Genomic DNA, 54,076 nt, shown 5'->3' on the forward strand with positions numbered 1-54,076 from the left:
ATGTTGAGCACCGTGGTCTTGCCGCAGCCGGAATGGCCGATCACGCAACAGAACTCGCCGCGCGCCATCGACAGCCACAGATTCTCGAAGATCGTCGTGGTCCCGCCCGCGCCGGGATAGCGCTTCGCGATGCCCTCGATCGAGATGAACTTGTCGGTCATCGCTCCTACTCCGGAAAGGTGACCATGCGCGTGAAGCGCGCGAGGATCTGGTCGAGCAGCATGCCGACGATCCCGATCAGGAGGATCGCGATGATGACGTTGGTGATCGAGAGGTTGTTCCACTCGTTCCAAACGAAATAGCCGATGCCGGTGCCGCCCACGAGCATTTCGGCCGCGACGATCACGAGCCAGGCGATGCCGATCGAGATACGCATGCCGGTGAGGATCGTCGGCGCCGCCGCCGGCAGGATCACGGTGAAGGCCCGCCTGACCGTGCCGACCTCAAGCGTGCGCGCGACGTTTATCCATTCCTTGCGGACGCTTGCCACGCCGAACACGGTGTTGAGCAGCATCGGCCAGATCGAGCAGATGAAGATGACGAAGATCGCCGAGATCGAGGAATCCTTGATGGTGTAGAGCGCCAGCGGCATCCAGGCCAGCGGCGAGATCGGTTTGAGCACCTGGATGAAGGGATCGAGTGCCTTGCTGAGCAGCGGCGACATGCCGATGAGGAAACCGAGCGGGATCGCCACGAGCACCGCCAGCAGATAGCCGGTGCCGACGCGCGCAATGGAATAAGCGAGCTGGATGCCCAGCCCCTTGTCGTTCGGCCCGTTGTCGTAGAACGGACGCTTCAGGTGTTCCCAGAGCTTTGCGCCGACGTCGAGCGGCCCCGGCATCGCGGATTTGCCCTGCGTCGCGGTCAGGCCCATCAGCTTGGCATATTCCGGACTCATCGTCGCAACCGGCGCCGTCGAGCGCGTGGCGAGATGCCAGATGCCGAGGAATGCGGCCAGCAAGGCGATGGAGACGAGGCCGGCGCGGAGGCGGAGGGAGGAGGTCATTGCGCATATCCCAGGTATCGTGTCCCGGGCGCGGCGCAGCGCGAAGCGATGCGACGCAGAACCGGGACCCATACGGCCCCACTGGGTCCCGGCTCTGCGAAGCAGCACTGTGTGCTGCATCGCGTCCGGGACACGAGATCGGCGCCCATCATCACGACTGCTTCCTGATCTTGAAGCTCGCCACATAATCCTCCGGCTTGGCCGGATCGAACGTCTTCCCCATCACCGCAAACGACTTGTAGCTGCTCGCGGGCGGCGACAGGCCCATCTCGGTCATCAGCTTCTTGGTGTCGGTCGCCAGATACACCTGTTCGGCCACCGCCTTGTAGTCGACATCGCCCTTGATCTGGCCCCAGCGCTTCATCTGCGTCAGCATCCACACCGCAAAGGACTGCCAGGGGAACGGATCGAAATCGACCCGCTTGGCGTCGGTCTTCACACCGCCGAGCCCGTCGGCATAGGTGCCGGTCAAGACCTGCTCCAGCACCGTCACCGGCGCGTTGATGTAGTTCGCCGGCGCGATGGCCTCCGCAATCTGCTTGCGGTTCTCGGCCTTCGACGCGTAGGCGGTGGCATCGACGATGGCGCGCGTCAGCGCCGCAAAGCTGTTCGGCGCCGTCGTGATGAACTCGCGGCTGGCGGCGAAGCTGCAGCAGGGATGGCCGTCCCAGATCTCCTTGGACAACAGGTGCATGAAGCCGACGCCGTCATAGATCGCGCGCTGGCAGATGTTGTCGGGCGCGAGGAAGCCGTCGATGTTGTCGGCGCGCAAATTCGCGACCATCTCCGGCGGCGGCACCGAGCGCAGCTGCACGTCGGTATCGGGATCGATCCCGTGCTCGGCGAGATAATACCGCAGCAGGTAGTTGTGCATGGAATAGTCGAAGGGAATCGCGAATTTCAGGCCCTTCCAGTCCTTCGGGTCGCGCTTGTCCTTGTGCTTGGCCGCCAGCACGATGCCCTGCCCGTTGATGTTCTCGATCGCGGGCACCGCGAACGGAATGGCATTGGCGCCAAGCCCCAGCGAGATCGCGATGGGCATCGGCGCCAGCATGTGCGCGGCGTCGTATTCCTTGTTGATGGTCTTGTCGCGGATCACGGCCCAGCCGGCGGTCTTGACCACTTCAACATTGAGCCCGTGCTTGGCATAGAAGCCCAGCGGCGCCGCCATGATGATCGGCGTGGCGCAGGTGATCGGGATGAAGCCGACCTTGAGGTCCTTCTTCTCGGGCGCGCCGGTCTGCGCAAAGACCTCGGTCGCCGTCTTGAGCGGGAAGAATTGCGACAGCGCCGCCAGCGCGGTGGACGCACCGACCGATTTCAGGAACGCGCGCCGCGCCAGATCCTGCGGAAACATCGCGCGCATCACGGCGGAGGCGACAACGCCCTCGTACCGCTTCTCCTCGCTCTCGGCGGGCTCACAGCGCAGCGCCAACGTTGCCTGCTCGTGCTCTGCCGCGGATTGGTGCTGGCCACAGGCACAGCCGGCTCGAAGGTTGCGATCGGGATCGAACGGATTGTCGAACGTGGACATCGGACCTCCTGCGCGTCATTGCGAGGAGGAATTACGCAAGGAGCATGCCACGGCTATCCAGCCGGCCAGTGCCTTGATGACGCAGCACTTTCCGTCACCCTTGGTTGCTACGAAAACTCGTGATAAACGAAAAATCGTAATCCAACGACGAGATTTCGTAATGGCAACGACGCCAATGCCGGGCACCGACGACATGGCCGAGACCATCGACCCGCGTGTCGCGGCCTTCGAATCCTCGGTCGAGGCGATGCTGCTGGTCGATCCCTATGGCGACCAGATCATCGACGCCAATCCGGCCGCCTGCACCCTGCTCGGCTACGATCGCGCGCTGTTGCGTCAGAGCACGGCCAGCACGCTTCACGCCGGCCAGATTCCAGCGCTGACCGTGTTCACCCAGGCCGTGCTGCACAAGGGCGCCTACTGGACCACGACGCTCACCCCCCGCCACGCCACCGGACAAGATCTCAGGCTGGAATATGCCGGCTGCGTCCTGCCCCATGACGGCCGCACGCTGGTGCTGCTCACCCTCACCGACCTCGAAGCGCGCCGCCGGCGCAATGTCGATGCCGCCGCCGAGGACCACATGCGCGGCGGCATATCGACCTGGCAGCGGGTCGAGCGCGTTTTCCAGGACATCGAGCGCGAGAACCAATTGATCCTGCGCGCCGCCGGCGAAGGCATCTATGGCGTCAATGCCGAAGGCAAGACCACCTTCGTCAATCCCGCGGCGGAGCGGATGCTGGGCTGGACCGCCGACGAGCTGGTGGGCAAGGAGATCCACCCGATCATGCACCACACCCATCATGATGGCCGGCACTATCACAACCATGACTGCCCGATCTATGCGGCGTTCCGCGACGGCGCCGTGCACCAGGTCGACGGCGAGGTGTTCTGGCGCAAGGACGGCTCGCCGGCCTGGGTCGAATACACCTCGACCCCGATCCGCGACCGCGGCGTGGTGGTCGGTGCCGTCGTGGTGTTTCGCGACGTCAGCCAGCGCCGCGAGGCCGACGAGAAGCTGCACGCCGCGCTCGCCGAGGTGGACCGCCTGCGCGAGCGGCTCGAGCTCGAAAACGCCTATCTCCAGGAAGAGATCCGCATCGAGACCAATCCCCGCGGCATCATCGGTCAAAGCGAGGCGGTCCAGCAGACGCTGCGCCAGGTCAAGCTGGTGGCGCCGACCACCGCGGCGGTGATGATCACCGGCGAATCCGGCACCGGCAAGGAGCTGATCGCGCGCGCCATCCACGAAGCCTCCACGCGCAGCGACCGGCCGCTGATCAGGGTCAACTGCGCCGCGATCCCGCGCGAATTGTTCGAGAGCGAGTTCTTCGGCCATGTCCGCGGCGCCTTCACCGGCGCGACGCGCGACCGCATCGGCCGCTTCGAGCTCGCCGACGGCGGCACGCTGTTCCTCGACGAGGTCGGCGAGATCCCGCTCGAGCTCCAGGGCAAGCTGCTGCGGGTGTTGCAGGAGGGCCATTTCGAGCGTGTCGGCCAGGAGCGCACGCGCGCGGTCGACGTCCGCGTCATCGCCGCGACCAATCGCGATCTCAAGCAGGAGGTCCAGCGCGGCCGCTTTCGCGAGGACCTCTATTTCCGTCTCAACGTGTTCCCGATCGAGAGCGTCCCCTTGCGCGAACGGCGCGAGGATATTCCCCTGCTCGCCCAGCATTTCCTGACGCGCGAGAGCAAGGCGCTGAAGTCGAATTTGCGCCTGTCGGAGGGCGATGCGCGGCGGCTGACCCGTTACGACTGGCCCGGCAACGTCCGCGAGTTGCAGAACGTGATCGAGCGCGCGGCGATCCTGTCGCAGAACGGCCGCCTGCGCATCGATCTGCCCGACGCCTCCGGCGCGCAAGCTCCGAACGGCGCCGCACGTCCGAAGGCCGACGCGCGGCCTTCGGTCATGACCTCATCGGAGATGCGCGATCACGAGCGCGCCAACATTCTCGCCGCGCTCGAGGCCTGCGCAGGAAAAGTCTTCGGCCCCGGCGGCGCGGCGGAAATGCTGGATATCAAACCGACCACGCTGGCCTCGCGGATCAAGGCGCTCGGGATTGCGCCTCGTCCGCGGGCCATGTGATCGCACGGCGCTCACGCCGCCTTGGTCGTCATCTCCACTGCAATCGGCAAGCCCTGCTCGATCGGCAGCGACGGATCGCGCGACCATTCGTTCCAGGAGCCGAAATACATCCGCACATCCTTCACGCCGGCGTTCTTGAGCGCGAGGAAGGTGTTCGAGGCGCGCGCGCCCTTGAAGCAGTAGAGATAGACCGGCGTCGTCGTCGAGATGCCGACGGTGGCGCATTCGGCCAAAATCTCGTCCTTGGACTTGAAGCGCGGGCCTTCGGCGGTCGGCTTCATCATGCGGTACCATTCCAGCCACACCGCGCCGGGAATGCGGCCCTTGCGCGGGCAGAAATCCTTGCCGTACGGAGACGAGCTGTCGCCGATCCACTCATCGACGTCGCGCACGTCGAGAATCGCGATGCCGGGCTTGCCGACGGCGGCAAGCATAGCCTTCGCATCGATCAGGATCTCGCCCGCCTCTGGCACGATCGCGAACGAAGCCTTGGCCGGCGCCGGCACGTCCTTCGTCACCGGGAAGCCCGCGGCCGACCAGGCATCGAAGCCGCCATGCAGCACCTTGACCTTGGGATAGCCGAGCATGGTGAGCAGGTAATAGCCGCGGCAGGACTGGCCGAAGCCCGAGTTCATCGACTGCTCGTAGATCACCGCCGTCTCCTTGCCGGAGAGACCAGCGCCGCCGAACGCGTCGACGAATTTCGTCTTCAGCTCCGCCATGCCCTCGGGCGTCGAGGTCGCGAGGAACGTGAAGATCTCGTGCACGTTCACGGCGTTGGGCAGATGGCCGGCGGCGTAGGCATCGGGATTGCGGGTGTCGATGACGACACACGGTTCGCTCTTCAAGAGATCGGCAAGTTCGACGGCAGTGATCAGAACGTCAGTCATGGCAGCCTCTCCGTTGAGGTTGGGGGTCTCTAGGGTCGTCTTGGGGTGGACTCTGGAAAATCAGCTATCGGCGAGCATCTTGCGCAGTTGCTTGGTGGCGGGCGTGACGATCGCGACGAAATAGGCCTCGCGCAGGCGCCGCTGCGCGCGGTGGCTCTTCAGGTAGCCGCGCGCGCCACAATGCAGCATCGCCGCATGCGCCGCCGCGACGCTGGCCTCGCCGGCGCGCAGGCGCAGCGCGATCACCTTGCGCCAATAGGTCTCCTCCTCGTTGTAGGGATCGCGCGCCAGCGCCATGGTCTCGGCCTCGAGCTCGGCGGCGAGATCGCGGAAATGCACCGGCTGCTGCGGCAGGTAGCGGTTGACGTGGCCGAGCGAACCGCCGACCTCGTCCATGATGTTGATGCAGTCGCCGATCACGCCGAGCGCCATGCCGGCCTGGAGCAGGATGAAGCCGGCGCGGATCTTCTTGACGAAGGGACCGGCCGGATCGGCCAGGATCAGCTCATCCGGCACGAAGGCGTCGCGGAACTGCACGCCGTAAGTGCCGGTGCCGTCCATGGCGAGGAACGGCTTGCACGGCGTCAGCGTGATCGCGGGGTCGGAGCAGTCGGCGAGAAACATGACGGTGCCGGGCTCGCCACTTGCGATGCCCTGATCGTCCTCGCGCTCAAAAATGGTGCCAAAATAATGGTCGGGTCCGAGATTGGAGACCCAGGGCAGCGCGCCGCGCACGATGTAGCCGCCCTCGACCTTGCGCCCCTTCAGTTTCAGCTTCTCGATGCCGAAGAAGCTCTTCATCGGGTTGGAGAGCCCGGTGCCACCGAGCACGCGGCCGGTGGAGAAGGCATCGCCGAAGCGTTTTGCCAGCTTCAGATTGGTCGAGTTCGCCGCGTACCAGACCAGCGTGTTCTGGCACCAAGCCATGAAGGCCGTGGCGCCGCAGACTTCACCGATCGCCGCCATCGCCTGGATGGCGCAGCGCAAATCGGCCGGGCCTTCGTGAGGCACGTGACTGCCCCAGGCGCCGGCCTCGCCGAACTTGCGCAGCACCTCGGCCGGATAGACCGAGCCGTCGTCGACGCCGGCGGCAAGCGGCGCGAGATCCTCGCGCGCGATCCGCGCCACCTCGCCTGCAATGGACGGTGCGGGCTGATCCAGAATTTCGGTCCGCGATAAAGCCAGTGAACCCATGATCGTCTCCCGCACCTTGTGTCCTGTTGCCGTCAGCTCAGATGCCGACCTCGAGATTGACGGGGCGGGTGAAGGTGTTCGCGACCGGCGACCATTTCTTCACATGAGCGACCAGCGCGTTGATCTCGTCCGGCGAGATGCCCTCGCATTCCATGTCGACCTTGACGCGCACGTCGGTGAAGCCGACCGGCTTGTCCGACATGTCGCCGGTGCCCCAGACCGCGGTGATGTTGAGGTCGCCCTCGAGCTCGAGCTCGAGCTTGTTGACGATCCAGCCGCGATGCACGGCATTGGCATGCAGGCCGACGGCGAGGCAGGAGCCGAGCGCGGCGAGCGAGGCCTCCGACGGGTTGGGCGCAGTGTCGTCGCCCAGAAGCCCCGGCGGCTCGTCGACGATGTAGGGCGGCAGATTGCGAATGAAGTTGGCGTGGCGGAATTTGCCTTCCGCGACGGTCTTGCATTTCAAGGTCTTGATCACCTTCGGATTGGCCTTGCCGCTCGCGATCAGTTGCTCGAGGCCATTCTTGTCGATGGGCGCGAGGCAACCCGTCAGCACTGTCTTCTGAACGACGGCAGTCATCATCTTCTCCCTGGCAGAAGTGGAAATCGGCAGGATACCGAACGGTCTGTTTCCTTGCATGGAGCGTGCCAGACGAAGCCAAAAACAAAACGCGAAGCATTGGAGCCGGTTAGCGATCGCTGCCTGCGGATTGATCAGCCGCCTCGTGCTCAAAGGCGATGCAGATGGGCCTTGCCGTGCGAATCTTTTCAGCGCGGAACAGATGCGGCTTGCTGATGCGGCGCGGCTGCGGGTAAGTTTGCGTCCATGGCAAAGACGTCATCGAAGAAGACCTCGCCCCACGCCGCTGCCGGCGAGGACGAATCCGCGCGCGGGCGCCTCTTGAGCGCCGCGACGCATCTGTTCTGCAAGAACGGGATCAACGCCACCGGCATCGACTCGATCATCGAGGAAGCCGGCACCGCCAAGACCACGCTCTACAAATTGTTCGGCTCCAAGACCAACCTCGTCAACGCCGTGCTGGAGAGCGAAGGCAAGCAGTGGCGCGAATGGTTCATCGGCGCCATGGAACAAGGCGGCGGCGACGCCCAGGCGAAGCTGACGCGCATCTTCCCGGCGCTGAAGAGCTGGTTCGCCGAGGAGCGCTTCTACGGCTGCCCCTTCATCAACGCCGTCGGCGAGCACGACAAGGACGCCAAGCAATTCCGCAACATCGCGCTGAAGCACAAGAAGATCGTGCTCGGCCACATCGAGAAGCTCGCCGGCGAGCTCGGCTCGGCAGAGCCCGCCGTGCTCGCCCACCAGCTCGGCCTCCTGATCGACGGCGCCATCGTCGCAGCGATGATCTCCCGCGACCCGGGCGTGGCCGATACGGCGGCGCTCACGGCCGGCCCCCTGCTCGGCCAGTCCAAGGCAAAGAAGAAGCGCGCGGCGGATCAGTTGGAGACGGTGTGATCTCGCCGTGATCTCGTAGGGTGGGCAAAGGCGCAAAGCGCCGTGCCCACCACTTCTTGGCTCGAACGACATGGTGGGCACGCTTCGCTTTGCCCACCCTACAAGGCATCATCAACTGGCGATGAACGTGGTGGGTTACACTAGCGCTAACCCACCCTACACCGCCCTCCTGCACCGATCCGCATCTTCCTGCACGGCCGCCGCCCCGCGCCCGGCAGTTTACCTTGCGTCAAGCACGGCCGGCGATCGACCGCCGCCTTAAAAGGCTGTTAGGAGCGCTCATCGTTGTTGGCGCCCGGAAGACGGGGACGCTCTGCAATGCAATCGGACACGGGACGACTCTACAGCGCGCCGCGCTGGCGCCTGACACGCTGGCTCGCCGAGCCGGGGCCAGGCGTGCCCGACGACATCCGCGCTGCCCTGATCGCCCAGCTCTATGGATCGCTGCCGGTCTTTGCCGCCGGCGCTGTCAATACCATTGCCGTCGCCGCCGTGATCGCCGGCCGCAAGCAGACTGCGCCGTTCGTGATCTGGCTGGTCATGGAGATCGCGATCTGCCTCGTCCGTCTCGTCGTTCTCGTCAGCGCGCATCGTGCGGCGCGCTTGCAGCGCCCGACGCCGACCGACCTTCATCTCCTGCTCGCGGTCGCCTGGAGCGCCAGCGTCGGATTTGGCGCCATTGCGAGCCTCGCCAGCGGCGACTGGGTCGTCGCCATGCTGGCATCGCTGTCGGCGGCAGCAATGGTCGGCGGCATCTGCTTCCGCAATTTCGGCGCGCCGCGGCTGGCCGGGACCATGATCCTGTTGAGCCTCGGCCCCATCGTCCCCGGTGCCGCGCTCGCTGGCGAGCCGCTGTTCTACATCGTGTACCTCCAGGTGCCGATGTATCTGGCCGCGATGACGGCCGCAGCCTTCCGCCTCAACCGGATGCTGGTCACCACCATGCGCGCCGAACGCGAGAACAACCATCGCGCTTATCACGACGCACTGACGGGATTGCTCAATCGCGCCGGCTTCGTCGAGGCGCTCGGCACCAGGCTCGCCGCGCGCGCCGAACGGCCGTTCGCGGTCATGTTCTTCGATCTCGACAATTTCAAGCCGATCAACGACACGTTCGGACACGCTGCGGGCGATTCCGTGCTGAAAACGGTGGCCGCGCGCGTGCGCCGGGTGCTGCCCGATGGCGCGGTGATCGCCCGGATGGGCGGCGACGAATTCGTCGTGCTCCTCGACGGCGTCACCACCGAGATGGCGCAGCAGACCGGACACCGCCTCATCGGCGAGGTCGCGGTGTCCTATGAGCTGGGCGGCGAGATGCACGCCAGTGTCGGTGCCAGCGTCGGCATTGCGATGTCGCCGGATCACGGCGCGGACGTCGCCGAATTGCTGGGGGTCGCCGATGCCGCGCTCTACGAGGCGAAGTCGGGCGGCAAATCGCGGTGCTGCCTCGCGTCCGTCGAGACCAACCTCGCGGCCTTGCGCCGGCTCCAGCAGAGCAGCCCGAAAGCCCCGCTCGCAAGCGCGGCCTGACGCGGAACGAAGCACGCTTCACAGCATAGCCCGCATGAGCGCAGCGACATGCGGGACCTTTCCCCGGATATCGCTTCGCTCATCCGGGCTACGACGTCATGGCGACCGGCCCGTCTTATCGCTTCGGCAGCGTCTCCGTGAACCGCTTGATCGCCTCGATCACCGGTCGCTGATCGCCGGCAAAGAACCAATGATCATCGCCGTCGAGCTCGACGAATTGCGCGCCGCGAATCTGCTTCGCCATGTCGCGGCCGGCCGCGATGCGCACGGCCCGGTCGCCGCGCCGGTGCAACACCAGCGTCGGCACCGCGATATGCGCCAGAAGGTGCCGCACGTCGGCGTCGCGAAACGCATCGAGCACGCCCGAGATGCCGCCGGGACTGGAGGCCGCGCGCAAGAGCCCGGCCCACCAGGCCCGTGCCTGGGGATCACCGGCAAGGCTCGGCGCGAAGGTCTCGATCCCGACCGGGCCGCCCCATTGCGCGATGAGCTGGCGGCTCCAGGCGTCATACTGGCCGGCGCGCAGCGCATGCGGATAATCCTCTGACCAGCAGCCTTTTGCCAATGCGCCAAACAGGATGAGCCCGGCCACGCGGCTGATGTCATCGACCGCATATTTGATGCAGGCGGGCCCACACTCGGACGCGCCGAACAACACCACGCGACGCGCATCCACCGCTCGCAGCACGGTGCCGATATCCTCCGCGGTGTTGTCGATGCCAGGCGCCGATCCGACCCGGTCGGACAGCCCGATGCCGCGGCGATCGAACACGATGAGCCGCCCCAGCTTCATCAACGAGGCCAGAAACGTCCGGCTCGCCGGATGCTCCCAGGCGCGCTCCACATGCGACACGAAGCCGGGCATGACCAGGATATCGAGCGGGCCGCTCCCATAGGTCTGATAGGCCAGATGCACGCCGGCGCCCTTCACGTAGCGCGTCACCGGCACGGCCTGCGCCGCCGCCGCGGGATTCATGAGCGCCTCGGTCTCGGCTTCCGGCGCGACGCCAAGCTCATCCCGCAGCCGCTGCGTCAGCGCCGCGTGGTGACGTTCCGCCCCGCTCCGGTCGCCGGCGAGCAGCAAGCTGCGGATCAGATGCCGGCCATACACCTCGCTGAGCGGATCGAGCTCGACCAGACGTCCCGCATGCACTGTCGCGGCAAAATGATCGCCGTCGGCATTCTTGTCCTGCACCAGACGCTCCAGCGCGTGCATGAGCCGTCCCCTCAGCGCCTCCCGGCGAAAGAACGCCCAGTCGTCGAATTCGGGAGAGTCGTCCGGGGCGAAACCCGCGAGAAAGTCACCGCGATAGACCGCGCAGGCTTCGTCGAAGGCGCCGCGGTCGCAGGCGCTCTCGAACAGCTGCGTATCAACCTTCAGCTCGAGCTTCGGCGACCAGCGCACGCTGCTGCGGTCGGCCTCGAACACCGGCTGGTCAAGCGCAAGCTCGATGCGATGAAGCAGCCGCCGCAATCGCGCAAGACCGGTTTCGCGGGCAGCCTCGGGCCACAGCAGCGTGGCCATGACCTCGCGCGCGACGGCGCCCCTGGCCTCCGCGAGATAGACCAGCAGCGCAAGTCCCTTGCGCAGGTTCAGCTTGATCGGGCGGTCGTCAGCGCGGACCTCCGGGAAGCCGAGCGCCTGAAGCGAGAGGACCGTCATGAAAATCCTTCCCCGCCTGTCGGCCTCCCCGGAGGACGCACAGGGGACGGTCCGGCGATAACGATCGGGCCGGATCGAGCCTGCTCCGGAGCGAAGGGTTTGGTTCCTGCATGCGGCGCCATTTGCGCCGGCACAATAAGGGAAAACAGCCATGTCCGCACGTCCGCTGCCGCGCATATCCGCCTGTCACATGTCCGCCTGCCGAAAAACGGGAGCGCCGCGATGAAGGCGATCCTGTGCAGCTCGTTCACCGGACCGGGAGATCTGCGCCTGGGCGAGATCGATGAGCCCAAGCCTGCCGGCGACGAGATTCTCGTCGACGTCCATGCGGCCTCCGTGAGTTTCATGGACCAGTTGCTGGTCTCGGGCCTCTACCAGATGCGGCCACCGACGCCCTTCGTGCCCGGCACGGAAGCCTCCGGGATCGTCGTCGCGGTCGGGGACAAGGTCACGACCTTCGCCCCCGGCGATCGCGTGGCGTGCAGCAGCTGGATTGGCGGCTACGCCGAACGGATGACTGCAAAGGAATCGAAGAGCGTGCGGTTGCCGGATGGCGTCGCGTTCGCGACGGCGGCGACGGTCCTGCACAATTACGGCACGGCCTATTATGCGCTGGTCGAGCGTGCACGAGCCGAGCGCGGCGAGACATTGTTCGTGACGGGCGCGGCCGGCGGCGTCGGACTTGCCGCCGTCGATATTGGCCGCCATCTGGGCCTGCGTGTCGTCGCCGGTATCGGCTCCGATGACAAGGCCGCGCTGGTCCGGAGCTACGGCGCGAGCGAGGTCGTCAACTATCGCAGCGAAGATCTGCGCGACCGGATCAAGTCGATCACGTCAGGAGACGGCATCGATATCGGCTTCGACAATGTCGGTGGCGCGATCTTCGAGCAGATGGCCCGGCTGATGTCATGGGGCGGACGGCTGATGCCGATCGGCTTCACCAGCGGCGAGATTCCGCAGGTCCCGATGAACCTGCCGCTGCTGAAGAACTATTCCATCATCGGCGTCTTTGCCGGCGCCTGGGCAGAGAAATTCCCCGACGAGGCTGCACGCATGAACGACACGCTGATGCGATTGCTGGCCGACGGACAAATCCGCCCGCATATCGACCGTATCCTCCCTTTGGAGGAGGCCGGCGAGGCCATGCGCGCCGTGGCCAACCGGACGGTTCAGGGACGTATTGTCCTCAAGATCAGATAGAATGCGCCAACGCTGAAGAGAGAGAAGACCGATGACACAGATCATCATCGACAAGCGCTTTTGCGGCCCTCCGAACTCCGGGAATGGCGGCTATGTCTGCGGCCGGCTCGCCCGCCACATTCCCGGCGGCGCCGAGGTGACGCTGCGCGCACCGCCGCCGCTCGACACGCCGCTCGATACGATCCCAACGGACGACGGCACATGGGAGCTTCGCGATGGCACCAAAGTCGTCGCGACCGGGCGCGCGGCAAGTGTCGAGCTCGCGCGCCTGGAGACGGCCAGCTTCGAGGAGGCCTGCGCCGCCGAATTGCTGACGCCGGTGAAGCCGCACGAGCATCCCCTGCCGACCTGTTTCGTCTGCGGTCCCGCAAGGGCCAAAGGAGACGGCCTGCGGATTTTCGCCGGACCGCTCGGGCGCAATTCGCAGAACGCCGTTCTCGCAGCGAGCTGGACACCGGATGCGACTCTGGCCGCCGAGGACGGCCTCGTCGCGCCGGAATTTCTCTGGTCCGCGCTCGATTGCCCCACCGGCTATGCCTGCAACTACAATCAAGAGAGCGACAGCTTCGATCAGGCACCGCTCCTGCTCGGACGGATGTCGGCACGGATCGAGGCCCGTCCCCGCCCCGGCGACCGCTGCGTCGTCACGGCCTGGCCAACCGGCCGCGACGGCCGCAAGCGCACGGCCGAGGCCGCGGCGCATGACGAAGCCGGAAGGTTGCTCGCCGTGGCGCGGGCGACATGGATCGCGGTGGACCGCGAGGTGCAGCTCGGCCGCGGGTGATCCGCAAAGCGAACAGATCCGTGGACTCGTCAAGCGCCCGCCTAAAGCGCGATGCGATCAGGATGAATCGTCATCGCGCTTTAGGTTGTTGTTTGAGCATCCGCGCAAACGCGTTGCGCGTTTGTCGCGACGGAAAACCGCTACACACTTTTCCGGATCATGCTCTACGGCCACGCAGGATCGTGCTTTAGCTGCTCGTCACCTGCCGGACGGGAGGCGGCTTCCAGGTCCCGTTGATGATCGAGGGCGACTTCTCGTTCGGCCAGTACATCCGCAACATCAGGACGAACTTGCCCGCCGGCGCGGGAAGCCAGTTGCTCTCCTTGTCGGGGCCGGGACTGTCCTTCTGGATGTAGAGATCGACCGAGCCGTCTGCATTGGCTTTGAGGTTCTGGCGGGCGCTGATGGACTGGCGGTTGATCGGATTGGCGACGAAGAAATAGTTCTCGTCATACATCGTGATCGACCAGAAGCCGCCGACCGGAGGAAGCTGCCCCTTCGGAAAACGCATGACGTACTTGTTGCTGCCGACGTACTCTTTCCCGTCGGCGTCCTTCTGGGATGTCGGATAGCACGCATCCTGGATCCGGTTGGCGCCGAGGCCGATGGCCGTGACAAGCGCACGGTTGAAATAATTGGTGCCGTAGACGCCGGCTTCGGCGTCGAAGGCCCAGCCGTTGATGTTCTTGATCGCCTTGTTGACCTTGAACTGGAGCATGATGCGGTCGAATGCCACCTGGGGGACCCGCTTGGCGAAGGCAGCATCGAATTTGCTCGCATCAAAGTCCTTGCCAGGGACAAGACCGATCTTCGCGAACCCAGCGACCTCGGCGGCATCCGCGGCAGCCGGCGGATTGCGTTTCATCAACTGCGCGAGAAGGGTGAAATAGGCCACAGCGTCCAGGCGGTTGACCTGCTCGCGAACGGCCGTCTTCATGTCGATCGACGCATCGACCTTTCCTGCTGGAGGCGTGTACGACTTGCCATATGCGCTGAGAGGGACGATCTTGAACTCGTCCTGCGCGGCGTGCACGGCCGCGTAGTCCTCCGGCGTGCCGGTGCAGTAGATGCGGCCCAGGATCCAGACCATGCTCGTCGGTGATTTGTATTCCTTGACGCCGGCGGGAAGCGTCCCCTTCCAGCCCGGTCCAGTGATCGCATAGGTCTGCGCCTTGGTGCCGGTGGTGCGCTTGCCAGGCACCTGGAAGACATTGGTCCAGCCGTCCAGCATCGGAAACAGGAAGTAGCGGTCCTTCATATCAGGCATGCTCAGGACCCAGGGCTCGTCTCCCACGTCGATCCAGGACGAGGTGTAGAGCGTGTCGGCATTGGGCGCCGTGACATCCCTGAAGCTCGCATCAGGGTACTTGCGGAGCTTGACGAACTGGCCCATCGGCCCGCGCGTGCCTTCCACCGCCGCAACGTTGGTCATGACCCGGCGGGTCATCTCCATCGTCACGAGCGGATATCCGTAGATATAGGCGTCCTGGGCGAGCCAGAAATCTTCGCCGCCCTCCAAAGCCCTGACGACAGGACCATCAAACTCGGCGCGTGCGGTGCGGGAAATCGCAAGCGCCGACACGGCGGCGCTGAAGGCGGCAAGTGCTTGGCGACGGCTGATTGACATATCGAACCTCCCTATTGCCGAAAAAGCGTACCGGGCGGGGTTCCACGTTCTTTGACATGCATCAATGGGCCGGTTGGCCTTGCAACCGGGCCGAGCGCCGCTCGTTCAGCGCAACTTAACACGTCTGCATCAACTGGCGGTAGAAGCTCGTAGGGTGGGCAAAAGCGCGCAGCGCCGTGCACACCACCTCTGTATCTTCGTCGATCGACATGGTGGACACGCTTCCGCGTTCGCTCTTCGAGCTACGGCGGAGAAGCCGCTTTGCCCACCCTACGAGAGCTACCATGCGGCACCCGTTCGATCACCGGCTCGCTCGCAGCGCGCCAAGCTCGACGTCGGCAGCCGGCTTCTCGAGAAAGGTCTTCGGGCAACCGGCTGCAGCCTGCTCGAACAGCTTCAACGCCTCTTCCCTGGAGCCGTTCTGCAGCGCGCGCTCTGCAATATAGAAATTCGCCTCGCAGACCTGCTCCTTCTTCTTCACCGGGTCGGCGTCCTCGGCAGCGCTGAACACCTGCTCCGGCGTCAACGTGCCAAGGAACAGATTGACGATCGGCGCGGGCCATTTCGTCGCGTCCAGCTGCTTTGCAGCCTCGTTCAATCGGCTCGGCTGGTCACTGCGCTTTGCAACAATCTCGCGCCAGATGACCGGATAGGCGTTCTTTGGATCGAGCTGGATCGCCTGATCAAGGTCGGTCAACGATTTGGCAAACGAAGCCATCTGCCAATAGACCCTCGCACGATGAAAGTACGCGCGCGCATCCTTGGGATCGAGCTGCACGAGTTGATCGTAGTCCGCAAGCGAGCGGCCGAAGTCCCCCTTGGCCTTGTACGCGTTGGCGCGGAGCCCGAAGGCATCCTTGTCCTTGGGACTAAGGCGGATCGCCTCACCATAGTCTGCGATGGCGCGGTCGAGCTCCCCTTTCCACTGGTAGGCCGCTCCCCGAGCGCGGAGCGCAGGGCCATCCGCGGAAGCGAGTACAATTGCTTCACCCGCGACGGACGCTGAAATGGGGTCGGCGTCCTGACCTCGAAGCTGAGTCTGCCGATCGTCGGGGTTTCCTTGACCCCGATGTGCCAGCTGGATCACCTGGTTATAATCGGCGATGGCGCGATCATAATCGCCTTTTCGGGCGTAGGCGACGCCCCGACAGCCGTAGGCAGATCGGCTTTGTGGGTTCAGCTCGATGATCCGGTCATAGTCGGCGATGGCGCGGTCGAGTTCGCCCAGCTGAGAAAAGGATTCGGCTCGAAAATAGTAGAGGTACTCGTTCCCCGGCTTGATCTGCATTGTTTGATCGAGCTCGGCCAATGCACGATCTCTGTTGCCCTGGGCGACGTAAACCCGGCTGCGGCACAACTGGCCAATGCCGGCTTGCGGGCCGATCTCGACCGCCCGATTACAGTCAGCAATGGCGCGACCCGGTTCCCCCTTGCGGATATAAGCGAGGCCTCGGTCCACACGCACGATGACATTTTCCGGATGGACCAGAAGGGCTTGATCATAGTCGGCAATGGCGCGGTCCATATCACCTTTGGCCCAGTAGATTCGGGCGCGCCCCAGACGGGCATATACAGCCTTGGGATCAAGCTCGATGACCTTGTCGTAGTCGGCAAGCGCAGCGTCGGTCTGTCGCCTCTCGAGATGCGTAAAAGCTCTCTGAAGGCGGGCGTTGAGATTGCCCGGATCACGCTCGATGATGACGTTGTAGTCCGCGATCGCAAGGTCGGCCTCGCCCTTCTGGCGGTAAAACATCGCGCGGCGAAAGTACGCCATGATCACGCTCTGCTGCATGGCCTGCGCCGCCTGAATGATAGCGGTGCAGCCTGCGATCCTGTCATCAGCGCTGAAATTTCCAACCGCGTTGCACTTGGAGGCCAAAGGCATTTCCGCACGTGCGGTCGATATTTCTAGCAGGGCCGTCAGCGTCAAAGCACCGACACCTGCTGCCGCACAAATGAATGCGCGGCCGATCATTCCAAACATGCAGTCCCCATTTCAATTCCCGGGGACGTCATAGCAACCGGCGAAGCGCCTGCACAGCCCCTGGTTGCAGCACTGCGGGCCACAAAACGCGATTTGGTAGGGTGGGCAAAGGCGCGTAGCGCCGTGCCCACGACTTCTGTCTCAGCTCCATCAAACGCAATGGTGGGCACGCTTCCGCCTTCGCTCGTCGTGCTACGGCGGACAAGCCGCTTTGCCCACCCTACGAGAGCTGCGCCAGACGAAACCTACGCGCCCTGCTCGAGCATCCCCTGCAGCCGCACCAGCTCCGCCTCGAGATCGCGCTCCACGTCCGCGGCGCGAATGTCGATCACCCGATAATCCCGTGCCTCCAGCCAAGCACGCCGCGACGCGCGGTCGGCAGCGATGGTCTCGCCCTCACCCGGGTTCACCAGCTCGATCGCGATCCGGTGCGGGAACGAGACGAAGTCCGGGATATGACGGCCGACCGGGGTCTGGCGCTTGAACCCACCTGCGAAGCGGCGGTCGCGCGTCAGCGCCTGCCAGAGCAGCCGTTCGGCATCGGTCGGATTGCGGCGGAGCAGGCGGGCGAGGCCACGCACGGTCGAGCCGCTGTCGGGCGCACCGCCGCCCTGCCCGTGCTCGGCCAGCAGCGCGCGCAGGCGCGTCGCCTGCTCGCCGTCGAGCACGCCGCCCTTGGCCGGGCCCTTGCGTCCCTCGGCGATCGCCATGATCACCCCGTGCAGGGTGTGCATGTCCTGCTTGGTCGGCTCCATGCGGCTGAAGATGTTGCGCAGGTTGACCAGCATGGTGTCGCGCTTCTCGGCCGGGCGCAGGAACTCGACCCGGTCGAGCTCTCGGATGAGATTGTCGAAGAAGGCCTGCATCTGGTGCTGCGAGGCGCGTTCGGAACGCTCCGGCATCGCGTGCGGCAGCTCGCCGGATGTCGCCCGTTTGAACCATTCATAGCCGATCAGCAGCACGGCCTGGGCGAGGTTGAGGGAGGCGAAGCCCGGATTGACCGGGAAGGTGATGATGCGGTTGGAGAGCCCGACCTCCTCGTTGGTCAGGCCCCAGCGCTCGCGACCGAACAGGATACCGGCCTTGCCGCCGGTCGCGACGTGCCCGGCGATCTCGGCCGCTGCGGCCTCCGGCCCGACCACCGGCTTTGCCTGATCGTGGGGGCGCGCGGTGGTGGCGAACAGCAGGTCGAGGTCGGCGACAGCCTCTTCGACCGTGCCGAACAATTCGACCTTTTCCAGGATGTGGTCGGCGCCGGCGGCGGCCCGCTGGGCCGCGATGTTGGGCCAGCCGTCGCGGGGGTTGACGATGCGCAGGGCGCCAAGGGCAAAATTGCCCATGGCGCGCGCGGCCATGCCGATGTTTTCGCCAAGCTGCGGCTCGACCAGGATGACGATGGGACCGTCGAGGGAAAGGCCCGCCTTGCTCTTGTCAGTCCCCGACATCTCGTTTCGCTTTCACACCGGTTCTCAAGGCCTTGCCAGGGCGATCTTCAGGAAGTGATTCAAGGCGGCCGCCGGCCGGCCCTGCCCGTCCGCCTGTCGTTTGCCTGTCCTGACAAAATTCTCAAGGGAAATAACGGGTTGGAATCGACTTTTGAATCTCCTCTGAAGCCTGAGGCCCGCCCTCGCCGCAAGCCGCCGCTCCCGCCCCCCATCCGGGCAAGCTGGATGAGCTAAAAGTGCATAATCCCTTGGCTTTCGCCCGCCGCGCGGCGGTGCTAAGAGGCGGCGGATATTCCCGTGGCGCGCCAAAAGCGCCGTTCCCAAGAGGCTTCCCCGATCATGGCAAAAATCAAGGTATCCAATCCCGTCGTCGAGCTCGATGGCGACGAGATGACCCGGATCATCTGGCAGTACATCAAGGACAAGCTGATCACCCCGTTCCTGGATGTCGAGCTGATGTATTTCGACCTGGGCATGGAATACCGCGACCACACCAACGATCAGGTCACCATCGACGCCGCCGAGGCCATCAAGAAGGTCGGCGTCGGCGTCAAGTGCGCAACCATCACCCCGGACGAAGCCCGGGTGAAGGAGTTCAACCTCAAGCAGATGTGGAAGTCGCCGAACGGCACCATCCGCAACATCCTCGGCGGCGTGATCTTCCGTGAGCCGATCATCTGCAAGAACGTGCCCCGCCTGGTTCCCGGCTGGACCAAGCCGATCATCATCGGCCGCCACGCCTATGGCGACCAGTATCGCGCCACCGACTTCAAGTTCCCCGGCAAGGGCACCCTGTCGATGAAGTTCGTCGGCGAGGACGGCACCGTCATCGAGAAGGAAGTGTTCAAGGCTCCCGACGCCGGCGTCGCGATGGGAATGTACAACCTCGACGATTCCATCATCGACTTCGCCCGCGCCTCGCTCAATTACGGCCTGCTGCGCAACTACCCGGTCTATCTCTCGACCAAGAACACGATTCTGAAGGTCTATGACGGCCGCTTCAAGGACATCTTCCAGGACATCTACGACCGCGAGTTCAAGAAGGAATTCGAGGCCAAGGGCCTGACCTATGAGCACCGCCTGATCGACGACATGGTCGCCTCGGCGCTGAAATGGTCCGGCGGCTACGTCTGGGCCTGTAAGAACTACGACGGCGACGTGCAGTCCGACACGGTCGCGCAGGGCTACGGCTCGCTCGGCCTGATGACCTCGGTCCTGCTCACCCCCGACGGCAAGACCGTGGAAGCGGAAGCTGCCCACGGCACGGTGACCCGCCACTACCGCGAACACCAGAAGGGCAAGGAGACCTCGACCAACTCGATCGCGTCGATCTTCGCCTGGACCCGTGGCCTCGCCCACCGCGCCAAGCTCGACAACAATGCCGAGCTCGCCAAGTTCGCGAACACGCTGGAGAAGGTCTGCGTCGACACCGTCGAGGCCGGCTACATGACCAAGGACCTCGCGCTGCTGGTCGGCGCCGACCAGCGCTGGCTCTCGACCACCGGCTTCCTCGACAAGGTCGCCGAGAACCTGACGAAAGAGCTGGCCTGAGCCGTCCGCAATTTCGCCCGACTGGGCCACACATCATCACGGGCCGCGCAACAGCGCGGCCCGTTGTTTTTGAGAGACCCTTTTCGCGGAGATGCGACCATGTCGACCAAGCTTGCTGCCCCCTGCCTGCTGCTCGCGGCCATGATCGGTCCGGCAGCCGCCGCCGACGCGCTTCCCGAAGCCATCGCCGCACCGGGCGAGAGCGTCGTGCTCAGCGTCCATGCCGAGGGCGCGCAGGTCTATGAGTGCAAGGCCGGCACCGACGGCAAGCTCGCCTGGGCCTTCCGCGAACCGATCGCGACGCTCTTTGCCGAGGGCAAGACGATCGGCCGGCACTATGCTGGCCCGAACTGGGAGCACGCCGACAGCAGCGCCGTCGCCGCCAAGGCCGCTGGCAACGCGCCCGGCGCGACGCCTGCCGATATCCCCTGGCTGAAGCTGGAAGTGACCGCGCACCGCGGCAGCGGCGTGCTGACGCCGGTCACCACGGTCCAGCGCATCAACACCCATGGCGGCAAGCTGGACGGTGCGTGCGACAAGGCCGGCGAATTCAAAAGCGCGCCCTACTCGGCCGAGTATGTTTTCCTGAAGAAGGGCTGAGCGCGCAGCACGCCTGATCAGTTCGCCTCGCCGTCGTCTTCCTTCTCCGCCTGGGCGAGCTCGGCGAGCGCGAGATCGCCGGTATCGGCCAGCCTTGCCTTGGCGGTGGTATGGACGTGAGCGGCAAGCGTCGGCATGCGCTCGATCAGGGCGTGAAAGTCCTGGGCATCGAGCACCAGCAGGCGCGTCTTGCGCGTCGCCGTCACCGTGCCGCTGCGTTTTGTTTTATGCAGCAGCGCGATCTCGCCGAAGAAGGTGCCGTCGGCGAGCCGCACATGCTGGTTCGGCAGCGCGATCTCGACCTCGCCGGCGGTGATGAAATACATCGACGAGGCCACGTCCCCGCGCCGCACCAGGATCTCGCCCTGCTCGATGGTGCGCGCGCGCAGGAGGCGCATGATGTCGGCGATCTCCGCTGCCGACAGATGCGAGAACAGTGGCACCCGCGCCAGCATGCCCCAGGTCACCACGAAATCGCGCCGCCTCACCTCTTCGGCAAAGGCGGTGGAGATGATGGCGACCGGCAGCGCGATCATGGCGAAACCGCTGATGATGGCGAAGGTGGAGACGAACTTGCCGAGCACCGTCACCGGCACGACGTCGCCATAGCCGACGGTGCCGAGCGTCACGATCGCCCACCACATCGCCTGCGGGATCGTGCCGAGCTTGTCCGGCTGCACGTCGCGCTCGATGGCGTAGAGCAGCGAGGCGAACGTCAGGACCGCCCCGATCAGGATGACCACGCAGCCGATCAGCGCCCGCCGCTCGGCATGCACGGCCGCCAGCAGCGAGCGCATCGCCGGCGAGTACCGTATCAGCTTGAAGAACGGCAGCACGCCGAGCCCGGCCAGCGTCGCGTGCCGGCCCGTGGCGAGCACGATGGCAGCCGGCAGGAACGCCATGAGGTCGATGATGCCGAGCGCGGAGAAGGCATAAGAGAGCCGGTCGGACAGCGCGGAGCCCCTGCGCTGGGTGTGCCCCGCCACCGTCCACAGCCGCGCCAGATATTCGAGCGCGAACATGACGACGGCGAGCACAGCGATCGCGCTGAACAGCACATCAAAGCGCGCGTCGAGCTCCGGCACCGAGGCGAGGATCATCGCGGCGACATTGAGCACGATGACGCCGATGATGATCTGGATGAAGCGCGACCCGGCCGAATAGGCCAAGGGATCGTGCTCCAGCAATTCGTAGAGGCGATCCCTTAGGTTGGGATCGCGCAAGCCACGCCCTCGCGGAACGAGGCCCATGGTGGCCTACGCGCCCGCCATCGCTTTTTCGATCGCCGCGAGCGCCTCGGACGCCTTGGCGCCGTCGGGACCGCCGGCCTGAGCCATGTCGGGCCGGCCGCCGCCGCCCTTGCCGCCGAGCGCTTCAGAGGCGACCTTCACCAGATTGACGGCGTTGAAGCGCGCGGTGAGGTCGGCGGTGACGCCGACCACGACACCGGCCTTGCCGTCCTCGGTGACGCCGACGATGGCGACCACGCCGGAGCCGATCTGCTTCTTGCCGTCGTCGGCAAGGCTCTTGAGATCCTTCATCTCGATGCCCTCGACCGCGCGCGCCATCAGCTTGACGCCGCCGGCCTCGCGCACGCCCGCGGCTGCGCCATTGCTGCCGGCAGCCGCGCCGCCGCCCATTGCGAGCTTCTTGCGGGCGTCGGAGAGCTCGCGCTCGAGCTTCTTGCGCTCGTCCATCAGCGCGGCGATGCGCGCCGGGACGTCGTCGATCGAGGTGCGCAGCTCGTTGGCCGCGGTCTTGGCCAGCGCCATGGTGTCGTTGGCGTGCTTGCGCGCATAATTGCCGGTCAGCGCCTCGATGCGGCGCACGCCGGAGGCGACCGCGCTTTCGCCGGTCAGCGTGATCAGGCCGATATCGCCGGTGCGCCTGACATGCGTGCCGCCGCAGAGCTCGACCGACCAGCCGAGCGCGTTGGTGCCGCGCTCGCGCGCGGTTCGGCCCATCGAGACGACGCGGACCTCGTCACCATATTTCTCGCCGAACAGGGCGCGCGCCCCGGCCTCGCGGGCTTCATCAACGCCCATGACGCGCGTGGTGACCTCGTCGTTCTCCAGCACTACGTCGTTGGCGATGTCCTCGACGCGGGCAAGCTCTTCCGCCGTGATCGGCTTCGGATGCACGAAGTCGAAGCGCAGCCGGTCCGGCGCCACCATCGAGCCGCGCTGGGCGATGTGGTCGCCGAGCACCTGGCGCAGCGCCTCGTGGATGAGATGCGTCGCCGAGTGGTGGGCGCGGATCGACGAACGCCTGGAATGATCGACCTCGAGCTGCAGCGCGGTGCCGATCTTCAGCTCGCCGCTCTCGACGGTGCCGACGTGAACGAAGAAATCGCCGAGCTTCTTCTGGGTGTCGGTGACGCGGAATTTGATGCCGCCCTCGCCCGTGAGCACGCCGGTGTCGCCGACCTGGCCGCCTGATTCCGCGTAGAACGGCGTCTGGTTGAGCAGAAGCGCGCCGGTGTCGCCGGCCTTGAGGCTGGCGACCTCCGCACCGTCCTTCACCAGCGCCGACACCACGCCTTCGGCGCTCTCGGTCTCGTAGCCCAGGAATTCGGTGGCCCCGAGCTTCTCGCGCAGCGGGAACCAGATTGCTTCGGAAGCAGCTTCCCCCGAGCCCTTCCAGGACTCGCGCGCCTTGGCCTTCTGGCGCTCCATCGCGTCGGTGAACGAGGCCTGGTCGACGCCGATGCCGCGCGACTTCAGCGCGTCCTGCGTCAGGTCGAGCGGGAAGCCGTAGGTGTCGTACAGCGTGAAGGCGACGTCGCCGTCGAACATGTCGCCCTTCTTCAACGACGCGCTCTTCTCGTCGAGGATGGCGAGGCCGCGCACCAGCGTCTTGCGGAAGCGGGTCTCTTCCAGCCGCAGCGTTTCCTCGATCAAATTCTCCGCGCGCATCAGGTCGGGATAGGCCTGGCCCATCTCACGCACCAGCGCCCAGACCAGGCGATGCATCAGCGGCTCTTTCGCACCCAGCAGCTGCGCATGGCGCATCGCGCGGCGCATGATCCGGCGCAGCACATAGCCGCGGCCCTCGTTCGAGGGCAGCACGCCATCGGCGACCAGGAAGGCCGAGGAACGCAAATGGTCGGCGATGACGCGGAACGAGGCGACGGTCTGCTCGTTCGGCCCGCTGCCGAGCGCCGACGCCGTCGCGTCGATCAAATGGCGGAACAGGTCGGTCTCGAACACGCTGTCGACGCCCTGCATGATGCAGGCCATGCGCTCGAGGCCCATGCCGGTGTCGATCGAGGGACGCGGCAGATCCACGCGCTCCTCCTTCGTCACCTGCTCATATTGCATGAACACCAGGTTCCAGAATTCGAGGAAGCGGTCGCCGTCCTCTTCAGGAGAACCGGGAGGGCCGCCCCAGATATGATCGCCGCGATCGATGAAGATCTCCGAGCACGGGCCGCACGGGCCGGTGTCGCCCATCGCCCAGAAATTGTCCGAGGTCGGGATGCGGATGATGCGGTCGTCGGAGAAGCCGGCGATCTTCTTCCACAGCCCATGCGCCTCGTCGTCGGTGTGGTAGACGGTGACGAGCAGCTTGTCCTTGTTGAGCCCGAAGTCCTTCGTGATCAGCTTCCAGGCAAGCTCGATCGCGCGCTCCTTGAAATAGTCGCCGAACGAGAAATTGCCGAGCATCTCGAAGAAGGTGAGATGGCGCGCGGTGTAGCCGACATTGTCGAGGTCGTTGTGCTTGCCGCCGGCGCGCACGCATTTCTGCGACGTGGTGGCGCGCTGATAGGGCCGCTTCTCGACGCCGGTGAAGACGTTCTTGAACTGCACCATGCCGGCATTGGTGAACATCAACGTCGGGTCGTTGCGCGGCACCAATGGCGAGGACGACACGATCTCGTGGCCGTTCTCGGCAAAGAAGTTCAGAAAGGTCGACCTGATCTCGTTGACGCCGCTCATGTTCATCCAATCGGGTGTGCTTGGACCCGCTTCTTGCCATCCAAACCTGACATTTAGGCTGATATCTGCGGGCCACAGCGCTTTTAGACAAGGCCAGCTTCGCTGTCCAGAAACTGTGCAGAGAGATCAGAGGGTTGCCGCAGGCGCTCAATCCCGTTGAAAGCCACAGAAGTCGCGTTGACAGGCTTGGCCGCCCTGTGGTCTGTACCCATCTGTATCGTACGGCCACGTCGGGAGAGACCGGCACTGGTGCCGGCGCCGAAGGAGCAACCGCCCCGGAAACTCTCAGGCAAAAGGACCGCGTGGCTTTGACAGCATCTGGAAAGAGGCGCCGACGGGCATAAAGCCCGGGCTGCGTCCGCCGACGGGATAATACTCTCAGGCACAGCGACAGATGGGGCTTCGACCGGTGTCCATCGGGGAATCGTCCCCGGGGAACCGCCGAGGGCCCCTGTGATGCTAGCGCACGACAAAGACTCCCTGAAACGGACCCCCCTCCACAGCCTTCACGTGTCCTTGGGCGGCAAGATGGTGCCGTTCGCGGGCTATGACATGCCCGTGCAATACCCCGCGGGCGTGCTGAAAGAGCACCTCCAGACCCGAACCTCCGCCGGCCTGTTCGACGTCTCCCATATGGGCCAGCTCGCGCTCAGGCCGAAGTCGGGCAAGGTCGAGGACGCCGCCCGCGCGCTGGAACGGCTGGTGCCGCAGGATATCGTGGCGATCGCGCCGGGACGGCAGCGCTACGCCCAGTTCACCAATGAAGATGGCGGAATCCTCGACGATCTCATGGTCGCCAATTTCGGCGATCACCTGTTCCTGGTCGTCAACGCCGCCTGCAAGGACGCGGACGAGGCGCATCTGCGCGCGAATCTCTCCGGCGACTGTGTCATCGAGCAGCTTGCCGACCGCGCGCTGATCGCGCTGCAGGGCCCGAAGGCGGAATCGGTGCTGGCGAAATTATGTGCAGCGGCGCCCGCCATGACCTTCATGGACGCCGGCCCGCATGAGGTCGCCGGTATCAAATGTTTCGTCTCGCGCTCCGGCTACACCGGCGAGGACGGATTCGAAATTTCGGTTCCCGCCGCGGACGCCGAGCGTCTCGCCAAAACGCTGCTCGAAAACCCCGACGTGATGCCGATCGGCCTTGGCGCCCGCGACAGCCTGCGGCTGGAAGCCGGGCTCTGCCTCTATGGCCACGACATCGACACCGCGACCACGCCGGTCGAGGCCGCGCTGGAATGGTCGGTGCAGAAGAGCCGCCGCACCGGCGGCGCCCGCGCCGGCGGCTTTCCCGGCGCCGAGAAAATCCTCGCGCATTTCGATCACGGCGCATCCCGCCGCCGCGTCGGCCTGCGCGCCGAGGGCCGCGCGCCGGTGCGCGAGGGCGCGCTGCTGTTTGCTGATAGCGCGGGCGGCGAGCCGATCGGAAAAGTCACGTCGGGCGGCTTCGGCCCGAGCCTGAACGCGCCGATGGCGATGGGCTACGTGCCCTCCGCGCTGAGCGCGCTCGATACAAAACTCTTCGCCGAGGTGCGCGGCCAGCGACTGCCGCTCACCGTCGCCGCCATGCCCTTCGTGAAAAACACCTACAAACGCTGAGGACCTGTGAATGACCACGACGCTGTACACCTCCGACCACGAATGGCTGGCCATTGACGGCGACGTCGCCACCGTCGGCATCACCGATTACGCGCAGTCCCAGCTCGGCGACGTCGTGTTCGTCGAGCTGCCCAAGGTGGGCCGTGCGCTGAAGAAGGCGGAAGCCGCCGCCGTCGTGGAATCGGTCAAGGCCGCCTCCGACGTCTACGCGCCTGTTACCGGCGAAGTGCTCGAGACCAACGAGGCGCTGGCCGCCGAGCCGGCGCTGGTCAACTCGGATGCGCAAAGCAAGGCGTGGTTCTTCAAGATCAAGATTGCCGACAAGAGCGAACTCGGCGGCCTCATGGATGAAGCTGCCTACAAGGCCCACACGGCTTAAGGACGATGGAGCAAGCGATGACCGCGCACCGTAAATCCAGCGGCGAGACCGCCGCCAATTTCGTTCGCCGCCACATCGGCCCATCGGCACGCGATGTCACCGCAATGCTCGAAGCCGTCGGCGCGAAAAGTGTCGACGCGCTGATGGCGGAGACGCTGCCGGCCTCGATCCGGCAGGCCGCCCCGCTCGATCTCGGCAAGCCCTTGAGCGAAACCGAGGCGATCGCGCATATGGCCGAGCTCGCCGCCCAGAACCAGGTCTTCACCTCGCTGATCGGCCAAGGCTATTCCGGCACGATTTTGCCCGCGGTGATCCAGCGCAACATCCTGGAGAATCCGGCCTGGTACACGGCGTACACGCCCTACCAGCCCGAGATCAGCCAGGGCCGGCTCGAGGCGCTGCTCAACTTCCAGACCATGATCTGCGACCTCACCGGGCTCGACGTCGCCAACGCCTCGCTGCTCGACGAGGCCACCGCAGCGGCCGAAGCCATGGCGCTCGCGGAGCGGCATTCGCCGGTCGAAGCAAAGGCCTTCTTCGTCGACAAGGACGTGCATCCGCAGACGCTGGCTGTGATGCGCACACGCGCCGAACCGCTGGGCTGGACCCTGATCGTCGGCGATCCCCTCACCGATCTCGCGAAGAGTGACGTGCTTGGTGCGCTGTTGCAATATCCGGGCTCTTCGGGCGCCGTGCGTGACCTCAGGCCCGCAATCGCAACGCTGCGCGCCAAGGGTGCGCTCGCGATCGTTGCCGCCGACCTGCTGGCGCTGACGCTGCTCGCCTCGCCCGGCGAGCTCGGTGCCGACATCGCGATCGGTTCGGCGCAGCGGTTTGGCGTGCCGATGGGTTATGGCGGACCGCACGCGGCCTATATGGCGGTGCGCGATGCGCTGAAGCGCTCGCTGCCCGGCCGCATCGTCGGCCTCTCCGTGGACTCGCGCGGTGCGCCTGCCTATCGCCTCGCGCTGCAGACCCGCGAGCAGCATATCCGCCGCGAGAAGGCGACGTCGAACATCTGCACCGCGCAGGTGCTGCTCGCCGTGATCGCCTCGATGTACGCGGTCTATCACGGCCCCGAAGGCCTGACACAGATCGCCCGCAATGTGCATCGCCGCGCCGCGGTGCTTGCGAGTGGCCTCCGCAAGCTCGGCTTCGCGCTGCGGTCCGAAAGCTTCTTCGACACGCTCAGCGTGGATGCCGGCGCCAAGCGCGCCGAGATCATCGCGCGCGCAGTTGCCGAGAAGATCAATCTCGGGGTTGGCGACGATAGCTTGCGCATCGCGCTCGACGAGACCACGACACCCGCGACCGTGGAAGCGGTCTGGCGTGCGTTCGGCGGCAATCTCGCCTATACCGAGATCGACGCAGAGACGCGCGAGGCGCTGCCGGATAGCCTGAAGCGCACGACCGCTTTCCTCACCCATCCCGTGTTCCACGCGCATCGCTCGGAGACCGAGATGCTGCGCTACATGCGCAAGCTCAGCGACCGCGACCTCGCGCTCGACCGCGCGATGATCCCGCTGGGATCCTGCACCATGAAGCTGAACGCGACCACCGAGATGATGCCGCTGACCTGGCCGGAGTTCGGCAATCTGCACCCATTCGCCCCGCGCGAGCAGGCACGCGGCTATCGCGCTCTGTTCGCGCGGCTGGAAAAATGGCTGTGCGACATCACCGGCTACGACGCGATCTCGCTGCAGCCGAACTCGGGCGCGCAAGGAGAATATGCCGGACTTCTTGCCATCCGTGCGTACCATGCGGCGCGTGGAGAAAGCCATCGCAAGATCTGCCTGATCCCCTCCTCCGCCCACGGCACCAACCCGGCCTCGGCCGCGATGGTCGGCATGGACGTGGTGGTGGTCGCCTGCGAGAAGAACGGCGACGTCGACGTCAACGATCTCCGCGCCAAGGCCGACAAGCATGCGAACGATCTCGCCGCGGTCATGATCACCTATCCCTCGACGCACGGCGTGTTCGAGGAGCACATCAGCGAGATCTGCGACATCGTGCATGGCCATGGCGGCCAGGTGTATCTGGACGGCGCCAACCTCAATGCGCAGGTCGGCCTTAGCAGGCCCGGCGATTACGGCGCCGATGTCAGCCATCTCAATCTGCACAAGACCTTCTGCATTCCGCATGGCGGCGGCGGCCCCGGCATGGGCCCGATCGGCGTGAAGGCGCATCTCGCGCCGTTCCTTCCGGGTCACCCCGCCACGCAAGCGGACGCGTCGATCGGCCCGGTCTCGGCCGCGCCGTTCGGGTCGGCGTCGATCCTGACCATCTCCTACATCTACATCCTGATGATGGGCGGCGAAGGCCTGAAGCGCGCCACCGAGATCGCGATCCTCAACGCCAACTACATCGCGGCAAGGCTCGATGCGCACTTCCCGGTACTCTACAAGAACGCCAAGGGGCGCGTCGCGCATGAGTGCATCGTAGATCCCCGTCCGCTGAAGACGACATCAGGCGTCACCGTCGACGACATCGCAAAGCGCCTGATCGATTACGGCTTCCACGCGCCGACCATGAGCTTCCCGGTGCCGGGCACGCTGATGATCGAGCCGACCGAGTCGGAATCGAAGGCCGAGCTGGACCGCTTCTGCGACGCCATGATCGCGATCCGGAAAGAAATCGCCGAGGTCGAGGCCGGCCGCTTCAAGATCGAGGCATCACCGCTGCGCCATGCCCCGCATACCGTGCACGACATCGCGGATGATGCGTGGAATCGCGCCTACACCCGCAGCGAAGGCTGCTTCCCCGCCGGCACCTCGCGCACCGACAAGTACTGGAGCCCGGTGGGGCGCGTCGACAACGTCTATGGCGACCGCAACCTGGTGTGCTCCTGCCCGCCGGTGAGCGACTACGCGGAAGCTGCGGAGTAAGACGCAACGGAGGTTTCGTAGGGTGGGCAAAGCGCAAGCGTGCCCACCGCCCTTGGGAGCGTTGGAATATGGTGGGCACGGCGCTTGCGCGCCTTTGCCCACCCTACGGCTCTGTTGTCAGAACAAGTCGCGTCATGCCCATGACCTCACGGCTTTGTCAAAACGGCGCCATAGCGCCACAGCCGATCGTTGGTCAGGCGCGTGCCACCCCACCAGCGATCGATCGGGTTGTGGCGGCTGAAATCTTCCTGATGGGCCAGGACGGCTTTACCAAACTCGGTCAGCGAAAGGCGGCTGCGCAGATAGACTTCATGCCGAGCCCTCAAATTCTTACGGTCGATTGTGCGCAGTTCGTCGCCCAAACCGGCTACTGCCGGCTTCGGGCCGAGCGCGAGCCCCTCGAGGAACCAACCCAACTCGGTCTCTCCGAACACGAACGTGCGCCGTTGCGAGCGCAGGTGAAACAACGCATTGGTGTTCGCAAACCCTCTGGAAACAAGCTCCAGAAAGCGCATCTCAGTCGCGCCGATTCCAGTCGAAGGTGACGGCAGTTCCGCCAGCAGATCGAGCAAAGCCGGCCTCAGCATCGGCAATGCACTGAGGTCCTTGCGGAGAAGGTTGACGCAGCTTTCCGGTGTCGATGCGCAATAGGCCCACCACGCCGTCTCGGCAGTCTCGAATTCCCTGGCAGTGACATCCACGACAGGAATATGCGACGCGGACTTTCCCAGCTCTTCGCCCCTCATCATGATCAGATCGTCCGTCAGCAGGCGCAATTTGAGTTTTTGCGTCAGCCCGGAATGAGGCCTGAGGTGGTCGAGCAACCAAATCAACTGCAATTGATCTTCGGGATTCGGGTCGAACCAGAGTTCGATCGCGTCGTATGGTTCGCAGAAATCGATGAGGGATAAATCTTTGCGGCCACTGATGGCGCGGGGCCAACGAATGCCCCAGTCCGACCAGTGATCACCCGGTGCAAGAGTCCCCGAACGCGCCGCAAAATAGGCGGCAAGCATTTCAGGTGAAGGCAGGGGTCCCCACTGGAAGCGAAAAGAGAACGTCACGACGATTTCGGCCAGCGCCGATTTAGCGAGAGCAGAACCGGACGAACTGGTCAGGATCAGACGCTTCATCACACCACCCGATCACGACAACGCAAAACGAAACGGGCACTGACGACGTCGGCAACTCAACGTCCTCAGCGCCCGCTCCTCGCGAAAAACTTTCGCTGTTCAGTCTTACTCTTCTCCCGGCTCCTCGCCATCGGCGTCGCTCTCGGGCGTGCCGGCCAAAATCTGCTCCGAGATCAGGCCGGAGTTCTGGCGGATCGAGGTCTCGATCTTGGCGGTGATGTCGGGGTTGGCCTTCAAGAACGCTTTCGAGTTCTCGCGGCCCTGGCCGAGGCGCTGGCTGTCATAGGAGAACCAGGCGCCGGACTTCTCGACGATGCCGGCCTTGACGCCGAGATCGAGGATCTCGCCCATCTTGGAGACGCCCTCGCCGTACATGATGTCGAACTCGACCTGCTTGAAGGGCGGTGCCAGCTTGTTCTTCACCACCTTCACGCGCGTGGTGTTGCCGACCACCTCGTCGCGCTCCTTGATCGCGCCGATGCGGCGGATGTCGAGGCGGACGGAGGCGTAGAACTTCAGGGCGTTGCCGCCGGTCGTGGTTTCGGGCGAACCGTACATCACACCGATCTTCATGCGGATCTGGTTGATGAAGATCACCATGGTGTTGGACTTGTTGATCGAGGCCGTCAGCTTGCGCAGCGCCTGGCTCATCAGACGGGCCTGCAGACCCGGCAGCGCATCGCCCATCTCGCCCTCGAGCTCGGCCTTCGGCACCAGCGCCGCGACCGAATCGATCACCAGCACGTCCACCGCACCCGAGCGCACCAGCGTGTCGCAGATTTCCAGCGCCTGCTCGCCGGTGTCGGGCTGCGAAATCAAGAGCTCGTCGATGTTGACGCCGAGCTTTCGGGCATAGACCGGGTCGAGCGCGTGCTCGGCATCGATGAAGGCGCAGATGCCGCCCTTCTTCTGCGCCTCCGCCACCGTATGCAGCGCCAGCGTGGTCTTGCCCGAGGATTCCGGCCCGTAGATCTCGACGATGCGCCCCTTGGGCAGGCCGCCGATGCCGAGCGCGATATCGAGCCCGAGCGAGCCTGACGACACCGCCTCGATGTCCATGGACCGGTCGTTCTTGCCGAGCTTCATCACCGAGCCCTTGCCGAACTGGCGCTCGATCTGAGAGAGCGCGGCAGCTAGGGCTTTACTCTTGTCCATGGAAGATCCTTCGACGATACGCAGGGCAGTGGCGGACATTGGGTCGTGCTCCTTATGGCGAGGATTCGCTAGAGGGACAAACGGTTGGCGAGGCGGCGCGGCGACAAAAACAATGTACCCTATTTGTTCTTGGTTCGCAATATGTTCTTTTGCGGAAACGCGCGCTGTCCGCATTTTGCCCGGAGTGTCCCAAGTTGAATCCGGCAATGTCCTGGTTCGCTTTTTGGTCCTAGGCTGGACGCCATGACCTACGAGCAACCCCGAGAAATCCATCGGCCATTCCGAAAGGATCACGCGAGCTTTGCGCTCGCCTATGCTCGCTACTTGACGGCGTATCGGGAGCCTTGAGGCGTTGAAGCTGCCGTGCCCCGACACCTTCCTGAGCCGCAAGACCCAAGAGCCGTTCCCGATGCAGGCGACCCGGAGGCTTGATCTACCTCAAGCAGCGCACGCCTGAACGCCGAACCATCGGGCCATGCCCGACCCCGACACACAGACTGAGGGTAAGAAAGCCAAGCCGTCCCGGCTGGAGGAGGCGCGGCGCATCATCGAAGAGTACGCCGCCGAGCTGCGGAAGATCATCAGGCAGCTACGCCGAAAGATGAACTAAGGCCGCCTCAGTTGGCGCCTTGAATTGGGCGTGGAACGATCAGCTGGGCGGCGCGTCGGTTTGAGCCCACAGCGGAAAGGTTGCCCCCCACTGCTGAAGCAAAACCCGCATCGATCGGGTTGGCGGCCTCCTGGTTGGGGCCGTTTTAATTTCCAAAGGAAATTGGCACAGACCGCACTGGCTTACCAAGTTTTCCTGACCGTAGGAGTTTTGCGTAATGGACAACGCGCAGCACTGCCAAGATCAAGCCAACGAATGCCATCGTTTGGTTAAATCAGCGCAGAGTGAGGTCGAGGCCAAATTTCTGAAAGAACTAGCCCAGAGCTGGATGAGAGTCGCCGGTCAGATGGATCGATACCAAGCGCTCAAGCGTGAACAACTGGCCCGCAACGCCGCCCCGGAACGCGCCGCTGATCTTGTCGGGGCCAAGCTGCATCGTGAACGGCTGGGTTAAAGACGCTAAGCTCGGGGGTAGAGCCGTGTTCGTGCAGGACCTTCGCCAGCGCGTGCTGGGCGCCCCTGAAATTAGCACCGATGGCTTCCTGCCCTACCAGAACGCCATCCGCGACGCCTTCAATAGCCGCGCCTCGCATGACGTTATCGTAAAGACCCACCGCGGGTGCGAACAAGAAGACCTCAGCTCTTGGGCAATGGATGAGCTGAGGTCTCTGTCCCCAAAAATGGCCCCAGCTCGCACATGGGGGATTGAGCTGGGGCCCATCGGGGTCTGCCCTTGGGGAAGGGCATCGGGAAAACTTGGCAAACGCGCAAACGTTCCTGTCCTAATTCGAAATCGCCAGTGTCCTGGTTAGGACAGCCCTCAAGCTTTCACGCCCGTAAAGCCTGGTCAGATTGGGCAGGGAACAATCGGCTTGGTCACGCGTTGATTTCCGGCCCCCAGCCGACAGGTAGCCCCCCGACTGCTGGAGGAAAACCCCCATCAAAACGGGTTGGCGGCCCCCACTAGGGGCCGTTTGAATCGAGGGTAAGGCCGCCTCAATTGGCGGCCTCTTTCATTGAAGCCTCTTCAAAATCTCGATGCTGTCCCAATTCCGGAAAATCCGAGTTACGTCGGGTGCCCCATCGCATCCCCCGCGTCCCCAATGCATGTTGACGTGCCTGGGCCGGCGAAAGCCTTGGTCGGTCCAGCAACTTGGCCTCAGCTCCTCCAGCCCGTTTGAGTTGAGGCCGATTTTTTTGGAGAGCGCCCCGATCAGATTTCCTGGATCAGATTTCCTGGATCAGATTTCCTGGATCAGATTTCCTGGACCCTGAGAGGGCCCCCCGGCGGCATCTTTGGCTCCCGCGTCCCAACCCGAATCTTCGGAGCTCAATTCGCCTTGTGCACACAAGTGAACAGACGCCGATCCCTCAATGGCTCCCAATGGGATCATCACCGCACGGACCGTGGCTGCTATCGGTGATGAGAACGCCGATCGCGCTCCCGCCTTCCTCGCATGGAAAGGAGCGCGCCATGGCCAAGCGGCGGCGGTTCAAACAGCAGCTCACGCTTCAGGTTCGGCTCGAAGCATGGGTGAAGCAGGTCCGGGAGCAGGCTTCAAAGCTTCCACCCGGCCCCGAGCGCGACGCCCTGCTCAAGAAGGCGCGTCAGGCCGACGTGGCAAATCACCTGCACGACTGGGTTAGGTCTCCCGGACTTCAACCGCCCACATAGCAGCGCAGCCGCAGCGTCCGTCTTCGAGCGAAAGCATGACGCGCATCAAAGACGCGCGGCCTGCCTGTCGTCATAATTCCGCAATCGTGCGGCATCGAACCTTCCGCGGTTGCCGGCTTTGTTGTGGGGATGGGACCGCAAACTCCGGGGATCTCTGTCATGACCGAAAACCCGCACGGCGATACGGCCCGGCGCAATCATCTGCTTGAAGCAGCGCATGAGGAGATGGTGAAGTTCGAGCGCAGGGAAAACGAGTTTCGCAAGAAGGACCGCGAAGAGCGCGCCGCCGAGCTCCATCTGCCGCTGAACGAGATCAAGGTCCACTAGGACCTGCCAGTACCGGCTTTGCGCGGACGCGCGGCGCAGCGGGCACCGCTCTGTCCGCGACCGCCGGGAATCGATCGCCGCTCGAGGCAATTTTCGCCCGATTACGGTACCTAAATACCAACCTTAAATCATTGATTGAACAGCGAAATTCCCCTGCTGCCTACTGTGCATGGGGTTGTTTTGCAGGTTTTGAAAGGACGCGGCGGCGTGCATGGCGCCGCCCGCCACCCCGTTGCCGTCTCCCGGCAGGTCCGCGTCGCTCCTACAGCACCGCCAGCAGCACGAGCCCGATGACCAGCACGATGAAGCCAGCCGCCGTCGCGGCGGCAAATGACCGCTCTACGTTGTCCATGATGCCACCCCGATCTCGGCGCGCCACGTTTCCCCCATGGCTTCGCCGATCGGTTCGGAATCTTGCCGACGTGTGTGTCCGCAGTTGTGCGAACGGATGTCGAAATTGGGACGGGTGCGGGGCCAGTCTGCGGCCTCGTTGATCCACACCCTTTCATCGCCGCCGTCAGGCGCGTGTAAGCCTCCTCGCCTAGTCTGGCCCTGCCCGGTGGACCAACACCGGGCCCTCCATACCCAGCCGACGACCCCGCTCTCCCCGAGCGGGGTTTTCTGTTTGTGGCTACGGGAGGCGATCCGATTCGTGGCCTTGTCAGGCTGTCGTAAGCTGAGCCGTCTAGGGTCATCGGGCTATGGTGTTGCAGCCCAGCACCTCAGCCTCCAATAACCTTCTCCCCCGCTTGGCTCTCCCCAGGCGGGGTTTTTTTCATGCCTGCCTGCCGGTTTGCGAACGGCCCTCCTCCTGCGTCAACCACAGCGAGAAGGCGCGGATCGCGGGCGCCGCGAGCAGCACGACCGGCAGCATCGCGGCCCAGGCGATCAACCACGACACCATCCAGTGCCCGACGAAGACCGCCGCGCCTGCCGCAGGCAGGCTGGCGATCCCCGCCGCGATCAGCGAGGTCAATCCGGACTGGATGATCCCGAAGACGAAATGACTGTAGCGCCGGGGGATGCCGAGCATGATGGAACCAGTGTTGTGTGGCCGTCATCAGGCCAAGCAAGGCACATGCCGGTGCTCGCGTAAGGACCGCTCAGGAACTCTGTTCATGGTCGGAGAACCACGGGCCGTCCGCGGCCCCTTTCCGGAATCCGATGTCGGATTATTCGGGGCCCGCGCGCTTTCGGGATTTCCGTGAACTCTCCGGGACTTACCGGCAGATTTTACTTGCCCCGGAATATTATGGCGAACAACATGTTTCCAGTCATGGAAAGGTGAATCGTGGGAGGTGACCATGAATCACAGGGGCGTCGAGTTCACCGTCGCCAAGACGGCCAGTCCGGGAGTCTGGCAGTGGCAATTCCGGATCGGCGAGCAGGTCAAGACCGGCCGGACCGAGACCAAGATTGATCTCCTGGCGATCCGGCGGGTGCAGCTGCGCATCGACCGCGAGCTGAAGGCGATCGGGCGCAAGACCGCCTGAACGGCAGCGCCGGGACGCCCGCGGCGCGGCACGCTTGTGCGCCGCAGGACGCCCATGGCTTTCAAAGACCATGGCTTGCAAGGAAGCCGCGGCGCCCCATGGGGCGTATTCCGTAGCCGCCCGGAATTGATCTGACGGTCGTTTGGGATTGGACTGCGCGCCCATGGCCCTGGGGACGGAGCCATTACGCGCGATCGGTACCAGCCATGCCGCTCTACTTCTTTCAAATCCGGAACGGACGCTATTCCGGCTGCGCGGATCAGGCGTCGGAGTTTGCCGACCGCGATTCGGCCTGGAAGGAGATGACCAACGTCTGCGCCGACATGGCCGCCGGCATCGCCCGCAAGCTCCAGGAAAACTCCGAGTGGCACATGGAGCTGCTGGACGAGGCCAAGGAGCCCGTGTTCCGGATTCGCATCGTTGCGGAAACGCTGGAATAGCAGCGCCCGCGCCTAGTCGGCGCTGGGCAGTCGCCGCATGGTGAATTCGATGTCGCCGCCGGGCAGCTCGCGCCAGGTCTCGACCACGCTCATGTAACCGGCCTTGGGATAGCGGGCGAAGAAGGCCTGCGCCCGTTCCCGCGCCGCCGCGCGCGGCAGGGTGAAGGTCTCGCGCAGATAGCCGTCGCCGGCCGTCTGGCCCGGCTTGCCGCCCTTGCGCCGGCGCGCCATCCGCTCGGCGAGATCCCGCGGACGATCGGCCATGTCCCGCTCTCCTCTACGCAGCACTCTCGGCCAAATGTAGGGAGCGGGTTGGATGAAGAGGAGTCCCGCCCGGGGCGTCATTGCCGCCTCCGGACGAAACTGCGGTCAGTTGGCGGCCGTGCCGCTCTTGGTCTTCTTCGGCGCGCTGGTGGCGGCCGAGGCCTTCGGCGCCGCCGGCTGTTTCGGCGGATCGGAACGCATGCCGCCCCAGGGATCGTTGGACGCCTTGGAATCCGGAATCTTCTTCAGCGTTTCCTTGTAGGCCCTTTCACGCTCGGCATCGGCGGCCTTCTCTTCGGGGGTCTTGCCCGGACCTTCCTGCAGCAAATTCAGATTGGGCATTTGCGCATAGGCCGGTCCCGCCAGCACGGCCAACACCGCGGCCAAACGGAAAAGCTTCATCATCTACTCCTTAGATCATCCTTGAGGCGGATCGCCCGGTCGGGGCCGCATGGCCCGCTACGATCTGCACGATTTCGGGGCGTGCAGCCAGTCGTCCCAGATCGGGCCGCATTTGGTGCACCCGTTCAGCGCGAGGCCGAGCACAACCAGACATAAGACGAGAACATATCGACGCAACATCATCCACCCGTACCCAAGCATGACATCATATCGGGCGAAGTCAGGCATTTTCAAGCCGAAGGGGCCGGCGCGAGACCGGGTGACTTTGCCGCGCCAATCCGCAGAATGGCGGAAACATGCGGCAACAAAGCAGGGAAGGACGGCAATGCCATCACAGCCAGAATCCGGGTTCGGCATCGACGACGCCAGACGCATCCTCGGCGAGGTCTTTGCGCCCTGGGTCCAGGATCTCAACCTCTCCGTCGAGCGCATCGAGCACGAACAGCCGGCCGATGCGCCGGACTGGCAGCCGGGCGCCCTGCTCCGCATGGCATTCTCGGAACGGCTGTGCCGGAACGGCGGGGTGGTCTGCGGACAGGCGCTGATGGCGCTCGCCGACACCGCGATGGTGATCGCGATTCTGGCCGCCAATCGCGGCTATCGTCCGATGACCACGGTCGACCAGACCACGCATTTCATGCGTGCGGTCTCCTCCTCGGACGTGCTCGCCGACGCCCGCGTGGTGCGGCTCGGGCGCACCATGAGTTTTGGCCGCGTCACGCTGCTGTCAGCCATCGACAACAAGCCGGTTGCGATGGTGTCGAGCGCGTTCGCGATGCTGCCGGGCTGATCCAAAAAGAAGAGAGCCGCGTGAGCGCAAAGCGCACCGCAGCTCTCCATCACCTTCGCATCGAAGCGAGAGACCGAAGCGCGATTGCATCCGCGCTTCGGTCCGCGCACTTCAAAAATTACTTCAAAAATTACTTGCCGAGCACTTCGTCGGCCGCGGTGACGATGCTGGCAGTCGGATTCTTTCCGCAATAGGCACCGAACTTCTTGGCGTTCTCGATGAACACGTCGGTGTCGATGATCGCGTTGTCCTCGTCGCCCTTGTACCAGCCGTCCATCCAGGTCAGCACGACCTGGATGTTGTCTTCGCCGCTCTCGAGGAACTGCTTGCAGCTCATGGTCGAGAGGTCCCACTTCACGGCGTGGGCGGGCATGGACGACAGCGAGAGCGCTGCGGCGAACAGAAGCGAAAACGTGGTCTTCATCGGAATCTCCATCGGCGCATAACGCCATAAAGGAAAGGCTTGTGGGGAAAGTCGGCGGGAAGTGATCGTCCGCTTCAGCGTCGTAAACGAAGTCTGAAGCGCAGTGCAAGTAGCGCCAGTATTGAGTTTAGTTCAACGTAATTTCTATGCACTACTTCACAATCATGATTGTGGATTAACGCCGATGATCGAGAAACGAGCAGCGCAGCGTCACCGTGTTTTCAAGGGTGGAAGGATCATCTTTGAAAACAGCGGAATCGCATGCACGGTGCGAAACATGTCGTCTAGCGGCGCGGCCGTCGATCTCGACGGTCCCGTCGCACTGCCGCAGAGCTTCAAGCTGTCGATTTCGTGCGACAATTTCGTGCGCAATTGCCGCGCTGTGTGGCGAAGCGACAAACGCATCGGCCTCGCTTTCGTGCAGTAGTGCGCGTGATGTGAACGAGCGTTCGCATCACATGCGCAGCACGATCATGATTGCCTGATATGATGGCCGCGCAGGGCGCACGCGTGCGATCACGTGCGCAGTGAGCGCGAGCGCGACGGCCGAGGATGGTTTCGAAAAGTCGTCCGCCGGATGGATGGAAGCAATCGAATGGCACAGGCATGTTGCCCGTGCCCGTCGAGTTCATTTCGGCTTCTTGGCTGGTTCGGCCGGACGGGCCCCGCCCCACGGATCGTATTTCTCCTTGGGCTCAGGAATGCGCTCGAGCGCGGCCTTGTAGGCCTTCTCGTCGACCTTGGGCTTGTTGTCCGCCTTCTGGCCGCCCTCGTTGGGCTGGCGCCTGCCGCCACCCATCTGCGCCTGCGCCGAGGCAAGCGTCAGCGCCAGCACCGCGGCTGCTATGACCAAAATCCTCATTGGTGCAATCCCCCTCGTCTGGGGGTAGAAACTAGCCTGCAATTCCGAAATAGCAAATGCCGGGGTTCCAAGACATCAGCAAATCTTGATCGGGTGGGACTTCGCCCGATCGCATTCGTGCCTATGTGTTGGCCCGCGGGGGGACCTTCACGGATGTTGCGGATCATTGCTCATGCGGCGCTGCTCGCCGGCGCGCTCGCGCTCGGTGCCTGCGGCTTTGCCGACAGCCGCGCACCCGTGCCCGAGTTCATGCGCATGAAGGAAACCGAGCAGCCGCCGCCTGAACCCGCCCCCGACGTAAAGCGCCTGGTGCGCGAGCAGATCGACGTCGTCTTCCTCAACACCTCCTATCCGCGCGAGGTCCACGTCGCCCCACCCCATCGCGAGGTGCGAGGACCGGGCTGGACCGCCTGCGTCCGCGCGCAGCTCACCTCTGCAACCGGCTCAGCGCTCGGCGCGCAGACCTACATCGTGACGATATCAGGCGGAAAGGTCGTCGACCGCCGGCGGGCGGAAGCCGACGACATCTGCGGGACCGAGACTTACGAACCGATCTAGGAACAAGCCGGCGACAACGGCCGGTTCCAGGAAAAACCCCTGATCTGGCCGGAACGATCGCCGCCTCCCCTTCTTGTTACCGCCGAGGGCAGTGTTGGAGGAGGCCATGATGAGGACATTCACGATTGCGCTGTTGGCAGGTGTCGGTGCGCTGGCCGCGGCAACCGGTGCCAAGGCGGCGGATATCTACACAACCAGTGAATACGCGAACCCCGATCTCATTCAGGAAGTCCGGCTGGTCTGTGATGACGCCGGCAATTGCTATCGCACTCGCGGCGGGTCGCGCGTGATCGTACGCGACTCCTATGCGACCATGCCGCGCGATCGCTATTACGAGCGCCGCACCTATCGCGACTGGGACGATGGTCCGCGCGCCGGCGTCGGCATCCGGACGCCCGGCGTCAGCGTGGGCGTCGGTGTCGGTGACCGCTGGTAATTGATCAAGCGATGATGGGCGGGACCGGACGAGGCAACTCGCCCGGTCCTGTCATTTGACTGAATCGGATCACCGCCGTCAGGCGGCGACCGATTGCTGCTGGAACTGCTCGAAGGCTGCGATCGCATCAGCAGCGTACATCAGCGATGGTCCGCCACCCATGTAGACGGTCATGCCGAGCGCTTCCTCGAGCTCTTCACGGGTTGCACCGAGCTTGACCAGCGCCTCGGTGTGAAAGCCGATGCAGCCGTCGCAATGCGCGGCGACACCGAGCGCGAGAGCGATCAGCTCCTTGGTCTTCTTGTCCAGCGCGCCGTCGCGCGTGGCGGCCTGGGCGAGCACGGAAAATCCCTTCATGGTGTCGGGAATGTCGCTCCGCAGCTTTTTCAGGTTGGCCGAGATGTTCCTGGTGATGTCGACGTAGTTCTTGTCCATGATGTACTCTCTACAGTGACTTCAGGTTTCGAGCGGATCGGCCGGCGTGACGAAGCGCGTCAGCTGCGGCAGTTGCGCAACGAAGCGCGCGAGCACCATGCCGATGCACATCGCGGCGACGAAGATGAAGGCGGAGGAAGAACCAAAGCCGAGCGCGGTCAACGCCGGCCCCGGACAGAATCCGACCAAACCCCAGCCGATGCCGAAGATCGCAGGACCCGCGATGATCCTCGTATCGATGTCGCTTCGCGTTGGAAGATAGAATCGTGCGGCGAAGAACGGACGCGCGAGCTTGAGGACGCGACCGAAGCCGATGAAGGTCACGACCACCGCGCCGGCCATCACGAAGGCAAGGCTCGCATCCCACGTCCCCGCGGGAATGCCGCCGACGTCGAGGAAGTTCAGAACCTTCGCCGGATCTGACATGCCGGAGACGATGAGGCCGAGTCCGAAGACCAGACCGATCACGAATTGAACGAGGATGGACATCAGCGTCAGCTCCAGTGCCGCATCACGAAGACGGTCGCCATGCCGGTTGCCATGAAGGTCACGGTTGCGACCAGCGAACGCGTGGAGAGTCGCGACAGACCACAGACCCCGTGGCCGGAGGTGCAGCCGCTGCCCCACACCGAGCCAAAGCCGGTGAGCAGGCCGCCGACAACCAGGATTACCGTTCCCGCCTCAATCGTCTGCGGCGGGAGGCTTCCCGTAATGAGCCGCACCAGCACGGGTGCAGCGACGAGACCGGCGACGAAGGCGAGCCGGCCGGCGAATTCGCCGTCCTCATAGGGAGGAAACAACCGCGCCGCGATGCCGCTGACGCCGGCGACCCGTCCCTTCGCCCACATCAACAGAACCGCGGCCAAGCCGATCAGCGCTCCGCCCGCAAGTGAAGCCATTGGCGTGAAAGACGTCGCGATCATTCGACCCTCCGGAGCGAGAGCGCCCTTTGCGGGCACGGAATACCGTTTATTTCAGTTGTTTCTTATTTTCGAATATACTAATATATCGACCGACCATGAACCGCAAGCCCCGCAATCAGGAATTGATCGCTCTGGAGCAGAAGGCCGAAGAGGCCTCCCGCCTCCTGACCGCCATGGGCAATTCCAAGCGCCTGCTGGTCCTCTGCAACATGCTGGACGGCGAAAAGTCCGTCGGCGAACTCGCCGAGATCGCGGGCCTGTCCTCGGCGGCGCTATCGCAGCATCTCGGCAAGATGCGCGCATTGAGCCTAGTCAAACCCAGGCGGGAAGGCCAGACGATATACTACAGCATCGCGAGCCGGGAGGTCCGCGCGATGCTGGAGACGCTGTACCGCCTCTTCTGCGCACCGTAGGGCTTCGCCGGCGCAAACGCGGGAGCGCGCCATGACCGACGACACCTTCATCGAAGGACCACTCTACGAGAAGCGGAAGAAGGTCTATCCGCAGTCGGTCCACGGGCCGTTCCGCCGCATCAAATGGGCGATCCTCTGCGTCACGCTCGGGACCTACTACCTGCTGCCCTTCGTGCGCTGGAACCGCGGGCCAGGTCTGCCCGACCAGGCCGTGCTGATCGATCTGCCGCATCGCCGCTTCTATTTCTTCTTCATCGAGCTGTGGCCGCAGGAGGTCTACTACTTCACGGGCCTCCTCATCATCGCGGCCATGACGCTGTTCCTGATGAACGCGGTCGCCGGCCGGCTGTGGTGCGGCTACATGTGTCCGCAGACGGTCTGGACCGACCTGTTCTACGCGGTGGAGCGCTGGGTCGAGGGCGACCGGCGCGATCGCATGCTGGGCGACAAGCGCGGCTGGACCTTCGATCACATTCGCAAGGTCGCGCTGAAGCACTTTCTCTGGATCATGATCGCGTGGTGGACCGGTGGCGCCTGGGTGCTCTATTTCGACGATGCACCGACGCTCGTGAAGGAGCTGGCGACTTTCCAGGCACCGTTCGTCGCCTATCTCTGGATCGGCATCCTGACCGCCACGACCTACGTCTTCGCCGGTCACGCTCGCGAGCAAATGTGCATCTACATGTGCCCGTGGCCTCGGATCCAGGCGGCGCTGACCGACGAATGGGCGCTCAACGTCACCTATCGCCGCGACCGCGGCGAGCCGCGCATGTCGGTGAAGAAAGCGGAGACCGCCCGCATCCACGGCGATGTCGCCGGCGACTGTGTCGACTGCCGCCAATGCATCAATGTCTGCCCGACCGGCGTCGACATCCGCCACGGCATCCAGCTCGGCTGCATCCAGTGCGGCCTGTGCATCGACGCCTGCAACAACGTCATGCAGGAGATCGGCCGGCCCAAAGGCCTGATCGGCTATGACACCGACATCAACATGCAGCGCCGCCGCGAGGGCAAGGCGCCGATCTACCGGATCATCCGTCCGCGCACGCTGATCTACGTCGCCGCCATCGCCGTCGTAGGCAGCATCATGCTTTACACGCTCGCCACCCGAGCGACGATGGACGTCAACGTGCTGCACGAGCGCAATCCGCTGTTCGTCCAACTCTCCGATGGCGGGGTCCGCAACGACTACACCGTGCGCATCCTCAACAAGGGCGCGCAACGATCGTTTGCACTGGAGCTCTCGGGCCTGCCGGGTGCGACCATTCGCATCGCCGGCATCGAGACCGGGCCCGACGGCAAGCCGGTCGTCGAGGTCGGGCAGGATCAGACCCGCGAGGTGCGATTGTCGGTGCAGGTCGGTCCCGCCGACCTGCCGAAGACCTCGCGCGACATCGACATCGTCATCACCGATACCGCCGGCGGTGGACGCGCAAGCGCCCGCGACCATTTCGTACCGGGCGACCAGTAAAGTCCGCATTGGCGTATCCGGCGGCCTGCCGCCGGATGCTCAACGAGACGTTAACAATACCACTCGAATTGAAACGGCGCGCCAACGGTATTTTCCAATCTTTGCGCTAAGCATGGCCTCCTGAACGGGGACGACGGGACGTGGTCGACATCGCGCATCAGGCTGCGATCAATCCGGCACATGCAACAGATGCCGCGATGGCGCACGCGCGCGTCCCACTGTCGGCGATCGACACCGGCCAATGGCGCGCGCTCGCGCAGCGCGCGATCGAGCCGAACGGATATTATTTGCCGGGCTGGGAGCTCGCCGTCAGCGCAACCGCGCGCGGCCGCACGGACGCCTCGGCGCTGCCCGCATTCGAGGGAGCATCGACGCGGCTGATCGGGCTGATGCCGGTAATCTCGCTGTGGCGGGCGATGAAGATTCCCCTGCCCGCCCTGGTGAGCGCGCATCCCTACGGCACGCTGTGCAGCCCGCTGATCGACCGCGACGCTCCGATCGAGGCGGCCACGCGTCTGTTGCAGCGGGCCCGCGAGGCCGGCGCGCATGCGCTCGTGCTGAACGACGTCGCGCTCGACGGTGCGGCAATGAATTCGATCAACCAGGTTTTGAACCGCGACGGCCTGAAGCCGCGCGTGCTCTCCTCCTACATCCGCGCCAGTCTCGATGCGACGCAGGACGGGGAGACGCTGCTGCGCGAGGCGTTCGGCGCCAAAAAGCTCAAGGAGCTGCGTCGCCAGCGTCATCGCCTCGAAGAGCATGGCCCCGTCGTGTTCGAAGTCGCCCGCCGACCTGACGAGATCGGACCGGCGCTCGAAACTTTCCTGCAGCTCGAAGCCAGCGGCTGGAAAGGCAAGCGCGGCACCGCGCTGGTCCAGCATGACGGCGATGCGACCTTCATCCGCCGCGCCGTGACGGCGCTGGTGGAAACCGCGCAGTGCGAGATCGTCACCTTGCGCACCGGCGCGACGCCGGTCGCCGCTGGCATCGTGCTGCGCCATCAGGACCGCGCCTTCTTCTTCAAGCTCGGCATCGACGAAAGCTTTTCGAGGTATTCGCCGGGCGTACAGCTCTCGCTCGACCTCACCCGCCATCTCTGCGCCGATCCCACCATCGCCAGCGCGGATTCGACGGCAAGCGCCGATCACCCCATGATCAACCCGATCTGGCGCGGACGCTTCGCGATCGGCGACGTGCTGATCCCGCTCCGGCGCAACGATCCGGTCGTGGCGCTCATCCGCGGGGCGCTCGCGGCGTACGGCATTGCCTACGCGGCGGCGCGCGGCGCTGTTCGCCTGCTTCGTAAATAGGATAGCTACTCCGCCGCCTGCGCGTTGATTTCCTCGGAGACCTGACGGATGGCGCGGGCGAGCAGGTTCGGATCCTGCGCGCCGGACACGGCGTATTTCTGCGCGAAGACGTAGGTCGGCACGCCGGAGATGCCCTTCTCGGCAGCCTCCTGTGCATCCGCCGAGACGCGCGCGACGTCCTCGTCGGTGGCAAGGCGCCGGCGCACGTCGTCGGCATCGAGGCCGATGTCGGCGGCCGCCTGCACCAGCACGTTCACGTCGGTGAGATCGCCGCCGTCGCGGAAATACAGCTCCATCAGGCGCTGCTTCATCTCGGGGGCCTTGCCGATCGCCTCGGCCCAGAGGATCAGGCGGTGGCAGTCGGTGGTGTTGGGCTGGCGCGCCACCAGCTCGGGCTTGTAGACGAGACCTTCCTCGCTGGCCGCCGCGACGACGCGCCCCGCGATGCCCTTATAGGCCTCGACCGAGCCGAACTTCTGGGTGAGATAGGCCTCACGGCTGATGCCCTCGCGCGGCACCCAGGGATTGAGGAAGAAGGGACGGAAATTGAGCTTGACGGGAACGTCGGGCACGAGCGCCAGCGCACTCTCGATCCGGTGCTTGCCGATATAGCACCACGGGCACACCACGTCGGAGACCACGTCGATCTGGAGCGGTTTGAGGGTGCTCATGTCAGGCGCCTCCTTCGGGCACTTCAAGGGTTCGCCGGAAGATAAGCCGAACCGGGGACGGCGCAAGGCACCCGTCCTGCATGGCTCACGACTTCACCTCTGCGGTTATTGTGACAGGTTGCGTCCGCCCCGATACTCACGGCCCCGATCAAGCCCAAGCGGAGACCGCAATGACCGCCATTTTCAAGCCGGAAGGCCATCAGTTCCGGGCCACGGAGCTTGCCGGCGGCCCGTGGTCGCCGGACATGTTGCAGGGAAGCGCCACCACCGCGCTGATGACCCGCGAGGTCGAGCATCTCGCAAACGAATCGGGCTTTGCGGTGCGGCGCCTGACCTTCGATCTCTGGCGGCCGGCGGGCCTGCGCACCTTCAGGACCGACACCGAACGATTGCGCGACGGCCGCAAGGCCAAGACCCTGCAGGTGCGGCTGATGGACGGCGAGACCGAGATCGGCCGCTGCACGGCGCTGCTGACGGCGCCGGGCGGAGAGACGCCGGTCGATCCCTTCGCCAGGCCCGCGGTGCTCGACAAGGCGCCCGAGGCAGGCAGCCCGCCGCCCGCCTTCGCACAGAAATGGAGCCGCTATTTCCAGAACGTGTCGGTGCGGCTGATCGAGGGCGCGCTCGAGAGGCCGGGCCCGGCAGCGGCCTGGATGCGGCTCGATGCGCCACTGGTCGAGGGCGAGCTGAACACGCCGCTGATCCAGGCCGTACAGGCCGCAGACTTTTCCAGCGGCGTCGCCCAGATCGTCGACATGCGCAGCTGGACCTTCATCAATCCCGAGATCAGCCTCTACTTCTTCCGTCCGCCGGAGGGCGAATGGATCCTGATCCGCGCCGCCACGCGCGTCGGCGCCAATGGCGCGGGCCTCACCACGGCGACACTGAGCGATCGCCACGGTCCGTTTGCGGAGGTGATACAGGCCATGAGCTTCGAGCGGCGCGCCGCGGTGCAAGCTCAGGCCTCCTGAGCCGCAAGCGCGGTCAGGGCGGCCTCGGATGCGGCATCGGCAGGCATGAACATCTCGACGCGAAGCTCCTGGAGCGTCACGTCCTGCGGCGTGCCGAGCGTCAGAACCGCACCGATCAGGCCGATGCCGACGTCACCCTTGCGCAGGCGCACCTCGCAAAGCGGGCCCGGCGCGGCGTTGTCCTCGGTCGCAGGTGCAGGAAGTTCCGGCAGCCGCATCAATTCGCGCAAGGTCGATTGCAGGGCCTCATCGAGCGGCGCGGCCATCGCTTCGTGGCGCGCACGCGCCAGCAGAGCTGCCGCAACAGTCGGCCAGTTCTCGACAAACGGCTTGAGCTCATCCCGCGCGAGGAACATGCGCATGTGATTGAGCGGCCGCTGCATACGCTCCGGCCCGAGCAGCATGGTCATCAGGCGCGAGGCGGCGCCGTTGGCCTGCATCACGTTCCAGCGCCGATCGGTCACGATCGCGGGGAACGGCTCGTGACGGCTGAGCAGAAGATCGATGGCACGCCGCGCCTCGGCAAGCTCCGGCGCAGACAGATCGCGCTCGCCATATTGCCGCGCGAAGCCGCCGGCCTCGAGCAACGCGTTGCGGTCGCGCAGCGACAGATCGAGAGCCGATGCAAGTTGCAGGAGGATGTCCCGGCTCGCTGCCGCCTTGCCGGTCTCGACATAGCTCAAATGCTTGACCGAGATGCCGGCCTCGAACGCGAGCTCCGCCTGGCTCAATGCACGGCGCATGCGCCAGCCGCGCAGGAGATCACCGACGAGATTGACCGGCCGCAATGGCCGGGACGAGCGTGTGTCCATCCGCCGATTATGCGAGCACCGCTCCCTCCTGTAAACGGCGCTACTGCAAGCCGGCGGCCATCTGCTTCAAGCGCGCGGCGGTGCGCTCGTCGGCCGGGAAGAACGTCTCCAGCGCCAGCTCCGACAGGGTGATGTCGACGGGCGTGCCGAACACCATTGTGGTCGAGAAGAAACTCAGTATCTCTCCGTCAAGGCGCAGCTTGAAGGGGATCGCCACATTGTCGCTGGACAGCGGCGCCGAGCGCGCCGGAATCGGATAGCTCTTCAGATCGTTGTAGAGCTTGATCAGCTCAGGATCGGCAGTCGCCTCGCATTGCCGGTGCAGCCGCTCCAGCAGATGCCCGCACCATTCCGCAAGATTGACCGTGCGCGGCGCCAGCGCCTCGGGATGAAACGCGAGCCGCAGCACGTTGAAGGGCTGGCCGAGCAGCCGCTGCGGGATGCCGGCGAGCAGCGGCGCGACCATGCGGTTGGCGGAGACCAGGTTCCAGTGCCGGTCATAGGCCAGCGCCGGATTGGGCTCATGCGCTTTGAGCACGAGGTCGATCGCCTGGCGGGCTGATTTCAAGGCGGGATCCTCCAGCGGGCGCTGCGGGAATGCCGGCGCGTAGCCGGCCGCGACCAGCAGCACGTTGCGTTCGCGCAAGGGCACGTCGAGACGCTCGGCAAGCCGCAGCACCATGTCGCGCGACGGCGCGGCGCGGCCGGTCTCGACGAAGCTCAGATGGCGCGCCGAGATCTCGGCTTCGCCGGCGAGATCGAGCTGGCTCATGCGGCGGCGCTGCCGCCATTCGCGCAGATGGTCGCCGATGTGGACGGGCTGGCTTCGCTCGGCCTGTGCCGTGGATGCATGTGCGTTCATGCTCGAAAATCTAGCATGCGGACTTCGGCGCTTCCATTACCCGCGAGGTAATGGAATTGGGCTGCGGGCGCGCGCATCTTCGGTCGCAACAGGAGATGACCATGATCGCGCTGCTGCTCTACCGGACCCTCGCAGACCACCTTCTCCCCTGGGCCACGGCATTCGCAACCCGCATGCTGGCGCGCAGCCTGAACGTGCCCGAGCCGCTGCTGCATTCGACCGGCGACTATGTGGTCGCTCAGGTCACAGCCTTCGAGCACGGCGTCGGCAGGAGCCTCTGCCCGTTCCGCCTCGCCCGCCTGCTCTGCGCCTGGTGGCGCGGATGGCGCTGAATTTCACCCGAGCCCAACCCCAACCATGGAGAACCACGATGATCGACGCATCCACCTTCCTGCGCCGCGCCCTGCTCGCCGACGCAGTCTTCAGCGGCGTTGCCGCGCTCGGCTTCACCTTCGGCGCAGGCGCGTTCGCTTCGCTGTTCAGCCTGCCCGAAGCGCTGCTGCGCGAGACCGGCCTGTTCCTGATCGCCTACACCGCGCTGGTCGGCTGGCTCGCCTCACGGACCTCCGTGGCGAAGCCGCTCGTACTGCTTGTCGTGATCGGCAATGCGGCCTGGACAATCGGCAGCATCGCGCTGCTGCTCTCGGGCGCGGTGTCGCCGAACCTTGCCGGCGAGCTGATGGTGGTGGCGCAGGCGATCGCGACCGGCGTGTTTGCCGAGCTGCAATTCTTGGGATTGCGCAGGAGCGGGAATGTCGTGGCGGCGTGAGGCCGCGCCTTGCTGTCGTCGCCCGGCCTTGTGCGCAATTGCGCACTGGACCGGGCGCCCCAGTATTCCAGAGATACTGACGGATACGGAGAAGCCGCGGCGTCTGGATGGCCCCGCTTTCGCGAGGGCATGACACCGCGGTGAACGGCTACGCCCGCGCGCGGCCGTTTGCCTTGGCAACGGCGTGGCCGTTGAGCTTCTTCTTTTTGGCGGCTTTGGTCTTCGAGCTCTTCGAGACCACCGTCTTGGCTTTGCGCGCCGTCACCTTGCTGCGTTCGGCCCGCGCCTCGGCGCGCAGCTTCTTGCGCTTGTTCTCGCAAGAGGGGCACTTGCAGCCGATCGGCTTCAGATAGGCTTTGAAATAGTCGGTGCCGTAGTCGTAGTTGATCTCGTCGCCCGGCTCGATGTTCCTGATGGCGCGGATGAAGACCTTGCGCTCGCGCGGCCGGACGTCGGATTCGGCGTTGGGCCGGCAGGAATGATTGATGTAGCGAGCCACATTCTTGCGGACCGAACCATCGATAGTCCAGCGGCCGTTGAGCTCGAACAGGTACTTGTTCTCGATGTCGTCCTGCTCGGGAATGCGCGAGTCCAGGATCGGTCCGAAATAACGGATGATCCGGGTCCCCTTCTTGATCGGCATGGTGGCGAAGAGGCCAAGTCCGGTCTTGGAGCGGCCGACACGATAGGATTTGCTGGAGGCGATGGCTGGCATGATCGAATGAGGTGGCGCGAACAAAGCGCGGTAAGCGCAGGCGGAAGGCGCCCTTCTAGAACGATTCCGCGCCGCTGTCAGGTATATCCAACACCAGTTTGAACCTTGCCCACAATGAAGACGTCTGATGGAGAGAGTTCCAGCACCATCAAGCCCATGATGAACCGTATTGCCCGCATAGGCTTGGCTGTCTTGATGACTTGCCTCGGTCTTGACCGTGCTGACGCCCAATCCATGGGCAGCACTTACACCTCCACCGCGCCAAAGGACTGCCGCCAGATCGGCAAGCCCAGCGAGCTCGACGCCAGCACGACGCGCATCTGTCCGGGGAAAGGCGGCTTCATGGTGCTGATCGCCGAGGACGATCTGCGCGAAATCGTCTCGGTCGGCCGCAATCGCAAGGCCGCGGCCGAGGAACCCGCGGCAAAGGTCTGGTTTGGCCCGTTCAATTCATCGGAGACGACGATCGAATGGCGCAGCGCTGGCGCAACGCCGTTTGCCATCATCCAGCGCTGGCACATCGCCGACAGTGCCGATCCCGACAAGCAGGGGCGGCCAAACACCAAAGCCATGCTGGTCGTGACCCGGTTGCCGCCGGGGCCGGCCTGCCACGTCGCCTATGTCGATGCGGCCGCCAATCCCACCGCGAACGAGCTCGCACGCAAGGCGGCGGACGAGTTGGCGCGCAGCTTCACCTGCGGCAAGGACGAGGTGAAGATCATCGGCACGCGCGGCCGTGCGGTCGAGCTTGCGACGATGCGCTAAGATTGCCTTCGTCCGAACCGATCAGGGGCCCGGCAGCTTCCCCGTGATGGGCGTCGTCAGCATCGCTTCCAGCAGCCGCTCCGCCGTCGTTCCCTCGGGCAGCCGCCCGAGGATGTCCGAAAGCCTTCCGTCGAGCAGCAGCGTGGTGAAGCCGTGCACCATCGACCAGGCCCGTGCGATGGCGGCGCCTTGGTCAAGCGTCAGCGTGTCGCCGCTGATCTGCTCCTGCCGCATCGCGCCGACGGCATTCGCGAGCCCGGCGAAAGAGGCCTCCGCGGCCTCGTGCAGCGAGGGCCGGGAATAATCGAGGCGCTCGGTGCGGAACATGATGCCGTACATGCCGGGATGGGCCTCTGCATAGGCGGCATAGGCCTTCGGCCGCGCCAGCGCGCGCGCGAGCGGCGTCGTGGCGTTGTCACTGGCCGACGCCATCGCGGCGTTGAACTGGCGGAAGCCGACGGCCGCGAGTTCGCTGAGCAGGCCCGTGAGATCGCCGAAATGATGCGTGGGCGCCGCATGCGAGACGCCCGCCTCCCGCGCCACCGCGCGCAGGGTTAGGCCGGCGAGCCCGTCGCGCTCCAGCACGCGCTCGGCAGCCTGGAGCAACGCTTCGCGCAAGGCGCCATGATGATACGGAGTCTCGGTCTTCACGCTCGACGGACGGCGTGCCGGACGCGGCGCCGCAGTCGACCTCGTTCTTCTGGGGGCACGCGAGCTTCGCGCCGTTTCGCTCTTGGTGTCGGTCTTGGCCATTTGCAAGCTATATGACGCAATATTGACAGTGTAAAGATTTCGCTTGACCAATACGGCGATCGGCACTATCTAATCTTTACGATGTAAAGATGGGAATGATACGCCGTGCAGCAGGATGCCCTCGCCGAGCGCCGCAACAACATCGCGCCGATTCCATTCGAGGCCGACGCGCCATTCCTGAAGATCATCGGCGAATTGCCGCGCGAACTGAACGGCACGCTCTATCGCAACGGCCCCAATCCGCAGTTCGATTCTCCCGGCGCACACTGGTTCGTCGGCGACGGCATGCTGCACGCCTTCCACCTCGAGCAGGGGCGCGCCAGCTATCGCAACCGCTGGGTCCGCACGCCGAAATGGCTCGCCGAGCACGATGCGGGACGCGCGCTGTTCGGCGGCTTTGGCCGCAAGCTGCCGGACGCGCCGGCGAACCTCACGGATGGCGGCGTCGCCAACACCAACATCATCTTCCATGCCGGCAGGCTGCTGGCTCTCGAAGAGGCTCACCTGCCGACCGAGATCGAGCCGGGCACGCTGGCAACGCGCGGCTATCACAATTATCAGGGCCGCGTCGCCGGCAGTTTTACGGCGCATCCCAAGGTCGACCCCGTGACCGGCGAGCTCGTGTTCTTCGGCTACAACGCCGCCGGGCCGCTGACGCCCGCCCTCTCCTACGGATCGATCAATGCCGCCGGCAAGGCGACGCGCTTCGAACGGTTCGAGGCGCCCTATGCCAGCATGGTGCATGACTTCATCGTCACCGAGAACCATGTGCTGTTTCCGATCCTCCCGATCGCCGGCAGCCTGGAGCGCGCCAAGAGCGGACGGCCGCCCTATGCCTGGGAGCCGGACAAGGGCGCCTATGTCGGCGCGATGAAGCGCAAAGGCACGGCCAGGGATATCGTCTGGTTTCGCGGAGAGGCCTGCTACGTTTTCCACGTCATGAATGCGTGGGAGGATGGCAACCGCATCGTCGCCGACGTCATGCAGTTCGAGGAAGCGCCGCTGTTTCCGCATCCCGACGGCCGGCCGACCGATCCGGAGAAGTCGCGCGCCCGCCACTGCCGCTGGACGTTCGACCTCTCAGGCAATACCGACCGCTTCCAGCAGACTTATCTGGACGATCTCACCGGCGAATTTCCACGCATTGACGATCGCCGCGCCGGACAGAAGAACCATCACGGCTGGTATGCCTGCGCCAATCCGCGGCTGCCGATGTTCGGCGCGCTGTCCGGCCTCGTCCATGTCGACGGCAACGGCCGGCGGCTCGGCCATTATCTGCTGCCGGCCGGCGACACCATCTCCGAGCCTGTTTTCGTCGAGCGATCGACGGATGCCGCCGAGGGCGACGGCTGGCTGCTCGCAATGGTCTGGCGGGCGCGGGAAAATCGCAGCGACCTCGCCGTGTTCAACGCCACCGATGTCGAAGTCGGCCCTGTCGCGCTGGTGCAGCTCGGCCATCGCGTGCCCGACGGCTTTCACGGCAATTGGGTGGGAGCGCAGTAGCGCCCCGGAATGACAGCGATGTCGTGTCGTCGGAGAGATCTCACATGCACTTGCCCTCGATCACCGCAGCCTGCCTTGCCATCCTCGCCCTGGCATGCACCGCGCTCGCGCTCCAGATGACCCGGCTGCAGCGGAGCGGCCGTACCATCCTGAACGGCGGCATATTGCTCGGACTTGGCCTTTTGACCGCCTCCACGCTGCCGATCCTGTCGCGCCTGAATTGGACGGAATTGGCTGAAGCGACGCGCGACCAAGTCATTGCTGCACTTCATCTTTTGGAGGTTACATACGTAATTTTGACACTGTAAAGATTTCGCTTGACCCGGGGCTCGCCTGCGACCTATAACTTTACAATGTAAAGATTAGCCTGACCGAGGCGGCCCATGGCGATTTTCCTGATCCTCGCGCCCTACGGCGCCTACACGTTCCTGATGCTGCTGACGTCGGCCACGATCAGCGTGTTCGCGGCCTCCGCGATCTGCCTCGCCACCGTCGCGATCGATGTGCTGCGCGGCCGCTCGGTGAAGACCCTGGCCGCCGGCTCGGCGATCGTATTCGCCGCAATCGGCCTGTATCTGGCGCTGCTCGACCCCGCACTCGGCACGCTCGGCGTCAAGCTGTCGGTCGATATCGGCATCTTCGTCATCTCGCTCGGCTCGATGCTGGTCCGCCGTCCCTTCACCCTGCAATACGCACTTGAATCGGTGCCGGCCGAGACCGCGGCGATGCCCGGCTTTCTCTATGCCAATTACGTCATCACCGGCGCGTGGACCGCGGCCGCGCTGTTGATGGCGGCCGGCAATCTCGTGCTGCTCTATGTCCCCGGACTGCCGCTCTGGTCGAGCCTTGCGGTCGCCTTCGCCGCCCGCAACAGCGCGATCTACTTCACAAAATGGTATCCCGAGTATCGTCAGATCAAGTACGGTGCGCCGGCCCGCGCGCTGCCCAACGCTCGCTGAACAGGATCGACGATGAAGGACGTATTCGCCCGCCTCGCCTCCGACTTCCTCTCCGCCATCGTCTTCCTGGTCATCTACCTCATCACCGACAACGTCATCCTGGCGACGTCGGTGGCGATTGCCGGCGCGATCGCCCAGGTGATCTACGCCCGCGTCAAAGGACAGCAGCTCAACTACATGACCTATGCGAGCCTCGCGCTCGTCGTCGTGCTGGGCACCATCACGCTCTTGACCAATGATCCCCGCTTCATGCTGGCAAAACCCTCGATCGCGCATTTCGCGATCGGCGCCATCATGCTCAAGCGCGGCTGGATGCTGCGCTACATGCCGCCGATCGTGGTCGAGACCGTTCCGGACTATGTGACGGCCGCGGGCTACGCCTGGGCGATACTGATGTTCGTGATCGGCGTCGGCATGATCGCAGTCGCCTCCACGGGCGATCTGAAGCTGTGGGCGTTCTACCTCACGGTGGTCGCGGGCGGCGCCAAGATCCTCGCCTTCGCCGTGCAATATGTCGTGCTCCGGCTCATCGTCACCAGCCGCCGGCGTGCCGCCGCCCGCGCCTAAATGCCCTGATCGGAGCGTTAGGCAGGCGCTGCGAGTTGCGCTATACGCTCGACCCAGGACTGGCCGCGGATCGTCGCGGCCCGCCGGGATTTTGGGAGACACGAATGGCCGTGGACGGCAACTGGAATCTGACCATGACGACGCCGATGGGCGAGCGCCAGGCGACGCTGACCCTGCTGAGCTCCGGCGGCACGCTGACGGGAACGCAGGGCGCCGATGGCAATTCCGCCGAGATT

General features: G+C 64.7%; 59 protein-coding genes and 1 riboswitch (2 of these 60 only partly in view). Of the genes, 32 read left to right on the forward strand and 27 right to left on the reverse strand.

What is annotated here, in order from left to right:
• The 3 genes from RAD15_RS30250 to RAD15_RS30260 form a co-directional block, all read right to left on the reverse strand.
• A protein-coding gene (locus RAD15_RS30250; protein ID WP_458181906.1) for an ABC transporter ATP-binding protein crosses the window boundary here: on the reverse strand, window positions 1-161 show its start. It extends 760 nt beyond the left edge of the window; the window shows 161 of its 921 coding nt (coding positions 1-161); the start codon lies at window positions 159-161; the stop codon falls past the left edge of the window.
• 5 nt (window positions 162-166) lie between these two features.
• Complete coding sequence (gene ntrB / locus RAD15_RS30255; RefSeq protein ID WP_458181908.1) at window positions 167-1,006, reverse strand: nitrate ABC transporter permease; 840 nt, start codon at window positions 1,004-1,006, stop codon at window positions 167-169.
• 151 nt (window positions 1,007-1,157) lie between these two features.
• Window positions 1,158-2,540: a CmpA/NrtA family ABC transporter substrate-binding protein gene (locus tag RAD15_RS30260; RefSeq protein ID WP_458181910.1), complete on the reverse strand. Its 1,383-nt coding sequence runs from the start codon at window positions 2,538-2,540 to the stop codon at window positions 1,158-1,160.
• Between the two features lie 160 nt (window positions 2,541-2,700).
• Here RAD15_RS30260 and RAD15_RS30265 point away from each other — a divergent pair, with 160 nt between their 5' ends.
• Window positions 2,701-4,626, forward strand: coding sequence for a sigma 54-interacting transcriptional regulator (locus RAD15_RS30265; protein WP_458181911.1), 1,926 nt, complete (start codon window positions 2,701-2,703; stop codon window positions 4,624-4,626).
• Window positions 4,627-4,637: 11 nt separating this feature from the next.
• Here the strand turns inward: RAD15_RS30265 and RAD15_RS30270 are convergent, their stop codons facing one another.
• The 3 genes from RAD15_RS30270 to RAD15_RS30280 are packed head-to-tail and all read right to left on the reverse strand — an operon-like array spanning window position 4,638 to window position 7,290.
• A complete protein-coding gene (locus RAD15_RS30270) occupies window positions 4,638-5,516 on the reverse strand; it encodes a sulfurtransferase (protein ID WP_458181912.1) in 879 nt (292 codons plus the stop codon).
• 60 nt (window positions 5,517-5,576) lie between these two features.
• On the reverse strand, window positions 5,577-6,710 hold the full coding sequence (locus RAD15_RS30275) for an acyl-CoA dehydrogenase family protein (protein WP_458181914.1): 1,134 nt from the start codon (window positions 6,708-6,710) through the stop codon (window positions 5,577-5,579).
• Between the two features lie 37 nt (window positions 6,711-6,747).
• Window positions 6,748-7,290: an OsmC family protein gene (locus RAD15_RS30280; protein WP_458181915.1), complete on the reverse strand. Its 543-nt coding sequence runs from the start codon at window positions 7,288-7,290 to the stop codon at window positions 6,748-6,750.
• Between the two features lie 246 nt (window positions 7,291-7,536).
• Between RAD15_RS30280 and RAD15_RS30285 the strand changes: the two genes are divergently transcribed.
• Both RAD15_RS30285 and RAD15_RS30290 read left to right on the forward strand, forming a co-directional pair.
• Complete coding sequence (locus RAD15_RS30285) at window positions 7,537-8,184, forward strand: TetR/AcrR family transcriptional regulator (protein ID WP_458181917.1); 648 nt, start codon at window positions 7,537-7,539, stop codon at window positions 8,182-8,184.
• Window positions 8,185-8,502: 318 nt separating this feature from the next.
• Window positions 8,503-9,714, forward strand: a complete 1,212-nt coding sequence (locus tag RAD15_RS30290; protein ID WP_458181919.1) for a diguanylate cyclase domain-containing protein — start codon at window positions 8,503-8,505, stop codon at window positions 9,712-9,714.
• Between the two features lie 115 nt (window positions 9,715-9,829).
• Here the strand turns inward: RAD15_RS30290 and RAD15_RS30295 are convergent, their stop codons facing one another.
• A complete protein-coding gene (locus tag RAD15_RS30295; protein WP_458181921.1) occupies window positions 9,830-11,377 on the reverse strand; it encodes an alpha/beta fold hydrolase in 1,548 nt (515 codons plus the stop codon).
• A 222-nt stretch (window positions 11,378-11,599) separates the two neighbouring features.
• On the opposite strand from RAD15_RS30295, the gene RAD15_RS30300 reads away from it, so the two are divergent.
• Window positions 11,600-12,577, forward strand: coding sequence for an NADPH:quinone oxidoreductase family protein (locus RAD15_RS30300; RefSeq protein ID WP_458181923.1), 978 nt, complete (start codon window positions 11,600-11,602; stop codon window positions 12,575-12,577).
• Between the two features lie 31 nt (window positions 12,578-12,608).
• Complete coding sequence (locus RAD15_RS30305) at window positions 12,609-13,361, forward strand: PaaI family thioesterase (RefSeq protein ID WP_458181925.1); 753 nt, start codon at window positions 12,609-12,611, stop codon at window positions 13,359-13,361.
• A gap of 187 nt (window positions 13,362-13,548) precedes the next feature.
• Here RAD15_RS30305 and RAD15_RS30310 read toward each other — a convergent pair whose 3' ends face one another.
• From RAD15_RS30310 to RAD15_RS30320, 3 genes are all read right to left on the reverse strand, one after another.
• Window positions 13,549-14,988 (reverse strand): DUF1254 domain-containing protein, encoded by a 1,440-nt coding sequence (locus RAD15_RS30310; RefSeq protein ID WP_458181926.1) that lies wholly within the window; start codon window positions 14,986-14,988, stop codon window positions 13,549-13,551.
• Between the two features lie 301 nt (window positions 14,989-15,289).
• Window positions 15,290-16,972, reverse strand: a complete 1,683-nt coding sequence (locus RAD15_RS30315) for a tetratricopeptide repeat protein (RefSeq protein ID WP_458181928.1) — start codon at window positions 16,970-16,972, stop codon at window positions 15,290-15,292.
• Between the two features lie 245 nt (window positions 16,973-17,217).
• A complete protein-coding gene (locus RAD15_RS30320) occupies window positions 17,218-18,417 on the reverse strand; it encodes a TrmJ/YjtD family RNA methyltransferase (protein WP_458181930.1) in 1,200 nt (399 codons plus the stop codon).
• Between the two features lie 339 nt (window positions 18,418-18,756).
• Between RAD15_RS30320 and RAD15_RS30325 the strand changes: the two genes are divergently transcribed.
• Window positions 18,757-19,968 carry an NADP-dependent isocitrate dehydrogenase gene (locus RAD15_RS30325; RefSeq protein ID WP_458181931.1) on the forward strand — a complete coding sequence of 404 codons (1,212 nt, stop codon included), beginning with the start codon at window positions 18,757-18,759 and terminating at the stop codon, window positions 19,966-19,968.
• Between the two features lie 99 nt (window positions 19,969-20,067).
• On the forward strand, window positions 20,068-20,568 hold the full coding sequence (locus RAD15_RS30330; protein ID WP_458181933.1) for a DUF3455 domain-containing protein: 501 nt from the start codon (window positions 20,068-20,070) through the stop codon (window positions 20,566-20,568).
• 17 nt (window positions 20,569-20,585) lie between these two features.
• Here the strand turns inward: RAD15_RS30330 and RAD15_RS30335 are convergent, their stop codons facing one another.
• Window positions 20,586-21,818 (reverse strand): cyclic nucleotide-gated ion channel, encoded by a 1,233-nt coding sequence (locus RAD15_RS30335; protein ID WP_458181934.1) that lies wholly within the window; start codon window positions 21,816-21,818, stop codon window positions 20,586-20,588.
• 6 nt (window positions 21,819-21,824) lie between these two features.
• A complete protein-coding gene (gene alaS / locus RAD15_RS30340; RefSeq protein ID WP_458181936.1) occupies window positions 21,825-24,506 on the reverse strand; it encodes an alanine--tRNA ligase in 2,682 nt (893 codons plus the stop codon).
• 221 nt (window positions 24,507-24,727) lie between these two features.
• Window positions 24,728-24,816: riboswitch (glycine riboswitch) on the forward strand.
• Between the two features lie 146 nt (window positions 24,817-24,962).
• Between alaS and gcvT the strand changes: the two genes are divergently transcribed.
• From gcvT to gcvP, 3 genes are read left to right on the forward strand one after another with little or no spacing between them, the layout of a single operon-like run.
• The gene (gcvT, locus tag RAD15_RS30345; protein ID WP_458181937.1) at window positions 24,963-26,108 is read left to right on the forward strand and encodes a glycine cleavage system aminomethyltransferase GcvT; all 1,146 of its coding nucleotides are present in this window, start codon (window positions 24,963-24,965) and stop codon (window positions 26,106-26,108) included.
• Window positions 26,109-26,118: 10 nt separating this feature from the next.
• Window positions 26,119-26,487: a glycine cleavage system protein GcvH gene (gene gcvH / locus RAD15_RS30350; protein WP_458181938.1), complete on the forward strand. Its 369-nt coding sequence runs from the start codon at window positions 26,119-26,121 to the stop codon at window positions 26,485-26,487.
• A gap of 17 nt (window positions 26,488-26,504) precedes the next feature.
• Window positions 26,505-29,372 (forward strand): aminomethyl-transferring glycine dehydrogenase, encoded by a 2,868-nt coding sequence (gene gcvP, locus RAD15_RS30355; protein ID WP_458181939.1) that lies wholly within the window; start codon window positions 26,505-26,507, stop codon window positions 29,370-29,372.
• 146 nt (window positions 29,373-29,518) lie between these two features.
• Here the strand turns inward: gcvP and RAD15_RS30360 are convergent, their stop codons facing one another.
• Together RAD15_RS30360 and recA are read right to left on the reverse strand one after the other, a co-directional pair.
• A complete protein-coding gene (locus tag RAD15_RS30360) occupies window positions 29,519-30,505 on the reverse strand; it encodes a hypothetical protein (RefSeq protein ID WP_458181940.1) in 987 nt (328 codons plus the stop codon).
• A gap of 105 nt (window positions 30,506-30,610) precedes the next feature.
• Window positions 30,611-31,699, reverse strand: coding sequence for a recombinase RecA (gene recA / locus RAD15_RS30365; protein WP_458181941.1), 1,089 nt, complete (start codon window positions 31,697-31,699; stop codon window positions 30,611-30,613).
• Window positions 31,700-32,135: 436 nt separating this feature from the next.
• Here recA and RAD15_RS30370 point away from each other — a divergent pair, with 436 nt between their 5' ends.
• The 4 genes from RAD15_RS30370 to RAD15_RS30385 all read left to right on the forward strand — a co-directional run bounded on the left by RAD15_RS30370 (window position 32,136) and on the right by RAD15_RS30385 (window position 34,272).
• Entirely contained in the window at window positions 32,136-32,270 is a 135-nt protein-coding gene (locus RAD15_RS30370) for a hypothetical protein (protein ID WP_458181943.1), read from the forward strand.
• A gap of 217 nt (window positions 32,271-32,487) precedes the next feature.
• Complete coding sequence (locus RAD15_RS30375; protein ID WP_458181944.1) at window positions 32,488-32,724, forward strand: hypothetical protein; 237 nt, start codon at window positions 32,488-32,490, stop codon at window positions 32,722-32,724.
• Between the two features lie 1,020 nt (window positions 32,725-33,744).
• Complete coding sequence (locus tag RAD15_RS30380; protein ID WP_458181945.1) at window positions 33,745-33,945, forward strand: hypothetical protein; 201 nt, start codon at window positions 33,745-33,747, stop codon at window positions 33,943-33,945.
• Window positions 33,946-34,104: 159 nt separating this feature from the next.
• Window positions 34,105-34,272, forward strand: coding sequence for a hypothetical protein (locus tag RAD15_RS30385; RefSeq protein WP_458181946.1), 168 nt, complete (start codon window positions 34,105-34,107; stop codon window positions 34,270-34,272).
• 775 nt (window positions 34,273-35,047) lie between these two features.
• Here the strand turns inward: RAD15_RS30385 and RAD15_RS30390 are convergent.
• A complete protein-coding gene (locus tag RAD15_RS30390) occupies window positions 35,048-35,305 on the reverse strand; it encodes a DUF2798 domain-containing protein (protein WP_458181948.1) in 258 nt (85 codons plus the stop codon).
• 271 nt (window positions 35,306-35,576) lie between these two features.
• Here RAD15_RS30390 and RAD15_RS30395 point away from each other — a divergent pair, with 271 nt between their 5' ends.
• Together RAD15_RS30395 and RAD15_RS30400 are read left to right on the forward strand one after the other, a co-directional pair.
• A complete protein-coding gene (locus RAD15_RS30395) occupies window positions 35,577-35,765 on the forward strand; it encodes a hypothetical protein (protein WP_458181949.1) in 189 nt (62 codons plus the stop codon).
• Window positions 35,766-35,971: 206 nt separating this feature from the next.
• The gene (locus RAD15_RS30400; RefSeq protein ID WP_458181950.1) at window positions 35,972-36,205 is read left to right on the forward strand and encodes a DUF6894 family protein; all 234 of its coding nucleotides are present in this window, start codon (window positions 35,972-35,974) and stop codon (window positions 36,203-36,205) included.
• A gap of 12 nt (window positions 36,206-36,217) precedes the next feature.
• On the opposite strand, the gene RAD15_RS30405 is transcribed toward RAD15_RS30400, so the two are convergent.
• Window positions 36,218-36,469 carry a hypothetical protein gene (locus RAD15_RS30405; protein WP_458181951.1) on the reverse strand — a complete coding sequence of 84 codons (252 nt, stop codon included), beginning with the start codon at window positions 36,467-36,469 and terminating at the stop codon, window positions 36,218-36,220.
• 105 nt (window positions 36,470-36,574) lie between these two features.
• A complete protein-coding gene (locus RAD15_RS30410) occupies window positions 36,575-36,871 on the reverse strand; it encodes a hypothetical protein (protein ID WP_458181953.1) in 297 nt (98 codons plus the stop codon).
• A gap of 325 nt (window positions 36,872-37,196) precedes the next feature.
• Here RAD15_RS30410 and RAD15_RS30415 point away from each other — a divergent pair, with 325 nt between their 5' ends.
• Window positions 37,197-37,661 carry a PaaI family thioesterase gene (locus tag RAD15_RS30415; RefSeq protein ID WP_458181955.1) on the forward strand — a complete coding sequence of 155 codons (465 nt, stop codon included), beginning with the start codon at window positions 37,197-37,199 and terminating at the stop codon, window positions 37,659-37,661.
• A gap of 130 nt (window positions 37,662-37,791) precedes the next feature.
• On the opposite strand, the gene RAD15_RS30420 is transcribed toward RAD15_RS30415, so the two are convergent.
• A complete protein-coding gene (locus RAD15_RS30420) occupies window positions 37,792-38,085 on the reverse strand; it encodes an HdeA family protein (RefSeq protein ID WP_257196191.1) in 294 nt (97 codons plus the stop codon).
• Window positions 38,086-38,269: 184 nt separating this feature from the next.
• Between RAD15_RS30420 and RAD15_RS30425 the strand changes: the two genes are divergently transcribed.
• A complete protein-coding gene (locus RAD15_RS30425) occupies window positions 38,270-38,512 on the forward strand; it encodes a PilZ domain-containing protein (RefSeq protein ID WP_458182026.1) in 243 nt (80 codons plus the stop codon).
• Between the two features lie 201 nt (window positions 38,513-38,713).
• On the opposite strand, the gene RAD15_RS30430 is transcribed toward RAD15_RS30425, so the two are convergent.
• Window positions 38,714-38,947: a hypothetical protein gene (locus RAD15_RS30430; protein ID WP_458181957.1), complete on the reverse strand. Its 234-nt coding sequence runs from the start codon at window positions 38,945-38,947 to the stop codon at window positions 38,714-38,716.
• Window positions 38,948-39,100: 153 nt separating this feature from the next.
• Between RAD15_RS30430 and RAD15_RS30435 the strand changes: the two genes are divergently transcribed.
• The gene (locus RAD15_RS30435) at window positions 39,101-39,505 is read left to right on the forward strand and encodes a hypothetical protein (RefSeq protein WP_458181959.1); all 405 of its coding nucleotides are present in this window, start codon (window positions 39,101-39,103) and stop codon (window positions 39,503-39,505) included.
• A gap of 106 nt (window positions 39,506-39,611) precedes the next feature.
• On the forward strand, window positions 39,612-39,941 hold the full coding sequence (locus tag RAD15_RS30440; protein WP_458181961.1) for a hypothetical protein: 330 nt from the start codon (window positions 39,612-39,614) through the stop codon (window positions 39,939-39,941).
• Between the two features lie 78 nt (window positions 39,942-40,019).
• Here the strand turns inward: RAD15_RS30440 and RAD15_RS30445 are convergent, their stop codons facing one another.
• Genes RAD15_RS30445 through RAD15_RS30455 form a run of 3 tightly spaced genes read right to left on the reverse strand, consistent with a single transcriptional unit; the run spans window position 40,020 to window position 41,299 of the window.
• Window positions 40,020-40,376: a carboxymuconolactone decarboxylase family protein gene (locus RAD15_RS30445; protein ID WP_458181962.1), complete on the reverse strand. Its 357-nt coding sequence runs from the start codon at window positions 40,374-40,376 to the stop codon at window positions 40,020-40,022.
• A 21-nt stretch (window positions 40,377-40,397) separates the two neighbouring features.
• The gene (locus RAD15_RS30450; RefSeq protein WP_458181964.1) at window positions 40,398-40,865 is read right to left on the reverse strand and encodes a DUF6691 family protein; all 468 of its coding nucleotides are present in this window, start codon (window positions 40,863-40,865) and stop codon (window positions 40,398-40,400) included.
• A 5-nt stretch (window positions 40,866-40,870) separates the two neighbouring features.
• Window positions 40,871-41,299 (reverse strand): YeeE/YedE family protein, encoded by a 429-nt coding sequence (locus tag RAD15_RS30455; protein WP_458181965.1) that lies wholly within the window; start codon window positions 41,297-41,299, stop codon window positions 40,871-40,873.
• Between the two features lie 95 nt (window positions 41,300-41,394).
• On the opposite strand from RAD15_RS30455, the gene RAD15_RS30460 reads away from it, so the two are divergent.
• From RAD15_RS30460 to RAD15_RS30470, 3 genes are all read left to right on the forward strand, one after another.
• A complete protein-coding gene (locus tag RAD15_RS30460; RefSeq protein WP_458181966.1) occupies window positions 41,395-41,712 on the forward strand; it encodes an ArsR/SmtB family transcription factor in 318 nt (105 codons plus the stop codon).
• A 31-nt stretch (window positions 41,713-41,743) separates the two neighbouring features.
• A complete protein-coding gene (ccoG, locus tag RAD15_RS30465; RefSeq protein ID WP_458181967.1) occupies window positions 41,744-43,183 on the forward strand; it encodes a cytochrome c oxidase accessory protein CcoG in 1,440 nt (479 codons plus the stop codon).
• A 140-nt stretch (window positions 43,184-43,323) separates the two neighbouring features.
• Window positions 43,324-44,493 carry a GNAT family N-acetyltransferase gene (locus RAD15_RS30470; RefSeq protein WP_458181969.1) on the forward strand — a complete coding sequence of 390 codons (1,170 nt, stop codon included), beginning with the start codon at window positions 43,324-43,326 and terminating at the stop codon, window positions 44,491-44,493.
• Between the two features lie 5 nt (window positions 44,494-44,498).
• Here RAD15_RS30470 and RAD15_RS30475 read toward each other — a convergent pair whose 3' ends face one another.
• The gene (locus tag RAD15_RS30475; RefSeq protein WP_458181971.1) at window positions 44,499-45,164 is read right to left on the reverse strand and encodes a DsbA family oxidoreductase; all 666 of its coding nucleotides are present in this window, start codon (window positions 45,162-45,164) and stop codon (window positions 44,499-44,501) included.
• A 170-nt stretch (window positions 45,165-45,334) separates the two neighbouring features.
• Between RAD15_RS30475 and RAD15_RS30480 the strand changes: the two genes are divergently transcribed.
• Window positions 45,335-46,135 carry a thioesterase family protein gene (locus RAD15_RS30480; protein ID WP_458181973.1) on the forward strand — a complete coding sequence of 267 codons (801 nt, stop codon included), beginning with the start codon at window positions 45,335-45,337 and terminating at the stop codon, window positions 46,133-46,135.
• Here RAD15_RS30480 and RAD15_RS30485 read toward each other — a convergent pair.
• Window positions 46,123-46,947 (reverse strand): helix-turn-helix domain-containing protein, encoded by an 825-nt coding sequence (locus RAD15_RS30485; protein WP_458181975.1) that lies wholly within the window; start codon window positions 46,945-46,947, stop codon window positions 46,123-46,125. The two genes, RAD15_RS30480 and RAD15_RS30485, sit on opposite strands and share 13 nt — an antisense overlap.
• Window positions 46,948-46,987: 40 nt before the next feature.
• Complete coding sequence (locus RAD15_RS30490) at window positions 46,988-47,809, reverse strand: helix-turn-helix domain-containing protein (protein WP_458181976.1); 822 nt, start codon at window positions 47,807-47,809, stop codon at window positions 46,988-46,990.
• Between the two features lie 101 nt (window positions 47,810-47,910).
• On the opposite strand from RAD15_RS30490, the gene RAD15_RS30495 reads away from it, so the two are divergent.
• Both RAD15_RS30495 and RAD15_RS30500 read left to right on the forward strand, forming a co-directional pair.
• Window positions 47,911-48,141: a hypothetical protein gene (locus tag RAD15_RS30495; protein ID WP_458181978.1), complete on the forward strand. Its 231-nt coding sequence runs from the start codon at window positions 47,911-47,913 to the stop codon at window positions 48,139-48,141.
• A gap of 38 nt (window positions 48,142-48,179) precedes the next feature.
• Complete coding sequence (locus RAD15_RS30500; RefSeq protein WP_458181980.1) at window positions 48,180-48,578, forward strand: hypothetical protein; 399 nt, start codon at window positions 48,180-48,182, stop codon at window positions 48,576-48,578.
• Window positions 48,579-48,726: 148 nt separating this feature from the next.
• Here RAD15_RS30500 and RAD15_RS30505 read toward each other — a convergent pair whose 3' ends face one another.
• Window positions 48,727-49,293 (reverse strand): SET domain-containing protein, encoded by a 567-nt coding sequence (locus RAD15_RS30505; RefSeq protein ID WP_458181981.1) that lies wholly within the window; start codon window positions 49,291-49,293, stop codon window positions 48,727-48,729.
• Window positions 49,294-49,452: 159 nt separating this feature from the next.
• Between RAD15_RS30505 and RAD15_RS30510 the strand changes: the two genes are divergently transcribed.
• The gene (locus RAD15_RS30510; protein ID WP_458182028.1) at window positions 49,453-50,058 is read left to right on the forward strand and encodes a hypothetical protein; all 606 of its coding nucleotides are present in this window, start codon (window positions 49,453-49,455) and stop codon (window positions 50,056-50,058) included.
• A gap of 21 nt (window positions 50,059-50,079) precedes the next feature.
• Here the strand turns inward: RAD15_RS30510 and RAD15_RS30515 are convergent, their stop codons facing one another.
• Entirely contained in the window at window positions 50,080-50,811 is a 732-nt protein-coding gene (locus RAD15_RS30515) for a TetR/AcrR family transcriptional regulator (protein ID WP_458181983.1), read from the reverse strand.
• A gap of 105 nt (window positions 50,812-50,916) precedes the next feature.
• Here RAD15_RS30515 and RAD15_RS30520 point away from each other — a divergent pair, with 105 nt between their 5' ends.
• From RAD15_RS30520 to RAD15_RS30540, 5 genes are all read left to right on the forward strand, one after another.
• The gene (locus RAD15_RS30520) at window positions 50,917-52,314 is read left to right on the forward strand and encodes a carotenoid oxygenase family protein (RefSeq protein ID WP_458181984.1); all 1,398 of its coding nucleotides are present in this window, start codon (window positions 50,917-50,919) and stop codon (window positions 52,312-52,314) included.
• 44 nt (window positions 52,315-52,358) lie between these two features.
• Window positions 52,359-52,622, forward strand: a complete 264-nt coding sequence (locus tag RAD15_RS30525; RefSeq protein WP_458181985.1) for a hypothetical protein — start codon at window positions 52,359-52,361, stop codon at window positions 52,620-52,622.
• Window positions 52,623-52,697: 75 nt separating this feature from the next.
• A complete protein-coding gene (locus RAD15_RS30530) occupies window positions 52,698-53,273 on the forward strand; it encodes a hypothetical protein (protein ID WP_458181986.1) in 576 nt (191 codons plus the stop codon).
• A gap of 12 nt (window positions 53,274-53,285) precedes the next feature.
• On the forward strand, window positions 53,286-53,840 hold the full coding sequence (locus RAD15_RS30535; RefSeq protein ID WP_458181988.1) for an inner membrane-spanning protein YciB: 555 nt from the start codon (window positions 53,286-53,288) through the stop codon (window positions 53,838-53,840).
• Window positions 53,841-53,944: 104 nt separating this feature from the next.
• On the forward strand, window positions 53,945-54,076 hold the 5' portion of the coding sequence (locus RAD15_RS30540) for a hypothetical protein (RefSeq protein WP_212023556.1). The gene runs 165 nt beyond the window's last position; only the first 132 of its 297 coding nucleotides appear in the window; it begins with the start codon at window positions 53,945-53,947; the stop codon falls past the right edge of the window.

The sequence above is a fragment of the Bradyrhizobium sp. 14AA genome (assembly GCF_054185205.1).

Excerpts from the sequence above, each read along its gene's own strand:
- ntrB (WP_458181908.1), bottom strand. The coding sequence starts at position 1,006 with ATGACCTCCTCCCTCCGCCTCCGCGCCGGCCTCGTCTCCATCGCCTTG.
- RAD15_RS30260 (WP_458181910.1), bottom strand. The coding sequence starts at position 2,540 with ATGTCCACGTTCGACAATCCGTTCGATCCCGATCGCAACCTTCGAGCC.
- RAD15_RS30265 (WP_458181911.1), top strand. The coding sequence starts at position 2,701 with ATGGCAACGACGCCAATGCCGGGCACCGACGACATGGCCGAGACCATC.
- RAD15_RS30270 (WP_458181912.1), bottom strand. The coding sequence starts at position 5,516 with ATGACTGACGTTCTGATCACTGCCGTCGAACTTGCCGATCTCTTGAAG.
- RAD15_RS30275 (WP_458181914.1), bottom strand. The coding sequence starts at position 6,710 with ATGGGTTCACTGGCTTTATCGCGGACCGAAATTCTGGATCAGCCCGCA.
- RAD15_RS30280 (WP_458181915.1), bottom strand. The coding sequence starts at position 7,290 with ATGACTGCCGTCGTTCAGAAGACAGTGCTGACGGGTTGCCTCGCGCCC.
- RAD15_RS30285 (WP_458181917.1), top strand. The coding sequence starts at position 7,537 with ATGGCAAAGACGTCATCGAAGAAGACCTCGCCCCACGCCGCTGCCGGC.
- RAD15_RS30290 (WP_458181919.1), top strand. The coding sequence starts at position 8,503 with ATGCAATCGGACACGGGACGACTCTACAGCGCGCCGCGCTGGCGCCTG.
- RAD15_RS30295 (WP_458181921.1), bottom strand. The coding sequence starts at position 11,377 with ATGACGGTCCTCTCGCTTCAGGCGCTCGGCTTCCCGGAGGTCCGCGCT.
- RAD15_RS30300 (WP_458181923.1), top strand. The coding sequence starts at position 11,600 with ATGAAGGCGATCCTGTGCAGCTCGTTCACCGGACCGGGAGATCTGCGC.
- RAD15_RS30305 (WP_458181925.1), top strand. The coding sequence starts at position 12,609 with ATGACACAGATCATCATCGACAAGCGCTTTTGCGGCCCTCCGAACTCC.
- RAD15_RS30310 (WP_458181926.1), bottom strand. The coding sequence starts at position 14,988 with ATGTCAATCAGCCGTCGCCAAGCACTTGCCGCCTTCAGCGCCGCCGTG.
- RAD15_RS30315 (WP_458181928.1), bottom strand. The coding sequence starts at position 16,972 with ATGTTTGGAATGATCGGCCGCGCATTCATTTGTGCGGCAGCAGGTGTC.
- RAD15_RS30320 (WP_458181930.1), bottom strand. The coding sequence starts at position 18,417 with ATGTCGGGGACTGACAAGAGCAAGGCGGGCCTTTCCCTCGACGGTCCC.
- RAD15_RS30325 (WP_458181931.1), top strand. The coding sequence starts at position 18,757 with ATGGCAAAAATCAAGGTATCCAATCCCGTCGTCGAGCTCGATGGCGAC.
- RAD15_RS30330 (WP_458181933.1), top strand. The coding sequence starts at position 20,068 with ATGTCGACCAAGCTTGCTGCCCCCTGCCTGCTGCTCGCGGCCATGATC.
- RAD15_RS30335 (WP_458181934.1), bottom strand. The coding sequence starts at position 21,818 with ATGGGCCTCGTTCCGCGAGGGCGTGGCTTGCGCGATCCCAACCTAAGG.
- alaS (WP_458181936.1), bottom strand. The coding sequence starts at position 24,506 with ATGAGCGGCGTCAACGAGATCAGGTCGACCTTTCTGAACTTCTTTGCC.
- gcvT (WP_458181937.1), top strand. The coding sequence starts at position 24,963 with ATGCTAGCGCACGACAAAGACTCCCTGAAACGGACCCCCCTCCACAGC.
- gcvH (WP_458181938.1), top strand. The coding sequence starts at position 26,119 with ATGACCACGACGCTGTACACCTCCGACCACGAATGGCTGGCCATTGAC.
- gcvP (WP_458181939.1), top strand. The coding sequence starts at position 26,505 with ATGACCGCGCACCGTAAATCCAGCGGCGAGACCGCCGCCAATTTCGTT.
- RAD15_RS30360 (WP_458181940.1), bottom strand. The coding sequence starts at position 30,505 with ATGAAGCGTCTGATCCTGACCAGTTCGTCCGGTTCTGCTCTCGCTAAA.
- recA (WP_458181941.1), bottom strand. The coding sequence starts at position 31,699 with ATGTCCGCCACTGCCCTGCGTATCGTCGAAGGATCTTCCATGGACAAG.
- RAD15_RS30370 (WP_458181943.1), top strand. The coding sequence starts at position 32,136 with ATGCCCGACCCCGACACACAGACTGAGGGTAAGAAAGCCAAGCCGTCC.
- RAD15_RS30375 (WP_458181944.1), top strand. The coding sequence starts at position 32,488 with ATGGACAACGCGCAGCACTGCCAAGATCAAGCCAACGAATGCCATCGT.
- RAD15_RS30380 (WP_458181945.1), top strand. The coding sequence starts at position 33,745 with ATGGCCAAGCGGCGGCGGTTCAAACAGCAGCTCACGCTTCAGGTTCGG.
- RAD15_RS30385 (WP_458181946.1), top strand. The coding sequence starts at position 34,105 with ATGACCGAAAACCCGCACGGCGATACGGCCCGGCGCAATCATCTGCTT.
- RAD15_RS30390 (WP_458181948.1), bottom strand. The coding sequence starts at position 35,305 with ATGCTCGGCATCCCCCGGCGCTACAGTCATTTCGTCTTCGGGATCATC.
- RAD15_RS30395 (WP_458181949.1), top strand. The coding sequence starts at position 35,577 with ATGAATCACAGGGGCGTCGAGTTCACCGTCGCCAAGACGGCCAGTCCG.
- RAD15_RS30400 (WP_458181950.1), top strand. The coding sequence starts at position 35,972 with ATGCCGCTCTACTTCTTTCAAATCCGGAACGGACGCTATTCCGGCTGC.
- RAD15_RS30405 (WP_458181951.1), bottom strand. The coding sequence starts at position 36,469 with ATGGCCGATCGTCCGCGGGATCTCGCCGAGCGGATGGCGCGCCGGCGC.
- RAD15_RS30410 (WP_458181953.1), bottom strand. The coding sequence starts at position 36,871 with ATGAAGCTTTTCCGTTTGGCCGCGGTGTTGGCCGTGCTGGCGGGACCG.
- RAD15_RS30415 (WP_458181955.1), top strand. The coding sequence starts at position 37,197 with ATGCCATCACAGCCAGAATCCGGGTTCGGCATCGACGACGCCAGACGC.
- RAD15_RS30420 (WP_257196191.1), bottom strand. The coding sequence starts at position 38,085 with ATGAAGACCACGTTTTCGCTTCTGTTCGCCGCAGCGCTCTCGCTGTCG.
- RAD15_RS30425 (WP_458182026.1), top strand. The coding sequence starts at position 38,270 with ATGATCGAGAAACGAGCAGCGCAGCGTCACCGTGTTTTCAAGGGTGGA.
- RAD15_RS30430 (WP_458181957.1), bottom strand. The coding sequence starts at position 38,947 with ATGAGGATTTTGGTCATAGCAGCCGCGGTGCTGGCGCTGACGCTTGCC.
- RAD15_RS30435 (WP_458181959.1), top strand. The coding sequence starts at position 39,101 with ATGTTGCGGATCATTGCTCATGCGGCGCTGCTCGCCGGCGCGCTCGCG.
- RAD15_RS30440 (WP_458181961.1), top strand. The coding sequence starts at position 39,612 with ATGATGAGGACATTCACGATTGCGCTGTTGGCAGGTGTCGGTGCGCTG.
- RAD15_RS30445 (WP_458181962.1), bottom strand. The coding sequence starts at position 40,376 with ATGGACAAGAACTACGTCGACATCACCAGGAACATCTCGGCCAACCTG.
- RAD15_RS30450 (WP_458181964.1), bottom strand. The coding sequence starts at position 40,865 with ATGTCCATCCTCGTTCAATTCGTGATCGGTCTGGTCTTCGGACTCGGC.
- RAD15_RS30455 (WP_458181965.1), bottom strand. The coding sequence starts at position 41,299 with ATGATCGCGACGTCTTTCACGCCAATGGCTTCACTTGCGGGCGGAGCG.
- RAD15_RS30460 (WP_458181966.1), top strand. The coding sequence starts at position 41,395 with ATGAACCGCAAGCCCCGCAATCAGGAATTGATCGCTCTGGAGCAGAAG.
- ccoG (WP_458181967.1), top strand. The coding sequence starts at position 41,744 with ATGACCGACGACACCTTCATCGAAGGACCACTCTACGAGAAGCGGAAG.
- RAD15_RS30475 (WP_458181971.1), bottom strand. The coding sequence starts at position 45,164 with ATGAGCACCCTCAAACCGCTCCAGATCGACGTGGTCTCCGACGTGGTG.
- RAD15_RS30480 (WP_458181973.1), top strand. The coding sequence starts at position 45,335 with ATGACCGCCATTTTCAAGCCGGAAGGCCATCAGTTCCGGGCCACGGAG.
- RAD15_RS30485 (WP_458181975.1), bottom strand. The coding sequence starts at position 46,947 with ATGGACACACGCTCGTCCCGGCCATTGCGGCCGGTCAATCTCGTCGGT.
- RAD15_RS30490 (WP_458181976.1), bottom strand. The coding sequence starts at position 47,809 with ATGAACGCACATGCATCCACGGCACAGGCCGAGCGAAGCCAGCCCGTC.
- RAD15_RS30495 (WP_458181978.1), top strand. The coding sequence starts at position 47,911 with ATGATCGCGCTGCTGCTCTACCGGACCCTCGCAGACCACCTTCTCCCC.
- RAD15_RS30500 (WP_458181980.1), top strand. The coding sequence starts at position 48,180 with ATGATCGACGCATCCACCTTCCTGCGCCGCGCCCTGCTCGCCGACGCA.
- RAD15_RS30505 (WP_458181981.1), bottom strand. The coding sequence starts at position 49,293 with ATGCCAGCCATCGCCTCCAGCAAATCCTATCGTGTCGGCCGCTCCAAG.
- RAD15_RS30510 (WP_458182028.1), top strand. The coding sequence starts at position 49,453 with ATGAACCGTATTGCCCGCATAGGCTTGGCTGTCTTGATGACTTGCCTC.
- RAD15_RS30515 (WP_458181983.1), bottom strand. The coding sequence starts at position 50,811 with ATGGCCAAGACCGACACCAAGAGCGAAACGGCGCGAAGCTCGCGTGCC.
- RAD15_RS30525 (WP_458181985.1), top strand. The coding sequence starts at position 52,359 with ATGCACTTGCCCTCGATCACCGCAGCCTGCCTTGCCATCCTCGCCCTG.
- RAD15_RS30530 (WP_458181986.1), top strand. The coding sequence starts at position 52,698 with ATGGCGATTTTCCTGATCCTCGCGCCCTACGGCGCCTACACGTTCCTG.
- RAD15_RS30535 (WP_458181988.1), top strand. The coding sequence starts at position 53,286 with ATGAAGGACGTATTCGCCCGCCTCGCCTCCGACTTCCTCTCCGCCATC.